Raw genomic sequence first — 55,548 nt, 5'->3', positions numbered from 1 at the left:
GAAGTTCAGAAGTCCAGGTCGCGCAGGACCAGGCCCGATGCCGGCTTGGGGCCGAAGGACGTGGACTTGCGGGGCATCGTGACCCCCTGGCGGGCCAGATCGCGTACGACTTCTTCGCGGACCGGGTGCATCAGTACGGCCGTGCCGCCGTCGCGCTCCGCCTTCTCCACGGTCGCCGCGGTGTCGTGGATGTACGCGATGTGCTCCGGCGCGTCCGGGATCTGCCAGATGTGGTCGAGGAGCGTGGAGTGCAGGACCGTCGCGTCCAGGGTGCGCCAGGCCTCGGGCGGGTCGGCGGGGATCGTACGGGCCAGGAGGTCCGGGGACGGGCGGTCGATGAGGTGGAAGCCGCCGTCACCCGCGAGGAGGAACGCGTTGCTTTCCGCCGCGGCTTCGCCCAATGCTTCGAGGGCGCGCGGCAGGGGGCCTTCGACGGTGCGTATGCGGAAGGAGTCCGTGAGGGCCGCCAGGGCGTCCGGGACCGGGAGCCGGTGCAGGTAGCGGTGGATGGAGCGGACCCGCAGGGGGTAGCGCGCGGTGTCCACCAGGAGGACCAGGCCGTAGTCCCAAGGGCTGGGTGACGGGTGTTCCGAGCGCAGTCGCAGGGTGGTCGCCCAGCGGTGGTGCCCGTCCGCGATCAGGGCCTGATGGCGGAGGAGATCTGACTGGATCTCGGCGAGATCGGCAGGGTCGGTGACCGCCCACAAGCGGTGACTGAAGCCGTCCTCCGTGGTCGTCGACAGGAGAGGCTCGGTGTCCACGGTGCGCTCGACGACGGCCGTCGCGCCCGTGGCGTCGCCGTTCGAGCGGTAGGTCAGGAGCAGTGGTTCGAGGTTGGCGCTCGTCGCGCGCATCAGGCCCGCGCGGTCCTCCACGACGTGCTGCATGACGCCTTCGTGGGGCAGGACGATGCCGTCCTCGGCCTCGGAGAGGCGCAGGGCGCCGATGATGCCGCGCTGCAGGATGTCGGCGTCGCGCTGCTCGTAGACGTAGAGGCTGGGTTCCGGGTCGGGCGCCAGGATGCCCTGGGAGAGCCAGGCCCGCAGGGTCTGCGCCGCCTGTTCGTTGCGGGCCGCCGGTGTGGTGGCCTGCGGGAGGATCAACCGGACGATGTTGTGCGGGTCGGCGGACTCCAGGTGGAGCAGGCCGTCGGGCCGTACGACCACGTCGTACGGAGGGGACGTCACGGCGGAGAGGCTGCCTACCTGCTCGGGGACGTAGCGCACGCCTCGGAACGGGATCAGGTCGAGGCCTTGGTCGTCGGTATGACCCGCTGTGTTCATTGCTGCATCGTATGTGTGTCAGTGGCATGAGCGATGATCGGGGGAGTGGGATCGATCGAGGAGCGATGCGTAATGAGCCAGACCGTCAGGACACGGCCCGCGGGCAGCCGAAATGTGCTGAGTGAGGCGTATGACACCGCGCTGCTCGACCTGGACGGGGTGGTGTACGCGGGTGGGCACGCGATCGCGCACGCCGTCGATTCGCTCGGGACGGCCCGCGCGGGGGGCATGCATCTCGCGTACGTCACGAACAACGCGCTGCGCACGCCGGACGCGGTGGCCGAGCATCTGAGCGAGCTCGGCATTCCCACCGGGGCATCGGACGTCATCACGTCCGCGCAGGCGGCGGCGCGCCTGGTGAGCGAGCAGGTCCCCGCGGGCGCGCGGGTGCTCGTGATCGGCGGGGAGGGGTTGCGGGTCGCGCTGCGGGAGCGCGGGCTCGAGCCTGTCGAGTCGGCGGACGACGGCCCCGTGGCGGTCGTGCAGGGGTACGGCGGCCCCGACATGGCATGGGGGCGGTTCGCCGAGGCCTGTTACGGGATCGCGCGCGGACTGCCCTGGTTCGCGTCCAACACCGACCTGACGATTCCGAGTGCGCGGGGCATCGCGCCGGGCAATGGCGCGGCGGTCGAGGTCGTACGCATCGCGACGGGCGCGGAGCCGCAGGTGGCGGGCAAGCCGCTGCCTCCGATGCACCGCGAGACGATCCTGCGGACGGGCGCCGAGCGGCCGTTGGTCGTGGGGGACCGGCTCGACACGGACATCGAGGGCGCTTTCAACGGAGAGGTGGACTCGCTGCTCGTCCTGACGGGGGTCACGGACGGCGCCCAGCTCCTTGCGGCCCCGCCCGAGCACCGGCCTACGTACGTGGACGCGGACCTGCGCGGCATGCTGACCGGGCAGCCCGAAGTGACCCCGGCCGAGGGCGGCTTCGGCTGCGGTGGGTGGACGGCGTCGGCGCGGGGGCACGAGCTGGTGCTCGACGGCGAGGGCGAGGCGCTGGACGGGTTGCGGGCGCTGTGTGCGGCGGCGTGGACTCAGGCGGGGGACGGGAAGTGCGCGCTGGACGGGGAGAAGGCGTTGGCGCGGCTGGGGGTGTAGCGGCGGGGGTGCAGGGGCGGGGGTGTGAAGCCGGGTGGCTCAGACGGCTGCCCCGTGCGGAGCCCCGGCCGACGGGCGGACGCGGCCCCGCACGGGGCAGCGCAGGAGAGGCAGCAGGGGATGGGGGAGGGGTGAGGGTCAGGCGGTTTCGTTGCGGTCGATCAGTTCGTCCGTGGTGGTGCCCTTGCGCCAGTAGCCGGAGAAGCAGATCCGCTTGCGGTCGAAGTCGCGGTCGCGGACCAAGTGGCGGCGGACCGCCTTGACCGTGGCGGCCTCGCCCGCGACAAAGGCGTACGGGGTGCCCGAGGGCAGCTCCGCGGCCTGGATCGCCGACGGTGTCGCGCCTTCCTCGGTGAGCCAGGTGATCTCGGCGTCGGCCTTGGTCGGCAGCTCCAGCTTGTCCGCCAGGTCGTGGACCTCGATCCACACGCGGGTCGGCGTGGCGGGCGGGAGCGTCTCCAGGATGGCCGCGATCGCCGGGAGCGCCGATTCGTCGGCGGCCAGCAGGACCCAGTCGGTGTCCTGCGGCGGCCTGAACTCGTACGCGCCGTTCTCCTCGTCGACCGGGGCGAGCACGCCGATCCGGGCGCCGGGCAGGGCGCTGCGTGCCCAGCTGGTGGCCGGGCCGTCGAAGGGCGAGGGAGCGGGGCCGTGGACCGCGAAGTCGACGATCAGTTCGTCGGGGTCGCGGCGCAGTTCACGCGTGGTGTAGGTACGCATGATGCCCCGGACATCGGGATCGAGGGCGCACCAGTCGGCGTACCAGTTGGCCGCGTTCTCGCCCGTCGTGTCCGGCATGACGGGGGCGTCCTGCCCCGGATGCGGCAGGAACACCTTGATGCGCTGGTCGCGGCCCGCCGACGCCATCCCCGCCAGACCGTCGCCGCCGAGGGCCACGCGGATCATGGCGGGGGTGACGAACTCGGTGCGCAGCACGTGGACATCGAAGAAGTGGTAGGGGGACGCAGTCATCAGGTGAGCCTCTTCGACTTCTCTATCGCGGTGGCGAGTTGTTCGAGCACGGGGGCGTGACCGGCGTAGCTGGAGCGCTCCTCCATGGACCACGGCACGGTCTGGCCGGCCTTGACGGCGGGGAGCAGCGCCCAGGCGGGTCTCTTCGCGAGCTCCTTGGGCGGCATGGCGCTCGTGCGGTTGTCGATCATGATGAGGTCGGCGTCGTACTTGTCGGCGTTCTCCCAGCTGAGGAACTCCCAGAAGCCCCACTCGTCGCTCTTCTCGCCCTCGACGAACTCGACGCCGTAGTCGTGCAGGGCGGCGGCGGTGCTGATGAAGGCGACGACGTTGCGTCATCGGCGCCGCCAGCCCATGCTGTCAAGGGTCCGCCGATGCCCGGGGCCCCGCTCACGCCGGGCGCACCATGACGGGTCTGAGCAGGAGGTATCGGGCGGCGGGCGCGCATAGGTGGTGCTTCTCTCGTCGAAGTCAACTGCGAGGGTAGGCTAACCTAACCTGGTGTTGGTCGACAGTCCCCCCGAAGCCGGCGCGGAGACAGCCCCCGCGCCTCCCAACCGCCGCGCGATACGCACCGCCGGGCTCCTCGTCTCGGTCGGTGTGCTGCTGCTCGTCGTGGTGGCGAGCATCGCTGTCGGTGCCAAGCAGATGTCCCTCGACCAGGTCTGGCACGGCCTCTTCCAGGACACCGGGACGTACGGCGATGTCGTCGTCCAGGAGCGGCTCTCGCGGACGCTGCTCGGAGTGCTCGTCGGCGTGGCCCTCGGTCTCGCCGGAGCCGTCCTGCAGGCGCTGACGCGCAATCCGCTGGCCGACCCGGGGCTGCTCGGTATCAACCTCGGTGCGTCGGCCGCCGTCGTCACCGCCATCAGCTTCTTCGGCGTCACCTCGCTGAGCGGCTACGTGTGGTTCGCCTTCTTCGGAGCGGCAGTTGTCGGCGCCGCCGTCTATGCCCTCGGCGGGACCCGTAACGCCACGCCCGTACGGCTCGCACTCGCCGGAACCGCGCTGAGCGCCGCGCTCTACGGCTATCTGCAGGCCGTGATGATCACGGACAACGCCGCGCTCAACAAGATGCGCTTCTGGACGGTCGGTTCCCTGGCCTCGGCCAAGAACGAGACCATCGTGCAGGTCCTGCCCTTCCTCGTGATCGGCATCGTGCTCGCCCTTGGCCTCGCCCGGCCGCTCAACGCCATGGCCATGGGCGACGACACAGCCCGCGCGCTCGGCGCCCACCTGAACCGCACCCGCGCCCTGTCCATGGCCGCCGCGACGCTGCTCTGCGGGGCGGCGACCGCGGCCTGCGGGCCCATCATGTTCGTCGGCCTGATGGTGCCGCACGTCGTGCGCTCCTTCACCGGGCCCGACATGCGCTGGATCCTGCCGTACGCGGCGATCCTCTCGCCGGTCCTGCTGCTCGGCGCCGACGTCGTGGGACGCGTCGTCGCGCGGCCCGCGGAGCTGCAGGTCGGCATCATCACCGCGTTGATCGGCGCTCCGGTCTTCATCTTTCTCGTACGACGGCGGAGGCTGGCTCAGCTGTGAAGGCGATACGCACCCGGGGCGGGCTCAGCCTCCGACTCGACGTCCGCACGGCCGTGGTCGTCGCCGTGCTCATCGTGGCCGCGCTCGCCGCGAGCGTCGTCCTGATCGGCACCGGCGACTTCTACATCCCCACCGCCGACGTCATCCGCACCCTGCTCGGCAGCGGAGACGCCGGGCAGGAGTTCATCATCAACGACCTGCGCCTTCCGCGGGTCCTCGTCGGCCTCCTCGTGGGGGCCGCGCTCGGGCTCGGCGGCGCGATCTTCCAGTCCATCTCGCGCAATCCGCTGGGTAGTCCGGACATCCTCGGCCTCGGTCAGGGCTCCACCGCGGGCGCGCTCATCATGATCGTCCTCTTCCAGGGCAGCGCGGTGCAGGTCGCCGGCGGCGCGCTCGTGGGCGGTCTGGTGACCGGTTTCGCGATCTATGTGCTCGCCTGGAAACGGGGCGTGCACGGCTTCCGGTTCGTCCTGGTCGGCATCGGCGTCTCCGCCTTCGTCACCGCCATCAACGGCTATCTGCTCACCAAGGCGGACATCGTCGACGCCGCGCGCGCCGTCGTCTGGATGACCGGCTCCCTCAACGGCCGGGACTGGGACCAGGTCTGGCCCCTGCTCATCCTCTGCGCGATTCTCGTGCCGCTCGTCATGACGTACGCCCGTCCGCTGCGGATGCTGGAGATGGGCGACGACGTCGGGTACGCGCTCGGCGTGCCCGTCGAGCGCACCCGCATCGTCCTGATGGGCGCGGCCGTGCTGCTCACCGCCGCCGCCACCGCGGCGGCGGGCCCCGTCAGCTTCGTCGCGCTCACCGCGCCGCAGCTCGCCAGGCGGCTCACCCGCTCGCCGGGGCCGAACCTGCTGCCCGCCATGTTCATGGGCGCCACCCTCCTCATCGTCGCGGACTGGGCCTCGCAGCGGGCCTTCGGCGCCGATCAACTGCCCGTCGGCGTGGTCACGGGCGTACTCGGCGGCATCTATCTGCTGTGGCTCCTCGTCATCGAGCGCAAGGCGGGGCGGATATGAAGGCGCGCGTCACCGTGGATGCGAACACCTCTGATTTCTCCACGAATACCTCTGAGAGCACCGACAGGCAGGAGCGTGCCGCAGTGAACCGGCTCATCGCGGACGGCGTGACCCTTGGCTACGACCAGCGCGTCATCGCGGAGAAGTTGTCCGTCGAGATCCCCGACAACTCCTTCACGGTGATCGTCGGCCCGAACGCCTGCGGCAAATCCACCCTGCTGCGCGCCCTGTCCCGGATGCTCAAGCCCTCGGCGGGCCGCGTCCTGCTCGACGGGAACGTCATCCAGTCGATGCCCGCGAAGAAGGTGGCGCGGACGCTCGGTCTGCTCCCGCAGTCCTCCATCGCGCCCGACGGGATCACGGTGGGCGACCTGGTCGCGCGCGGGCGCTATCCGCACCAAGGGCTCCTGCGCCAGTGGTCGGCGGACGACGAGCGGATCGTGGGCGAGTCGATGGCGTCGACCGGTGTGGCCGAGCTGGCCGATCGCTATGTCGACGAACTCTCCGGCGGTCAGCGCCAGCGCGTCTGGATCGCGATGGCGCTCGCGCAGCAGACTCCGCTGCTGCTCCTGGACGAGCCGACGACGTTCCTCGACATCCAGCACCAGATCGACGTCCTCGACCTCTGCGCCGACCTGCACGAGGAACAGGGCCGCACGCTGGTCGCCGTCCTGCACGACCTCAACCACGCGGCGCGCTACGCCACCCACCTCATAGCCCTGCGCGACGGCGAGGTCGTCGCCGAGGGCGCGCCGTCCGACATCGTCACGAGGGAGCTCGTACGGGACACCTTCGGGATGGACTGCCAGATCATCGACGACCCGGAGACCGGGACCCCGCTGGTGGTGCCCGCGTCGCGGCGGGTGCGTACGAGGGCGGCGGCCGGAGCGGCCGAAGCCGCTGCGGCCGGGGCCAAAGCGGCGACCTGAGGTGCCGGGGCTAAAGCAGCGACCTGAGGCGGAGCATGTCGCGCAGGCCCGCCTCCAGCTTGACCCGGCCGGAGGCCCAGGCCTTCGCGAAGTTCAGATCGCCGTCCACCATCGCCACCAGGTCGTCGCCGGACATGGCGAGGCGGATCTCCGCCTTCGTGTGAGGGGCGCCCGCGTGGGTGTCGAGCACCCTGATCCGGCCGTTCTCGAGGCGGCCCGTGAAGGTCACGTCAAGATCGGTGATGCGGCAGCTCAGCGAGCGGTCGAGCGCGGCGGCGCTGCGTGCGCCGCCTTCGGCGCCCGCCAGGTTGTCCGAGAGTTTGTCGAGCGCCGTGCGGCACTCTTCGATCGTCGCCATCGTGATCGACGGTACCGCAGCGCTTCGGGGTAGCGTCGGGGCATGAGCGACTCGTTGCCGGGCCCCGAGCCCGAGCCGGTGGAGCCCGGGGCCGCAGAAGCCGCGGCGGAGGCGGAGACGTACGACCCCGTCGGGCCCGCGCCCCTCGGGGTGGAGCGCGTCCCGACCGGTGACGCCGAGGTCGACGGCCTGCTGCGGCGTCTCGGCGACGCCGACCACCTCGCCACGGACGGCCACATCGAGGTGTACGAGGATGTACACCGGGGACTGCGAGACGCGCTGACCGCGCTCGACGCACGCCCCGGGCCGCCGGCGCCCTCACCCATGGGGACGCCCTCGGCTCCGTCCCCGCACTCACCCCCGTACAACAGGAGCTGAACAGAACGTGGCAGGAGTGGCACGCCGCCGCCTCGACGCCGAACTGGTCCGACGCAAGCTGGCGCGCTCGCGCGAGCACGCCAGCCAGCTGATCGCCGCCGGCCGGGTGACCGTCGACAAGAACACCGCGACGAAGCCCGCGACGCAGGTGGAGACCGCAGCCGCCATCGTGGTCGCGACCGACGACAGCGACCCCGACTATGTCTCGCGCGGCGGCCACAAGCTGGCGGGCGCGTTCGCCGCGTTCGTACCGCAGGGCCTGGTCGTCGAAGGGCGGCGCGCGCTCGACGCGGGCGCGTCCACCGGCGGCTTCACCGATGTGCTGCTGCGCGCCGGCGCCGCGGGCGTCGTCGCCGTGGACGTCGGGTACGGCCAGCTCGCCTGGTCGCTGCAGAGCGACGACAGGGTCACCGTCAAGGACCGTACGAACGTACGCGAGTTGACGCTGGACGCCATCGACGACACCCCTGTCGACCTGGTCGTCGGCGACCTCTCGTTCATCCCGCTCGGCCTGGTCCTTCCCGCCCTCGTGCGGTGTGCCGCCCCGGACGCCGACCTGGTCCTGATGGTCAAGCCGCAGTTCGAGGTGGGCAAGGAGCGCCTGGGCACCGGCGGTGTGGTGCGCAGTGTGGAACTGCGGGCCGACGCCGTGCGCGGTGTGGCGCGCCAAGCGTGGGGGCTCGGGCTCGGTGTGCGTGGCGTGACCGCGAGCCCGCTGCCCGGACCTTCCGGAAATGTCGAGTACTTTCTGTGGCTGCGTGCCGGGGCGCCTGAACTCGACCCGGCGGACGTTGACCGTGCCGTGGCGGAGGGGCCCCGTTGACCCAGACCCGAGTGACCCAGACCCGAGCTCGTACCGTTTTCCTGCTCGCGCACACCGGACGGCCTGCCGCCATCCGCAGTGCCGAACTCGTCGTCCAGGGGCTGCTTCGCAGCGGCATCGGCGTACGGGTCCTAGAGGCGGAGGCGGTCGATCTGCCGCTGCCGCCCGAGGTCGGCACGGTGAAGGAGGCCACCCCCCAGTGTCTCGACGGCTGTGAACTGCTCGTCGTCCTCGGCGGCGACGGCACGCTGCTGCGCGGCGCCGAGTTCGCCCGCGCCTCCGGGGTGCCGATGCTCGGCGTGAACCTGGGGCGCGTCGGCTTCCTGGCCGAGGCCGAGCGCGACGACCTCGACAAGGTCGTCGACCGGGTGGTGACCAAGGCGTACGAGGTCGAGGAGCGGATGACCATCGACGTCATCGTCCACAGCAACGGCGATGTCGTGCACCGCGACTGGGCGCTGAACGAAGCGGCCGTGCAGAAGATGTCCGCCGAGCGGATGCTCGAGGTCGTCCTGGAGATCGACGGGCGTCCGGTCACCGGCTTCGGCTGCGACGGCATCGTGTGCGCGACGCCGACCGGCTCCACCGCGTACGCCTTCTCCGCGGGCGGGCCCGTGGTGTGGCCGGAGGTGGAGGCGCTCCTGATGGTGCCGATCAGCGCCCACGCCCTGTTCGCCAAGCCCCTGGTGACCTCGCCGGACTCGGTGCTCGCCGTCGAGGTCCAGCCGCACACGCCGCACGGGGTGCTGTGGTGCGACGGGCGGCGCACCGTGGAGCTGCCGCCGGGCGCCCGGGTCGAGGTGCGCAGGGGCGGGGTGCCGGTACGCCTCGCGCGACTGCATCACGCGTCGTTCACCGACCGGCTCGTGGCCAAGTTCGCGCTGCCGGTGTCTGGATGGCGCGGGGCGCCTCACTAGCGTTCCGTCGGAGGCGCGGTTCGTGTGGGCTGCGTGGCACGGACACTTCGGGTCGCTGGCCGGTCGCGCGGTTCCCCGCCCCTCACGGGGCGCGTCCTTCCCGGCTACGTGGAGCAGACCCACGGATCCCGGCTACGTGGAGCAGACCCACGGATCCCGGCTACGTGGAGCAGACCCACGGATCCCGGCTACGTGGAGCAGACCTCCCGGCTACGTGGAGCAGACCACGGAGATTGCCCGCTTCCGCATGACCGCGCCCACCGGAAGCCCCGTGGCCAGCAGCGTGAGCAGCAAGGTGCCCGCGGTGATCCCCGTCGGTACGGCCCATGGCAGGTAGGGGACCGACGAGCCGAAGGCCGTGCTGAGGATCGGCGCGAGCGTGCCGAGCGCGATCGCCGTGCCGAGCAGCAGCGCGGTGCCCGCGACGACCACGGCCTCCCATGCCGCCATGGCCCGCAGCTGGGCGCGCTGGCTGCCGACCACGCGCAGCAGGGCTATGTCGCGGCGGCGCTCGAAGGAGATCATGGCGAGGGTGTTCGCCGCGGCGATCGCGGCGAAGCCCGCGTACAGACCCGTGCCCACGTAGTCGAGCCAGACCTCGCCCGTGCTGCCCGCCGACCCCGTGTGGTGCTGCGCCGTGGTGTGTATGCCGATCTTGGTCAGGCCGAACCCGACGACCAGGACGAGCGGCACGACCGCGGCGGAGAAACGGCGGGGCTGCGAGCGGATGTTGAGCATCGCCAGGCGCGCGCTGCCGCCGAACCGGCCCACCGGTGCGGAGACCAGCCAGGCCGCGGGCCCGATGATCCGCGGGCCGAGCAGCCCCGCGCCGACGCAGAAGAGGATCAGGACGAGGAACGCCCCCTCGCTCGCCTCGTCCGCGGGCTGCTTGGACAGCAGGACCGAGACCACGCACGCCCCCGCGACCGCGATCAGGCCGAGCGGCGCCCGGAGTATGCCGAGTCCCCGCCGTCCGGTCGCCGCCTCGCTCAGGGCGCGGGCCGGGCGGAGCAGCGAGAACCGCAGCGCGGAGAGGAGCGCGGCGAGCGTCGTCGTCACCACGGCCACGCCCAGGCACACCGGCAGGGCGACCCAGCCGAACCGGAAGTGCGCCTCGGCGGGGAGCAGACCGTGCGCGATCATGCCCGCATGCCACCACCGGGCCACGAAGCCGCCGAGGACGAAGCCCGCGAGCGCGGCCGGTAGGGACGCGGCGAGGGCCTGTACGGCCACCGCGCGGCGGACCTGGCGGGGCTTGGCGCCGATGGAGCGCACCATGGCCAGCTCGCGGTGCTGCTGCGTGACGGCCGTGCCCATCGTCGACGCGACCACGAATATCGACATGTAGATCGATCCGATGAGAAGGACGACGGCCATGTCGCCGACGCCGTTCTCGGTGATCTGCTCGCGTGCCCGCGCGGAGAGTCCGTCCGTGCCCGTCGCGCCGAGCATCATCGTCGACGCGCTCACCACCGTCGCCGCGAAGAGCGCGGCCACGGCCGTGCCCACGAACGCCGGGCGGTGCGCGCGCAGCGCCGCCTGTGCCAGTCCCGTTCCCATAGGGGTCAGGGTGGGGTGCTGGGGCACCTGTGCGCCAGGAGGCTGTCAGGAAGATCGTGGTGGGGTAATCCCCACCCTGAGGTCCCACCCCCTGCGGGTGACAGCGTCCGTTCGGTCCGCCTTTGCCACCTGCGCCTTCGTGGAAGGAAGGTGGAAGGGAGCCAGGGCCCGTCGCACACCTGGCCCATGACCTCGTAAGGTCGTGTCCGTGTTGGAGGAGATGCGGATACGGTCGCTCGGAGTCATCGACGACGCGGTGGTGGAGCTGTCGCCGGGGTTCACCGCGGTGACCGGCGAGACCGGTGCGGGCAAGACGATGGTGGTCACCAGCCTCGGCCTGTTGCTCGGCGGACGCGCGGATCCCGCCTTGGTGCGGATCGGTGCCAAGGCGGCGGTGGTGGAGGGGCGGATCAGCATGCCCGCGGACGCCTCGGCCGCCGTGCGGGCGGAGGAAGCGGGCGCCGAACTCGACGACGGGGCGCTGCTGATCAGCCGTACCGTCTCGGCGGAGGGGAGATCCCGCGCGCATCTCGGCGGGCGGTCGGTCCCGGTGGGGCTGCTCGCCGAACTCGCCGACGACCTCGTGGCGGTGCACGGACAGACGGACCAGCAGGGGCTGCTCAAGCCGGGCCGGCAGCGCGGGGCGCTCGACCGGTACGCGGGAGACGCGGTCACCGTGCCCCTTGCCAAGTACACGGCGGCGTACCGCAGGCTGCGGGCCGTGACGACCGAGGTCGACGAGATCACCACGCGGGCGCGTGAACGGGCCCAGGAGGCGGATCTGCTGCGCTTCGGCCTCGAAGAGGTCGCGGGTGTCGAGCCGCGCGAGGGCGAGGACACCGAACTGGCCGCCGAGGCAGAGCGGCTCGGCCACGCGGAGGCCCTCGCCTCCGCCGCCACGTCCGCGCACGCCGCCCTCGCGGGCATCCCCGAGGACCCGGAGGGTGTCGACGCCACGATGCTGGTGGCGGGCGCCCACCGGGCTCTTGAAGCGGTGCGTTCCCACGACCCCGCCCTGGCCGCTCTCGCCGAGCGGATCGGCGAGATCGGGATTCTGCTCGGCGATGTGGCGGGGGAGCTCGCCGGGTACGCCGACGACCTCGACGCCGATCCACTGCGCCTCGCGGCGGTCGAGGAGCGGCGGGCCGCGCTCACCCAGCTGACCCGGAAGTACGGCGCTGACATCGATTCCGTGCTCGCCTGGGCCGAGGAGGGGGCCGCACGGCTCACCGAACTGGAGGGTGACGACGACCGCCTCGACGAGCTGACCGCCGAGCGGGACGCGCTCAGAGGAGAACTGGCGGGACTCGCGCAGGCGTTGACCGACGCGCGCAAGGAAGCCGCGTCGCGGTTCGCGGCGGCCGTCACCGAAGAGCTGTCCTCGCTCGCGATGCCGCACGCGCGCGTGACGATCGACATCAGCGGTACGGAGGTGCCCGACGGCGCGGACGGTGTGCCGGTCGACGGACGCCTCGTCGCGTATGGCCCGTCGGGCGTCGACGAGGTGGAACTCCTCCTCGCCCCGCATCCGGGAGCCCCGCCGCGGCCGATCGCCAAGGGCGCGTCCGGCGGTGAGCTGTCGCGCGTGATGCTGGCCGTCGAGGTCGTCTTCGCGGGCACGGATCCCGTTCCGACGTACCTCTTCGACGAGGTCGACGCGGGCGTCGGCGGCAAGGCCGCGGTCGAGATCGGCCGCAGGCTCGCCAGGCTCGCCAAGTCGGCGCAGGTCGTGGTCGTGACGCACCTTCCTCAGGTGGCGGCCTTCGCCGACCGGCAGCTCCTTGTCGAGAAGACCAACGACGGGTCGGTGACGCGGTCCGGCGTGCTGGTTCTGGAGGGCGAGGACCGAGTGCGGGAGCTGTCCCGGATGCTGGCGGGTCAGGAGGACTCGGAGACCGCGCGGGCGCACGCGGAGGAGCTGTTGGCGACGGCTCGGGGGGACGGGTAGGGCTCTGCCGTGCCCCGGCTCTAGGCTGGCCCGCATGATCGACTGCAAGCCCGCCCGGCGCCGCACCGCCCTCCTCGCCGCAGCCGCCGTCACCCGCGCGGCCACCTCGGCACTGCGCTCACGTGCCCCCGGCGGCCCCGACCGCTGGCAGCGGAAGAACTACGCGGGGCGGGCAGTGGAGTTGTACGCCGGGCCCGCCGCCGCTCTCGGTGCGGCGGCGGGGACCCTGACTCTGCCCGCCAGGACCCGGAGCGCCGCCGCGCTCGCCGTGCTCGCCGCGGGGGCCTGTGGGGCGTACGACGACGTGGCGGGGGAGGGAGATCCGCGCCGGGGCCCGCGTGCCCATCTGGGCGCGTTGCGGGACGGTGAAGTGACCAGTGGGGCCGTGAAGTTGTTCGGCATCTCCGCGGCGGGCCTCGCCGCCGGTGCGCTGCTCAAGGAGCGGCCGGTGGACAAGGTCCTCGCGGGCGTCGTGATCGCGGGCACCGCCCACTTCGTCAACCTCGTGGACGTACGCCCGGGGAAGGCCGCTGGTGCGGTCCTCGCGCTGGGGGCGCCTGGGCTGCTGCGCAGAGGCACCGCCGGGGTTCTCTCCGCCGCCTCCATGGGGGCCGCGGCGGCCGTGTTCCCGGCGGACTTCGGGGAACAGGCCATGATCGGCGACGCGGGAGCGCACGCCCTGGGCGCGGCACTCGGTGCCGCCATCGTCGCGGGCAACGGCCGCGCGGGTCTCGCCGTCCACGCGGCGGGCCTGGTGACGGCCGCCGCGTACGGCGAGAGGGTCAGCGCGCTCGCGGGAGGACGGGCTCAGGCCGTTTCTGAAGGCTCTTGGCCCGCTGCCGAGTGATCGACCGACGTTTCGGGAGCCGCGTCCTGAGCCGTCGCCTGTCCTACGGAGTCCTACGGAGTCCTATGGGTCCTACGGAGTGCGCAGGCAGCGGGCGAGAGGCGGGTTCAAGAGCGAAGGAGCGCCCTGTCGCCCAATCCCAGGGAGGGGCGTCCAATTCCCGCCCTATCCCGGGCGCCGAGCCACGCCGAGCCTCTGAAAGTCTTCCCTCCGGCATATCCCCGCTGCAAAGATGCTGCGGGCCGCAGGCCATCCGCGGCGATGAAACCCCGTCGTCCTCACCCGTGTGGGTGATCCAGGTCAGGGAGTTGCCCGCCCAGACACGGAAGAGACCCTTCGTTGGTGCCGGAACGTCCGTACGGACTGGCATCCTTGGCGCAGCCCCCCGACGCCGACCCAGGAGCCCCGGCTACGTGAGCCACGTGAGCAGCCACTCACCGCAAGGTCAGACCTCGCTGCACACCGTGCAAGTACTGGGCGGTGGCAGCGCGGGCAGCAGCGCCCACGTGAGGTCGCTCGCCGCGGGCCTCGCCGCGCGGGGCGTACGGGTCACGGTCTGCGCCCCCGCCGAGGCGGCGAAGGCCTACGACCTGACGGGCACCGGCGCCCGGCACGTCCACGTGCCCCGCAGCAGCGATCCAGCGTCCGTCGCCTCGCTCCGCCTCGCCTGTGCCGACGCCGATCTCGTGCACGCGCACGGGCTGCACGCCGCACTGCGTGCCGCCCTCGCGCTCACCGGCCGCCGCATTCCCCTCGTCGTCACCTGGCACGCCCGCGCACAGGCGGAAGGAGCGCGCGCCCGCCTCCTGCACCTGCTGGAGCGGCGTGTCGCCAAGGCCGCCGCCGTGGTCCTCGGCACCTCGTCCGACCTCGTCGACCGCGCCCGCAGCAGGGGCGCGCGAGACGCCCGTCTCGCCCCCGTCACGCTCCCCGCGCCCCGCGCGGCGGCCGGTGCGGGCGATGAGCCCGACGGGTCACGCCACAAGGCCCGCGCCGAGATCGGTGCCGTCGACCGGCCGTTGATCGTCACGGTCGGCACGCTCGAACGGCAGCGGGGCTACGACCTCCTCCTCGACGCCGCCCGCGCATGGCGTCACCTCGACCCCCTGCCGCTCCTCGTCATCGCCGGTGAAGGGCCCGAGCGCGGCGCTCTGCAGCGTCGTATCGAGAACGAAGGCCTTCCGGTCCGGCTCGTCGGGCGGCGCGACGACGTCCCCGAGATGCTCGCCGCGGCCGACGTCGTGGTCCTGCCGAGCAGCTGGGAGTCCCGCTCCGTACTCGCCCAGGAAGCCCTGCACGCGCGCGTGCCGCTCGTCGCGACCGCTGTCGGCGGCATCCCCGAACTCGTCGGCGACGCGGCCACGCTCGTCCGGTACGGCGACGCCGAGGCCCTGGCCACCGCCGTCGCACGCCTCCTCGCCGACCCCGCGCTCAGGGAGAGGTTCAAGGACAAGGGCACGGCCCAGGCGGCGACATGGCCGACCGAGGACGAGACGGTCGCGCAAGTGCTGAGTGTCTACGACGAGTTGACGCAGCCGCTCACCATGTAGCCCTCAGATGGCCCTGAGGCCGAGGCCCGCGGCCCCTACGCCACATGCCTGCGCGCCCGCAGGGCCAGGCTCAGCGCGAGCACCGTCTGCGGGTCGTCCAGGTCGGTACCGAGGAGTTCACTGATTCTGGCGAGGCGGTTGTACAGCGTCTGACGGTTCAGGTGCAGTTCGCGCGCCGTCTCCGCCTTGCGGCCCGCATGGGCCAGATACGTCTGCAGGGTGGGAAGCAGCGGTGGCTTCGAGCGCCGGTCATGGGCGCGAAGGGGGCCGATCGCGCGGTCCACGAACGCCGCGAGCGCCGAGTCGTCGTAGTTGTGCAGGCGCCAGAGGAGCAGGTCGATGTCCAGGCGCCGCGCGTCGTACCAGGGGCGGTCGACAAGGCCCTGCGCGGCCGTCGCCGTCTCCGCGGCGTGCCGCAGCCCCGCCGAAGCCGCCGCCCAGCCGCCCGCGACCCCCACCACCACGACCGGCGGCAGCGCCCCCGCCCGCTGCATCCCCGCCCGTTCGACCCCTGCCCGCAGTGCCGTGGCGACCCGGTCGGCCACCGCGGCGCGTTCGGATTCGGAACGGAGCCCGAGGAGCAGCGGGACGCGCCCCTCGACCGGCCGCACGCCGAGCAGCACCGGCACCCCCACCGCCGCGAGCTCCTCCGCCACCGCCCGCGCGAGCACGGCCCAGCCGCCACCGGGCGGAAGACCGTCCGCGAGTCTCATCACGACCGGGAGCAGCGGGCTCTCGCCGGGCTTGAAGCCGAGCACGCGCGCCTGGGCGGGCGCGTCGTCGGCCAGGATCCGCCCCTCCGCCAGATCGGTCAGGAAGTCTCCCCGGCCGCGTGCGGCGAGCTCCTCCTCCTGCCGGGCCTGCATCAGGACCACCGCGAGCGACCCAGCGGCCCGCTCCGCCGCGATCCGGTGCACCGGAAGCAGCGCGGACTCCACGGCGAGCAGCACCAGCCTGGCGCGCACCGAGCCGGAACCGGGCCCACCGCCCGGCACGTCGACGAGCAGCGCGCCCGCGGGCGGCCCTTCCTTGTGCTGGCCCCGAAGCCCCTCCCACACCTGAAGAGGATCGGCGCACTCGGTTCCCGCCCCGGCGGCGTACAGAAGCTGCCCGTCCGCCGTCTCCAGGAACACCGGGTTGCCGCTGAAGTCCGCGAGAACGTTCAGGACTTGGGGTACACCGCCCCCGCCGAGCAGCGCCTGGGTGCAGCGCCGGTGGACCTCCTCGGCGCGCTGGAGCAGCGCGTAATGGCCGTTGACGATCTCGGTGTGGACTTCCTCCGTGACCGTCACGAAGGGCACCTCGCGGTGCAGCTGCACCAGCGGAAGGCCCGCCGCGCGCGCCGTCTCCACTATCGCCGCGGGGAGCCGCGTGAAGCGCGGGCCCAGCTCGACGACCAGTGCCGCGATGCCGCGCTCGGCGAGCTTGCGCACGAAGACGCGCTGTTCGGCGGGGCGAGCGCCGAGGCCAAGGCCCGTGGTCAGGAGCAGCTCGCCGCCCTTGAGCAGCGAGGCGATGTTCGGCACCTCGCCCGCGTGCACCCACCGCACCGTGCGCTGCAGCCGTTCCGCGCCCGCGACCACTTCCGGGAGCCCGCCGCGAAGACCCGGAAGTTCCAGGGCCCGCTGCACGGTGATCCCGCCCTGAGTGCCCTGCGTGCCCTGACTTTCCATGGGGCGGACGCTACCTGCGCATACGCCCCGGGAACATCTCCGACCGGTTACGGGAGTGATCTGTTCCGCTCATATCCCGACAACCCATCGCCTTGGACGTGAAACCAGAAACCGGAACAGAAACCCGAACATGAAACCCGAACACGAAACCCGAACATGGAAACGGACGGCGACGGGCAACCCGTCGCCGTCCGATCCGATCCGATCCGATCCGATCCGGTCCGAGGAGCCCGGCTAGCCGCCGTACGCCCCGCTGGCCGTCAACCGCAGTGCGGTGTCGATCAGCGGCACATGGCTGAACGCCTGCGGGAAGTTGCCCACCTGGCGCTGCGACTGCGGATCCCACTCCTCGGCGAGCAGCCCCAGGTCGTTGCGGAGCGCGAGCAGCTTCTCGAAGAGCTTGCGGGCCTCGTCGACCCGGCCGATCATCGCCAGGTCGTCCGCCATCCAGAACGAACAGGCGAGGAAGGCACCTTCGTCACCTTCGAGCCCGTCCACGCCCGCGTCGTCGCCGGTCGTCGGATAGCGCAGGATGAAGCCGTCCGGCGTCGAGAGCTCCCGCTGGATCGCCTCGATCGTGCCGATGACGCGCTTGTCGTCGGGCGGCAGGAAGCCCATCTGCGGGATGAGCAGCAGCGAGGCGTCCAGCTCCTTGGAGCCGTACGACTGCGTGAACGTGTTCCGCTCCTTGTCGTAGCCCTTCTCGCAGACGTCCCGGTGGATGTCGTCGCGCAGCTCGCGCCACTTCTCGAGGGGGCCGTCCGCGTCGCCGGACTCGATGAGCTTGATCGTGCGGTCGACGGCGACCCAGCACATCACCTTGGAGTGCACGAAGTGGCGGCGCGGGCCGCGCACCTCCCAGATGCCCTCGTCCGGCTGGTCCCAGTTCGACTCCAGGTAGCGGATCAGCTTGAGCTGGAGCAGCGAGGCGTAGTCGCTGCGGGCAAGGCCCGTCATGTGCGCCAGGTGCAGGGCCTCGGTGACCTCGCCGTACACATCGAGCTGGAGCTGGTGCGCCGCGCCGTTGCCGGCCCGCACCGGCGTCGAGCCCTCGTATCCGGGAAGCCAGTCCAGCTCCGCCTCGCCGAGCTCACGTTCGCCCGCGATGCCGTACATGATCTGCAGGTTCTCGGGGTCGCCCGCCACCGCCCGCAGGAGCCACTCGCGCCAGGCGCGGGCCTCCTCGCGGTATCCGGTGCGCAGGAGCGAGGAGAGCGTGATGGCGGCGTCGCGCAGCCAGGTGTAGCGGTAGTCCCAGTTGCGGGAGCCGCCGATGTCCTCGGGCAGTGACGTCGTGGGTGCCGCGACGATGCCGCCCGTCGGGGCGTACGTCAGGGCCTTCAGCGTGATCAGCGAGCGGACCACGGACTCGCGGTACGGGCCGTGGTACGTGCAGTGCTCGACCCACTCGCGCCAGAAGTCCTGCGTGGCCACGAGGGCGTTCTCGGGCTCGGGCAGCGCGGGCGGCTCCTTGTGCGAGGGCTGCCACGAGATGGTGAACGCGATCCGCTCACCCGGCGCGACCGTGAAGTCCGAGTACGTCGTGAGGTCCTTGCCGAACGTCTCGGTCGACGTGTCGAGCCACACCGAGTCGGGCCCCGCGACGGCCACCGTGCGCCCGTCGACCTTGTGCACCCAGGGCACCACACGGCCGTAACTGAAGCGCATCCGCAGGGCGGAGCGCATCGGCACCCGGCCGCTGACGCCCTCGACGATCCGCACGAGCTGCGGGGCGTCCGTGTCGCGCGGCGGCATGAAATCGGTCACGCGGACCGTGCCGCGCGGGGTGTCCCACTCGGATTCCAGAATCAGTGAATCGCCGCGGTACGTGCGCCGCGCGGCTGTCGGCGGCTGCGCGTCGGGGCTGTGAGCAGGCCCCAGACGCCAGAACCCGTGCTCCTCAGTGCCGAGCAATCCGGCGAAGACGGCGTGCGAGTCGAAGCGGGGCAGGCACAGCCAGTCGACTGTGCCGTCCCGGCAGACCAGGGCGGCGGTCTGCATGTCTCCGATGAGTGCGTAATCCTCGATGCGCCCGGCCACGTGCAACTCCAGTCAAACGGCCACGTCGCCCTCTCGGGGCGCTCGCTCTACGGTCAAGGCTTCGCTGTAAAACGAACTGCGCGAGCCTCTTGTTCCGCGGAACGGGCGGGGGGTGGTTGCCGTTGATCGGTCCGGCTCGGCAGTGAGTGTCCGAGCAGGATACGACGCACGCAGGTGATCTGCGCGCCGCTCCCGGCAACGAGGCTGCGCCGAACGGGTGAGCACCAGGTGAGGGAGTTGTGACGTGAGCGGTCGAGCGTGGCCGGAAGCAGCCTCCCTTCGTCGCTGATACCCTGGTAGCCCGTGAGCCGGTGGTCATTGAACCCCCGAACCGCAGCGACGGCACCTCCTCCAGACCCTTTGGACGGACGCCGGTACGCACCCTCCAGACCGCGACCACGGGAGCCCCTCTTGGCCATGCAGCCCAAATCCACGACGACCAAGCACATCTTCGTCACCGGGGGTGTCGCCTCCTCCCTCGGCAAGGGACTGACGGCTTCCAGCCTCGGCGCGCTGCTCAAGGCCAGGGGCCTCCGGGTCACCATGCAGAAGCTCGACCCGTACCTGAACGTCGACCCCGGCACGATGAACCCCTTCCAGCACGGAGAGGTGTTCGTCACGAACGACGGCGCCGAGACCGACCTGGACATCGGCCACTACGAGCGCTTCCTGGACGTCGACCTCGACGGCACGGCCAACGTCACCACCGGCCAGGTCTACTCGCAGGTCATCGCCAAGGAGCGGCGCGGCGAGTACCTCGGCGACACCGTCCAGGTCATCCCGCACATCACGAACGAGATCAAGCACCGCATCCGCCGCATGGCCACCGACGACGTCGACGTGGTCATCACGGAGGTCGGCGGCACGGTCGGCGACATCGAGTCCCTGCCCTTCCTCGAGACCGTCCGGCAGGTCCGCCACGAGGTCGGCCGCGACAACGTCTTCGTCGTGCACATCTCGCTCCTTCCCTACATCGGCCCGTCCGGTGAGCTGAAGACCAAGCCGACCCAGCACTCCGTCGCGGCCCTGCGCAACATCGGTATCCAGCCGGACGCCATCGTGCTGCGCGCCGACCGCGACGTGCCGACCGCCATCAAGCGCAAGATCTCGCTGATGTGCGACGTCGACGAGGACGCGGTCGTGGCCTGCAAAGACGCGCCGTCGATCTACGACATCCCGAAGGTCCTGCACACCGAGGGCCTCGACGCCTACGTGGTCCGGAAGCTGGACCTCCCGTTCCGCGACGTGAACTGGACCCAGTGGGAGGACCTCCTCGACCGGGTGCACAACCCGGACCACGAGGTCACCATCGCGCTCGTCGGCAAGTACATCGACCTGCCCGACGCCTACCTCTCGGTGACCGAGGCCCTGCGCGCGGGAGGCTTCGCCAACCGCGCCCGCGTCAAGGTCAAGTGGGTCACGTCCGACGACTGCAAGACCCCGGCGGGCGCCGCCAAGCAGCTCGGCGACGTCGACGCGATCCTGATCCCCGGCGGCTTCGGCGAGCGCGGCGTCAACGGCAAGGTCAGCGCCATCCAGTACGCCCGCGAGAACAAGGTGCCGCTGCTCGGCATCTGCCTCGGCCTGCAGTGCATCGTCGTCGAGGCGGCCCGCAACCTCGCGGACATCCCCGACGCCAACTCCACGGAGTTCGACGCCGCGACCGCCCACCCGGTCATCTCGACCATGGCGGAGCAGCTGGACATCGTCGCGGGCGAGGGCGACATGGGAGGAACGATGCGCCTGGGCATGTACCCCGCGAAGCTCGCCGACGGCTCCATCGCCCGTGAGGTGTACGACGGCAAGGAGTACGTGGAGGAGCGCCACCGTCACCGCTACGAGGTGAACAACTCCTACCGCGCCGAGCTCGAGAAGAAGGCCGGCATCCTCTTCTCCGGCACGTCCCCGGACGGCAAGCTCGTCGAGTACGTCGAATACCCCCGCGAGGTCCACCCCTACCTGGTCGCCACCCAGGCGCACCCGGAGCTGCGCTCGCGCCCGACCCGCCCGCACCCGCTCTTCGCGGGCTTGGTGAAGGCCGCCGTGGAGCGCAAGACGAGCAAGTAACGCAAGAGCGATACGGTTGCCGGGGTACGGGCCTTACGAGGCGCGTACCCCGGTTTCTGTTTGCACGTGTGGGAGGACAGGGCGACATGACGATCAAGGACACCGCCGAGGAGTGGCAGGTCACGGCGGTCCAGACGCCCTTCGTGGGGAACAAGACCTCCGTCCGCACCGACGACGTGGTCATGCCCGACGGCACCGTGGTCCACCGTGACTACCAGGTGCACCCCGGATCGGTCGCCGTGCTCGCCCTGGACGACGCGGGACGCGTCCTGGTCCTGCGCCAGTACCGCCACCCCGTCCGCCAGAAGCTCTGGGAGATCCCGGCCGGGCTGCTCGACATCCCCGGCGAGAACCCCCTGCACGCCGCCCAGCGCGAGCTCTACGAAGAGGCGCACGTCAAGGCCGAGGACTGGCGCGTCCTGACCGACGTCTACACCACCCCCGGCGGCTGCGACGAGGCCGTGCGCATCTTCCTCGCCCGGGATCTCTCCGAGGCCGACGGCGAGCGCTTCGAGGTCTCCGAGGAGGAGGCCGACATGGAGCTGGCGCGCGTACCGCTCGAAGAGCTCGTACGCGGTGTGCTCGCCGGTGAGCTGCACAACAACTGCCTCGTCGTGGGCGCCCTTTCGCTGACCGCCGTGCTCGGCGGCGACGGAGTCGACGCGCTGCGCCCGGCGGACGCGCCGTGGCCCGCGCGTCCCTTCGAGGCCTGAGGGGGCCATGGGAGGCCACTGAAGGCCATGGGCGGCCATTGGAGTTCTCCGGTGTGACGATCTACTGATCCGATCGGGGGACTTGTGCGCGCCGCTCGTCGGGGGAGCGACCAGGGCCTGAACTAGGCTCTGGAAGCGTCCCGACCGGAGTCCCGGCGGGTTCGCGCGCAGGCGGACGGAGCATGGCCCGTGACGGATCAGGCGGTCGACACGGACGGATCGGCGGTGGGCGGCCCGGTGCCGCGGATCGCTTCGGACCGGACTTCCGAAGGCGGTCAATTCGTCGGCAGGCGCAGAGAGTTGAAAGAGCTCCGCGCCGACATCGACCGCGCCGGGCTCGACACCATCTCGGGCCGCAAGGCGCCACGCGCACGCGTGCTCCTCATCGCGGGCCGTCCAGGATCCGGCCGCACCGCGCTCGCCGAGGAACTCGCGCGGCGGCTCGCCGACAACTACCCCGACGGGGTGCTCCGCACCCACCTCACCGACCCCGACGGCACGCGCGTGCCCACGGAACGCACCGCGAGGGAACTCCTGGACGCCCTCGACGTCCCCGCGCCCCCCGGGGCCGACGAGGACGAGCTCGCCGAAGTGCTCCGGAACGCCCTGGCGGGACGCAGGGCGCTGCTGCTCCTCGACGGCGCCGCCGACGCCGAGCAGGTCGACCCGCTGATCCCGGACGCGCCCGAATGCCTGGCCGTCGCCGTGTCCGAGGGCCCGCTCACCGGGATCCCGGACGTGCGGCCGTGCACGCTGGGCGGCCTGGACACCGCGGCCGCGGTCGAACTGCTCTCCCGCGCGGCGGGCCCGGTGCGCATCACCGTGGACCCGCGGTCCGCGGAGAGCCTGGTCGAGGCGTGCGGCGCGCACCCCGCCGCACTCGTCCTTGCCGGTGGCTGGCTCTCCGGGCGGCCCAAGGCGGCCGTCGCCGACCTGGCCAAGCAGGTGCACGACAGGCCCGAGGACGAGTCCGCGCCCGGCGCCCTCTCCCGGATGTTCCAGCTCTCGTACGCCTCCCTGCCGGGAGCGGCCGCGCGGATACTGCGATTCCTCTCCCTGGCCCCCGCGGGCCACGTCGACCCGCACACCGCCTCCGCGCTCGCGGGCTGCTCGGTCTCCGCCGCCCGCACGACCCTGGACGACTTCGTGAAGCTCGGCCTCGTCAGGGCCGTGGAGTCGCCGCTGCCGCAGTACGAGCTGCCCGCCTGCCTGGTGCCGCTGCTCCGCACCTGCACCGAGCGCCAGGACCGGCCCGCGGAGATCCAGCTGGCCCGGGCCAGGATGCTGGAGCGGACCGTGCGGCTGCTCCAGTCCTGCCGGGCGATCACGGAACCGGATGGCTCGGCGGCCCGCAAGAAGCTCGCCGGCATGCCGCGCGCCCTGCGCTTCCCCAGCCCCGACGCCGCGTCCGAGTGGCTGCGTATCCGGCAGCCCGCCCTGCTCGCGGCGGCCCGCCTCGCGGTCGCCGACGGAGAGCTCGACACCCTCGCGCGGCGCTTGATGGCAGCCCTGACGCGGGCTCTGGTCGCCCATCGCGGCACGCAGGACGCGGCTCCCGAGCTGTACGGCATCCACCGCCTTGTCCTCGACGTGGCCGAGCGCAGGAAGCTGCCCCGCGAGCAGGCGGCGGCCCTCCTGAACCTCGCGGATCTGGACGCGAGGACGGGGCGGACGCAGGGGGCGCTGGTGCGCTACCGCCTGGCACTGGATGCCGGACGGCAGGCAAATGATCCGTACGCGACCGGCCGCGCGATGGAATCCGTAGGCAGTGCCTACCAGGAGCTGGGGGACTGGCCGCGGGCGTCGGACTGGTTCGGGCGCGCCCTGGCCCATCGGCTCGCGCGCGACGAGCGCACCGACGCCGCACGCCTCTACGGCCGGATCGCGACGGTGCACACGTACGCGGGCCGGTACGGCGAAGCGCTTCGCAACTGGAGCTCGGCCGTCACCGGACACCGCAAGACCGGCGATGTGGCGGGCCAGGCAAGGGCGTTGAGCGAGCTGGCGCGGGTGCAGGAGTACGCGGGCCGGCCCGAGGAGTCGCTGCGCACCTGCCAGGAAGCCGTCGAGTGGGCGCGGCGGGCCGACGACGTACGTCTCCAGGCTGCGCTGCAGCTCAGGCTCGCCGACACCCTGGACCGGCTCGGCGACCCGGTGGCCGCCCGGCTGCACCGCGGTGCGGCCGAACGCATGCTCGGAACGGAGCTCAAGGAGGTCGCAGGGCTTGCATCGAAAGATGGAGCGACGGCTTCCGCCTGCGAAATCCGTAGCACTTCCGCAGAAGATTGATGCATTGAAAGGCTAGACAGCGAGAAGTCCTTCATTAGACTGGCTCCGCCGCGTACTTCCGCGGTGTCTCCGATGCGCCCTCTTGTGTATCGGTATCTAGCGTATTGCCCGAAAAATCCCTGAGCCAAGAGGACCGTGATCGACGTGAAGGTCGGTATCCCCCGCGAGGTCAAGAACAACGAGTTCCGGGTGGCCATCACCCCCGCCGGTGTGCACGAGCTGGTGCGCCACGGCCACCAGGTCGTCATCGAGCGGAACGCCGGTGTCGGCTCCTCGATCACGGACGCGGAGTACGTCTCCGCCGGCGCCCGCATCCTGGAGACCGCCGACGAGGTCTGGGCCGCCGCCGACCTCCTCCTGAAGGTCAAGGAGCCGGTCGCGGAGGAGTACCACCGCCTCCGCAAGGACCAGACCCTCTTCACCTACCTGCACCTGGCCGCTTCCAAGGAGTGCACGGACGCGCTCCTGGAGTCCGGCACCACCGCCATCGCGTACGAGACCGTCGAGACCGCCAACCGCGCGCTCCCGCTGCTCGCCCCGATGTCCGAGGTCGCGGGCCGTCTCGCCCCGCAGGTCGGCGCCTACCACCTGATGGCCGCCAACGGCGGCCGCGGTGTGCTTCCCGGCGGCGTTCCGGGTGTCGCGGCCGGCCGGGCCGTCGTCATCGGCGGCGGCGTCTCCGGCTGGAACGCCGCGCAGATCGCCATCGGCATGGGCTTCCACGTCACCCTGCTCGACAAGGACATCAACAAGCTCAAGGAGGCGGACAAGATCTTCGGTACGAAGATCCAGACCGTCGTCTCCAACGCCTTCGAGCTCGAGAAGGCGTGCGTCGAGGCCGACCTCGTCATCGGCGCCGTCCTCATCCCGGGCGCCAAGGCCCCCAAGCTCGTCACCAACGAGCTCGTGTCGCGGATGAAGCCGGGAAGTGTCCTTGTCGACATCGCCATCGACCAGGGCGGCTGCTTCGAGGACTCGCACCCGACGACGCACGCCGAGCCGACCTTCCCGGTCCACAACTCGGTGTTCTACTGCGTCGCCAACATGCCCGGCGCGGTGCCCAACACCTCGACGTACGCGCTGACCAACGCGACGATGCCGTACATCGTCGAGCTGGCGAACCGCGGCTGGACCGAGGCGCTGCGCCGTGACAGGGCGCTCGCCCTGGGCCTCAACACCCATGACGGCAAGGTCGTTTACAAGGAGGTCGCCGAGTCGCACGGCCTTGAGCACGTCGAGCTCGAGACGCTCCTCGGCTGAACCTGACCGCTTTCGTCAACGAGAGTCGTCAATCTCACGCCAACGGCCGGACCTTGAGAGGGGTCCGGCCGTATGCGTATGTCCATGGACATGGTCAACTCGCCTTGAACGTAACCCTTTAACCGATTCGCCCACCCCGGAATTGTGGTGACGGCGTGCCGTGCGCCCTTGACATGGGGGCGTTCGATTGCCGACACATCGGGCCGGGTCCGGCGGATTGTGTTGCTGCGGACCGGTGACACGCCATAGAGTCGCCAACCGTCGGCATAGTGCCACGCTGACCTATCGAGAAATTTCCTGGTCACCAAGGAGGTAAGACGACTTGTGAATGAGTCGACATTTGCTCCCGGGGGTGGTCAACCAGGAATGTCCGAGCGGGGCCGAGGACCCGTGGGACTCGAGGCTGTCGGCTCCGTCGCTGTCCGCACCTTCGCAGCCCGCCAGAACCCCCAGCAGACACAGCCGACGCAACCGACATCGTCTGCACCCCAGAGCATGGATGGCCATCACGTGAACGCCATGGCCGGCGACCGGAGTGGCGAGAACACCACCCACACCCAACTCGCCGACTACGAGGAACTGCCCCAGGGGCACTTCTACGACCCTGACGCCGAGTACGAGCCCGATCCCGAGTACGCGGCCACGCTGGCCCCGGACGCGGCCCGTCAGCGCCGTGAGCGCATCGGTCCCACGGGACGCCCGCTGCCGTACTTCCCGATCCCGGGTCCGCTGACCGATCACGGTCCCGCGAAGATCATCGCGATGTGCAACCAGAAGGGCGGCGTGGGCAAGACGACGTCGACCATCAACCTGGGTGCCGCGCTCGCGGAGTACGGACGCCGGGTCCTGCTCGTCGACTTCGACCCGCAGGGCGCGCTCTCGGTGGGCCTCGGGGTGAACCCGATGGAGCTGGACCTGACGGTCTACAACCTGCTCATGGAGCGGGGCATGTCCGCGGACGAGGTGCTGCTGAAGACGGCGGTCCCGAACATGGACCTGCTGCCCAGCAACATCGACTTGTCGGCCGCGGAAGTGCAGCTGGTGAGCGAGGTCGCGCGCGAGTCCACGCTGCAGCGGGCGTTGAAGCCGCTGATGCTGGACTACGACTACATCGTGATCGACTGTCAGCCCTCGCTCGGCCTGCTCACCGTGAACGCCCTGACGGCCGCTCACAAGGTGATAGTGCCGCTCGAGTGCGAGTTCTTCGCGCTGCGCGGTGTGGCCCTGCTGACGGAGACGATCGAGAAGGTCCAGGAGCGGCTCAACCCCGACCTGGAGCTCGACGGCATCCTCGCCACCATGTACGACTCCCGCACGGTGCACAGCCGTGAGGTGCTCGCGCGGGTGGTCGAGGCCTTCGACGATCACGTGTACCACACAGTGATCGGACGCACGGTCCGCTTCCCGGAGACCACGGTCGCCGGTGAGCCGATCACGACGTACGCATCGAACTCGGTCGGCGCGGCCGCTTATCGCCAGCTCGCCAGGGAGGTGCTCGCCCGGTGTCACGCCGAGTGAGTCTGCCGGGGGCCGACGAGCTGTTCCGCACGACCGGGGGGATGGCGCTGCAGTCGTCGTCCCCGCGCCGCCAGACGAACGGCGAGGCGCGGGTGCCCCCGCCCGCGGGTGAGAGCGACGAGGCGGCTGCCGTCGACGCGCACGGCAGTGTCACCGGAGGAGGTGGCGGTGACGCCGCCGAACACGGCGCCGCCGACGCGGAGTCGGGCGAGTCCCGCAGCCGGTCGGCCACCGCCGACGCCGAGAAGGACGGACGCCGTCCCGACCAGGGTCAGGAAGGCGCCGCCGCACAGGGCGGCCGGTCCGCGAACTCCTCCTCCACGGCACAGGCGCGGCGGCGCGCACGGGCGGCCAACCGGCGGCCCAGCGGGCGCGAGCGGCACGACGAGAAGATCACGGTGTACGTGTCCGCCGAGGAACTGATGGACCTCGAACACGCGCGTCTCGTCCTGAGGGGCGAGCACGGGCTCGCGGTCGACCGCGGGCGCATCGTCCGCGAGGCGGTCGCCGTGGTCCTGGCGGATCTTGAGTCACGCGGGGACGCGAGCATTCTCGTACGACGGTTGCGCGGGCGGTAGCGGTAGCGTTCCCGCCGATGCCCCTGAACGACGATTCCGCACCGGCCGCCCGTCGGCGTGCGCTGGGGCGTGGCCCCGGCGCGGAGCCCGCGGCTCCCGCGCCGGGGCCGACCTCTGAGCCGGGGCCCGAGTCCAAGCCGGAGCCGGAACCCGAGTCCGAGCCGGAGATGCCGCCCGAGCCGGACGACGGGCGGTTCAAGGTCCATCTCGCCAACTTCGAAGGCCCCTTCGATCTGCTGCTTCAGCTCATCTCGAAGCACAAGATGGACGTCACCGAAGTCGCGCTGTCCACGGTGACCGACGAGTTCATGGCGCACATCCGCGCCATGGGACCCGACTGGGACCTGGATCAGACCACCGAGTTCCTCGTGGTCGCCGCCACCCTGCTCGACCTCAAGGCCGCCCGGCTCCTGCCCGCCGCCGAGGTCGAGGACGAGGGGGATCTCGCGCTGCTCGAAGCGCGGGACCTGCTCTTCGCGCGGCTGCTTCAGTACCGCGCGTACAAACGCATCGCCGACATCTTCAGCGGGCGGCTCGACGACGAGGCGCGCCGCTATCCGCGGACCGTGGGCCTGGAGGCCCACCACGCCGAACTGCTGCCAGAAGTCGTCATCAGCATCGGCGCCGCGGGATTCGCCGCGCTCGCCGTGAAGGCGATGCAGCCCCGGGCCAAGCCCCAGGTGTACGTCGACCACATCCATGCCCCGCTCGTCTCCGTGCAGGAGCAGGCCGGGGTGGTCGTGGCCCGGCTCCGGGAGCGGGGCGAGGTCAGCTTCCAGGTGCTCGTCGAGGACGCGGGGGACACCCTCACCGTCGTCGCCCGCTTCCTGGCGCTCCTGGAGCTGTACCGCGAGAAGGCCGTGGAGCTCGACCAGGAGGACGCCCTGGGCGAGCTGATGGTGCGCTGGACCGGCGGGGACGGCGAGGGGCAGCCGACGGTGACGGACGAGTTCGACCGCGCACCCGATCCGCCGGGTGAGACGAGTGAGGAGACCGTCACATGAGCCCGACGAGCGACGCGAGTCCTGCCGGAGACCTGGTGGGCGCCGTCGCCGATCTGGAGCTGCGGCCCGCCCTGGAGGCCGTACTCATGGTCGTCGACGAACCGGCCACCGAGGAGCACCTCGCCAAGATCCTCGACAGGCCCCGGCGGCAGATCGCCGAGGCGGTGCGGGAGCTCGCCGACGAGTACACCGTGCAGCGCAGGGGCTTCGAGCTGCGGCTCGTCGCGGGCGGCTGGCGGTTCTACACGCGGCCCGAGTACTCCGCCGCCGTCGAGCGCTTCGTGCTCGACGGGCAGCAGGCCCGCCTCACCCAGGCGGCCCTGGAGACCCTCGCGGTCGTCGCGTACCGCCAGCCGGTCAGCCGTTCCCGGGTCTCCGCGGTGCGCGGAGTGAACTGTGACGGTGTGATGCGGACGCTTCTCCAGAGGGGCCTGGTGGAGGAGGCGGGCGCGGAACCCGAAACAAGTGCGATCCTGTACAGGACGACGAACTACTTTCTGGAGCGGATGGGCCTGCGTGGCCTGGACGAGCTCCCGGAGCTCGCGCCCTTCCTCCCCGAGGCGGAGGCGATCGAGGCCGAGACGCTGGAAGGCGCTTTGTCGTTCGACCCGGACGCACCCGATGCACCGGGATACGAGTACACACAGGACACAGCCGACTAACGGAAATTTGATGCGAAGCAGCAACGGCAGGAACAGCAGCGGAAACAACGGCGGGAGCCGTGGTGGCAACAGCGGCAGCCGTGGCAGCAGCGGTGGGCGCCCCAGCAGCGGTGGCCGCCCGAGCAGTGGTGGCCGCCCGAGCGGTGGTGGCCGCCCGAGCGGTGGTGGCCGCGGCAACAGCGGTGGCGGCCGCGATTACCGGGGTTCCGGTAACAGCCCCGACCGGCAGGGTCGCGGCGCCGGTGGCGCGCGTGACGACCAGGAGCCGAAGCGTGAGAGCAAGCCCCGTCCCGAGGAGCGCCGCTACGACGTAGGCGGCGACGCCTCCCGCAAGGGCCGTGGCGCGGCCGCGCGCGGCGGCGCCAAGGGTGGCCCCAGGTCGCCTCAGGGCTCGGACAGGGGCACGCGGCGCGGCGCGGGAGCTCCCGCGACCTCCCGTGAGTACGACGCACGGCAGGAAGAGCGCAACCGCGAGCGGTACGCGGGCAAGCCGAAGGTCAGCCCGCCCAAGACCTTCCCCGGCGCCGAGCAGGAGGGCGAGCGGCTGCAGAAGGTCCTCGCCCGTGCGGGCTACGGCTCGCGCCGTGCCTGCGAGGAGCTCGTCGAGCAGGCCCGTGTCGAGGTCAACGGCGAGATCGTGATGGAGCAGGGCCTGCGGGTCCAGCCGGAGCGGGACGAGATCAAGGTCGACGGCCTGACGGTCGCCACCCAGTCGTACCAGTTCTTCGCCCTGAACAAGCCCGCCGGTGTCGTCTCCACCATGGAGGACACCGAGGGACGGCAGTGCCTGGGCGACTACGTGACCAACCGCGAGACGCGGCTCTTCCACGTGGGGCGGCTCGACACGGAGACCGAGGGCGTCATCCTGCTCACCAACCACGGTGAGCTGGCCCATCGCCTCACGCACCCGAAGTACGGCGTGAAGAAGGTCTACCTCGCGCACATCGTCGGCCCGATCCCGCGCGACCTGGGCAAGCAGCTCAAGGACGGCATCCAGCTCGAGGACGGGTACGCCCGCGCGGACCACTTCCGCGTCGTCGAGCAGACCGGCAAGAACTACCTGGTCGAGGTGACGCTGCACGAGGGCCGTAAGCACATCGTGCGCCGCATGCTCGCCGAGGCGGGCTTCCCGGTCGACAAGCTGGTGCGGACGTCCTTCGGACCGATCACGCTGGGCGACCAGAAGTCCGGCTGGCTGCGCAGGATGTCGAACACCGAGGTCGGCATGCTGATGCAGGAAGTCGACCTCTAGGCGAGTCCGCTCCGAGGTCAGTGAAGGCGGCCGGTCCCCGCGAATGCGGGGGCCGGCCGCCTTTCGTTCTGCGTGTTGCGGTGCAGACCCTTACCCCTTTAGAGTCGTACTGACCATAAACAAGGGGGAGGGTCATGCAGGGCTACGACAAGTACGCCTTCGAGCCGTTCGCCGTCACCGTCGACCTCGCCGTGTTCACCGTCCGCGCGGGCCGTCTGCACGTGCTGCTCGTCGAACGCGGGCAGGATCCCTACGCGGGACACTGGGCGCTGCCCGGCGGATTCGTGCTGCCGGACGAGTCGGCCGAGACCGCGGCGGGACGTGAGCTCGCCGAGGAGACCGGCCTCAAGGACAGCGCCGGGCTCCACCTGGAGCAGCTGCGCACCTACAGCGAGCCGGACCGCGACCCGCGGATGCGCGTCGTCTCGGTCGCCTTCGCCGCGCTCGTCCCCGATCCGCCCCCGGTGCGGGCGGGCAGCGACGCCGCCCACGCGCGGTGGCTGCCGTACGGCGCCCAGGGGCCGCTCGCCTTCGACCACGACCGGATCCTCGCCGACGCTCACGACCGCGTCTGCGCCAAGTTCGAGTACACCGGCCTGGCCACGGCCTTCTGCCCGCCCGAGTTCACGCTCGGCGAGCTGCGGCAGGTCTACGAGACGGTGTGGGGCGCCGAGCTCGACCCGGCCAACTTCCGGCGCAAGGTGCTCGGCACGTCCGGCTTCGTCGAGGCGATCCCCGGCGCCGCGCGCCTGACCGGCGGCCGGGGCAAACCGGCCGCCCTCTACCGGGCGGGTCCGGCCACCGCCCTGCACCCACCCCTGCTCCGCCCCGCACCCGTCTCGACGCCCCCCTCGGAAGGACAGCCCTCATGAAGCGAGCCGCCACCGGATCCCTGATCGGCCTCGCACTCGGGGACGCGCTCGGTTTCCCGACGGAGTTCAACGACGTGCCGTCGATCCTCGCCAAGTGCGGACCCTGGCGGGAGATGGAGCTGCCCAGGCCCGCGATCGTCACGGACGACACGCAGATGACGCTTGCGCTGGGCCGTGCGCTGAAGGCCGCGTCGGCACGCGGGTTCTGTGGGCCCGAGCGCTTCGCGTTCCTGACGCGCGGGGAGTACGTGGCCTGGTACCACGATCCGGAGAACAACCGCGCCCCCGGCAACACCTGCCTACAGGCCTGTGACCTCCTGGCCGACCCCGAACGCCCCTGGCGTGACGCCAGCCAGCCGCACTCCAAGGGGTGCGGGGCGAACATGCGCGTGGCGCCGCTCGGGCTCATACCGTGGCTGAAGGAGGAGACGCGGGCCGGTGCCGCGCAGACGCAGTCCGCGCTCACCCATGGTCACCCCACCGCGCTCGCGGCCAGTGACCTCACCGCGTACGCGGTCAAGCTGCTCGCCGAGGGTGCCGAACCGATGGGCCTGGTCGGCCTGCTCCGCTCGTACGCCATCGAGAACCGCACCAACTACCGCCACGACTGGCTCGGCGACCTGTGGACCCGCTCTCAGGACCCGACCCCCGAACACTTCATCGCGCGCGGCTGGGACGACTGCCTCGCGATCCTGGAGCGCTTGGCGGCGGCAGTGCGCGACGCCAACCCGGAGACGGACCCCTGCCTGGCCACCGGCGCGGGCTGGATCGCCGAAGAGGCGTTCGCCACCGGCCTGCTGTGCTTCCTGATGTTCCCCGACGAGCCCGTGACCGCCCTGCGCCGAGCAGCCTGCACCTCGGGCGACTCCGACTCGATCGCCTGCCTGGCCGGCGCGTTCGCGGGTGCCCATATGGGCGCGGACGCCTGGCCCGCCGAGTGGTCCGAGCGGATCGAGTACCGGGAGGAACTGCTTCAGCTCGGGGCGCTCTGGGATTCCTGAGCCAGGGCTGACCCCCGCCGCACGCGGAACAGGAAGTCCGCCACCCGCTCCCGGTCCGGCTCGGCGGGCAGCGGGCTGCGGGTGGCCGCCGTGTCCGCCTCCCGCGTGAGGCGCCCCATCCAGGACTCGATCTCGGACCACGGCACTTCGCCGCGCTTGACGGCGAGCAGCGGCTCGCGCTGGTCGCCGACGTCGAGCGTGAGCCTGCCGGTGCGCAGCAGGTCGCGGCAGCTGGTCAGGAGGCGCAGGAGGTGCATCGCGTGCTTCCACCGGGGTGCGCCGTGCAGGCGTACGTCGTCCTGGAGCTTCTTGTGCTGGCCGTGGGCATAGCCGGCGAACGTGAGGTGGGTCCGGCGGGAGAGGAACGCGTCCCGCAGGGCGAGGAGTTCGCGGCCGGTGTCCGTCACGTGCTCCACGAGGGGCGAGTGCAGGCACTCCAGGATGTTCGGGTTGGCGCGCAGGGCCAGCTCGCAGAAGCGCTCCAGCTCCCAGCTGAACTGTTCCTCCGCCGGTCCCTCCACGTGCGTGGGCGGCTTCTCGAAGCGCCAGAAGAGCGGTGTGGGGGCCAGGAAGACGCCCCTGCGGTCGGTGTCGCTGCCGTCCGTGGCAAGGCCGAAGGCGCGCGAGCCCATCACGCAGGCGTAGACGGTGTGCTCGCGTACGAGATCCAGGTCGGGGCCCGGGGCCTTGGGTCTTCGAGGGCTCTGCATGGGGGGAGCGTACGGCCCTGGGCTAGCCGAGGGTGATCGAATTTCCGGTGACCGTGATGTTCTCCGGGGGGAGCGGGCGTGGCGCGGGGCCGGCCGCCACCGAGGCGTCCGCCACGCGGTACTTGCTGCCGTGACAGGGGCAGTTGATCGTGCCGTCCGCCACCTGGCTGACCGTGCAGCCCTCGTGGGTGCAGATCGCGGAGAAGGCCTTGAAGTCGCCCTTCTCCGGCTGGGTCACGACGACCTTCTTGTCCTTGAAGATCTTGCCGCCGCCGACCGGGATGTCGGAGGTCTTCGCCAGTTCCTCGGCCTTGGGCGGCGGCTGCTTCTTCCCGTTCTTCCCACCTGATTTCGAGGGCGAGGACGAGGGCGACGCCGCTGACGGCGGCTGCGACCCCGGCGGCTTCGCGCCCTCGTCCCCGTACTTGCTGCATCCGGCGGTCAGCGCGACCGCTCCGCCCGCGGCGATGACGGTGCGCCTGGTGGGATGTGGGGTGCTCATGTCGTCACTCCGAAGGTACGGAAGAACCACAGTGCCGACGTCAGCCAGACCACCGTGAGGACCACGAAGACCAGGCCGCCGATCACCGGAAGCAGCCAGCCGGGCAGCCTCTCCGAGCGGAGCAGCAGCATCTTGGCGCTGAACGCCCCGAAGAAGAAGCAGCCGAGCAGCGAGTGCCACATCACCCGGGTCGAGTACGTCTGGTAGCCGAGGGCGTAGAGGCAGTGGACCGCCACGGGGACCGCCACCAGGAACGCGATCCGGCCCGACCAGCGGTGCAGTGCCGCTGACCAGGACGGTCCCGGAAGGCGGCCGTAGACCATGAGCGCCGATACGACCTGGATCAGCGCGAAGGCGAACGCCGTCGTGCCCAGCCAGGCCTTTACCGCGCTCGTGCTGCTGAACCCGGCGAGGTTGAAGGCCGTGCCCTCGGGGTCGTGCGTCCTGCCGTACACACCGAGGCCGACCGCGACCGTCGCGGCTACCAGGGCGGGGACGAGATAGCGGGCGGCGCTCGGGCGGCGGTGGTCGCCCGACGAGGGGGGCGGGCCGAAGCCGCCCTGCGTTGCGGCGTTCGGATCGACGCTCATGGCGGCTCCCTGGTCGGGGCGGAGCGGGGTCAGGGCACGACGGGCCGTGCGGTGAGTTCGCCGCCGTCGAACGTGACGGCGCCGGTCTCCGGGTCGAGGTGCGGGGCCGTCCGCGGCTCGCCGTCCTGCTTGAGGATGCCGACCTGCCGCCCGTCGGGCAGGACGATCCAGCCGCCGTCGATCTTGGCGCCGCGCACCTCGGTGGTCGCGCGGTAGAGGCCGGAAGGCTTCTTCGCCCTGGCGGCGGTGAAGTCCCGTGGCTGTTCGCCGATCTCGACCTTGCCGCGGACCGCGTTGTCGGCGAGGGTGCCGTCCAGCTTCGCGCCGTGCTCGCCGGTGAGGCGCATGGAGCCGTCGTCCTTGATGTCGCCCTTCAGCCAGGACTCGGCGTCACGGCCGTTGCAGTAGTACGCGATGGCCTTGCCGTCACGGATCGAGAGGGAGACCGCGGCGGCGTCGTCGGCCGTGCGGCCCGCGTACTCGGACTTCCCGGCCTGCTTCCCGGCCGGCTTCTTGGACGGGCTCTCGGACGGGCTCTTGGTCGGTGCGGGCGTGTTCCTGGTGGGCTTCGCGGACGGGGGCGCCGACGACGCGGCGCCGGGCGAGTCCTTCCCGTACGACGAATTGCCCGTCCCCGTCGCCGCGTTGAGCGACAGCATGAACAGGGCGAGCAGCAGTCCCCCCAGAAGCGTGTACAGCGGTCCCGAGCGCTTCATGCGGCCTCCCCCGAGGCTTGGGCCGTGACGGCTCCTCCATGCAAGCGGAACGGCGCCCCGGCGTCCATAGTTGAACACCCACCAATCGGTCCAAGTGGCGACAGAGGGCGATTCGGGCGACATTGACATGGTCTGAGGTCCGTGCCCCTTCGAGGCGCCGACCCGGCCACTCACTCGAAAGGCGCGACCATGGCGGGCAACGATCTGGGAAGCCTTCTCGGCGGTCTCCTCGGCGGCGGCCAAGGAGGTCAAGGGGGACAGGGCGGCGCTGCCGGTGGCTCCGGAGGCGGCAACGTCCTCGGCTCGCTGATCGGCGGCCTGCTGGGCGGCGGCTCCGGTGGCTCCGGCGGCGGTGCGGGCGGGCAAGGCGGCTCAGGCGGCGGCAATCCGCTGGGCGGCCTGATGGACATGATCACGAAGTCGGGCCTGGTCAGTCAGGACCAGCTCGACTCCTGGGTCGGCAAGGGCGACAACCAGCCGCTGAGCCCGGACCACGTCAAGCAGGCCGTCCCCGACGAGACCCTGGACAAGGTGGCCACCGAGGCGGGCGTCAGCCGTGACGAGGCCGCCGACCAGATCGCGCGGCAGCTGCCCCAGGCTGTCGACAAACTGACTCCGGAGGGGCAGGTCCCGTCGGGTTCCCTTGAGGACCTCATCAAGGAGCAGAAGCTCTGACCCGACTGCGGGTCCCACCCCGGTTCCCACCCCCGTGAGGCACGCGGCGTCCGTCTCGGCAGGCGGGCGCCGCGCACTCGTCCCCGGGACCCTGACTACCCTTGTCGGTACATCAGTCATACGTACGTGAGCGAGGAGCAGCACTGTGGCGGTACGAGCGGTCCGGGGCGCCGTCCAGCTGGAGCGGGACGCGGCCGACCACATGGACGAGCAGGTCGGCGAGCTGCTCACCGCCATCATCGAGCGGAACGGGCTCGCGGAGGACGACCTGATCAGCATCTGGTTCACCGCGACGCCCGACCTGCACAGCGACTTCCCCGCGGCGGCGGCGCGCAGGCTCGGCATCGTGGACGTCCCGCTGATCTGCGCGCAGGAACTCCAGATCGAGGGCGCCATGCCACGGGTCGTCCGCGTCCTCGCGCACATAGAGTCCGACAGGCCCCGCGCCGAGATCACGCACGTCTACCTCGGCGCCGCGGCCACCCTGCGCAAGGACATCGCCCAGTGAGAACCGCCCTCGTCATCGGCACCGGCCTGATCGGCACCTCCGCCGCCCTGGCCCTCGCCTCGCGCGGCGTGGACGTACACCTCGCCGACCACGACCCCGGACAGGCCCGCACGGCGGCCGCGCTCGGCGCGGGCACCGACGAAGAGCCCGCGGGACGGGTCGACCTGTGCGTCGTCGCCGTGCCGCCCGCGCACGTCGCGGCGACGCTGGCCGACGTCATGCGGCGCGATGTGGCCCGCGGCTACCTCGACGTGGCGAGCGTGAAGGGCGGCCCGCGCCGGGAGCTTGAAGCGCTCGGCGTCGACCTCACCCCGTACATCGGTACGCACCCCATGTCGGGGCGCGAGCGCAGCGGCCCCCTCGCCGGCACCGCCGACCTCTTCGAGGGGCGGCCGTGGGTCCTCACGCCCACCCGCGACACCGACACCGAGGTCCTCAACCTCGCCCTGGAGCTCGTCGCCCTCTGCCGCGGCGTGCCGGTCGTCATGGACGCCGACGCGCACGACCGGGCGGTCGCGCTCGTCTCGCACATGCCGCACCTGGTCTCCAGCATGGTCGCGGCGCGCCTGGAGAACGCCGAGGAGACGGCGGTGCGCCTGTGCGGGCAGGGCATCCGTGACGTCACGCGCATCGCCGCGTCGGACCCGGGGATGTGGATCGACATCCTGTCGGCCAATCCCGGCCCCGTAGCCGATCTGCTCTCCGCCGTCGCCGCCGACCTCGACGAGACGGTGACGGCGCTGCGCGCGCTGCAGTCGGCGGACGAGGCGAAGCGGCGCGAGGGCGCCGCCTCGGTCGAGGGCGTGCTGCGGCGGGGCAACGCCGGACAGGTCCGGGTGCCCGGCAAGCACGGGACCGCGCCGACCACGTACGAGGTCGTGGCGGTGCTCATCGACGACAAGGCGGGACAGCTGGCCAGGATCTTCGCCGACGCGGACCGGGCCGGGGTGAACATCGAGGACGTACGCATCGAGCACGCGACCGGACAGCAGGCGGGCCTCATGCAGCTGATGGTGGAGCCGAAGGCGGTCCCGGTACTGACGGCGGCGCTGCGGGAGCGGGGCTGGGCGATCCGGCAGTGATCAGGGCGGGCGGATCCGGGGCGATCGGGTGGGCGGGCCGGAGAGCACCCGCCGCGAAGCGGGCGGGACAGGGGTGCTCCCCCGGGCAGTAAGAGGCAGCCACAGGAGCCAGTAACCTTGTGCGGGGCAGGAATGCCGCCCTGCTCCAGCCCTGTGCACACAGAAAGGTTCCGCACCCCGTGGAAACCGTGGAAACCGCCGGTTCGGCGCCCGCAGCAGTGATCGTCGCCATCGACGGGCCCTCCGGCACGGGCAAGTCGAGCACCTCGAAGGCCGTCGCCGCCCAGCTGGGCCTCAACTACCTGGACACCGGCGCCCAGTACCGTGCGATCACCTGGTGGATGGTGCACAACAGCATCGACCTGACGGACCCCACCGCCATCGCCGCGGTCGCGGGCAAGCCCGAGATCGTCTCCGGCACCGACCCGCTCGCCCCGACCATCACGGTCGACAGCACGGACGTCGCGGGGCCGATCCGCACCACCGAGGTCACCTCCAAGGTCAGCGCCGTCAGCGCCGTCCCCGAGGTGCGCTCCCGCATCACGGACCTGCAGCGCACCATCGCCGAGTCCGCCGAGAAGGGCATCGTCGTCGAGGGGCGTGACATCGGTACGACCGTCCTGCCCGACGCGGACCTGAAGATCTTCCTCACGGCTTCGCCCGAGGCCCGCGCCGCCCGCCGCAGCGGTGAGCTCAAGGGCGCCGACGTCGCCGCCACCCGTGAGGCGCTCATCCAGCGGGACACCGCCGACTCGAGCCGCAAGACGTCGCCGCTGGCCAAGGCCGACGACGCCGTCGAGGTGGACACCACCGAGCTCACGCTGCAGCAGGTCATCGAGTGCGTCGTCACCCTCGTCGAGGAGAAGCGGGCAGCGAAGTGACCGCGGCGCCATCGGAACGGGGTGCGGAGGTCGGCCGCCGCATCGGCGTCGGCCTCATGTACGGCCTGTGGAAGCCCCGCGTCCTCGGCGCCTGGAGGGTCCCTCCGACCGGTCCGGTGATCCTTGCCGTGAACCACGCGCACAACGTCGACGGCCCGATGGTGATGGGCACGGCGCCAAGGCCGACGCACTTCCTCATCAAGAAGGAAGCGTTCGTCGGGCCCCTCGACCGCTTCCTGCACGGCATCGGGCAGGTGAAGGTGGACCGTGAGATCGCCGACCGCACGGCGATCACCCGGGCCCTCGGCGTGCTCGACGACGGAGGCGTCCTCGGGATCTTCCCCGAGGGCACCCGGGGCGAGGGCGACTTCGCCTCGCTGCGCTCCGGCCTCGCCTACTTCGCCGTGCGCAGCGGAGCGCCGATCGTGCCGGTCGCGGTCCTGGGAAGCACGGAGAAGAGCGGACGGTTGATAAAGCGGCTGCCTCCGCTGCGCAGCAGGGTCGACGTCGTCTTCGGTGACCCGTTCGAAGCGGGCGACGACAGCGGACGGCGTACGCGCAAGGCGCTCGACGAGGCGACCGTGCGCATCCAGGAGCGGCTCACCGCTCACCTGGACCATGCCAGGCGCCTGACCGGGCGCTGAGCGAGACTTTCAGTAGTGGCCCGTCGCGAGGCGGTCCACCGATCACGAATACGACAGAGGTACGGACTTCATGAACGACCAGATCCAGCCCGAAGGCTCGGCCGAGCCGGAGCACGGGGCGCTTGGCGACGTTGATGCCACCGAGTATGCAGCGTTCATGGAGCTCGCCGCGGAGGAAGGCTTCGACGCCGAGGACGTCGAAGGCGCGATCGGTGAGGCGGGCCACGGCCCGCTGCCCGCCCTCGCGGTGATCGGCCGCCCGAATGTCGGCAAGTCGACCCTCGTCAACCGCATCATCGGCCGCCGCGAAGCCGTCGTGGAGGACCGCCCCGGCGTGACCCGCGACCGCGTGACGTACGAGGCCGAGTGGGCGGGCCGCCGCTTCAAGCTCGTCGACACCGGCGGCTGGGAGCAGGACGTCCTCGGCATCGACGCCTCCGTGGCCGCCCAGGCCGAGTACGCGATCGAGGCGGCCGACGCGGTCGTCTTCGTCGTGGACGCCACGGTCGGCGCGACCGATACGGACGAGGCGGTCGTACGGCTGCTCCGCAAGTCGGGCAAGCCCGTCGTCCTGTGCGCCAACAAGGTCGACGGCCAGTCCGGCGAGGCCGACGCCACCGCCCTGTGGGCCCTCGGCCTCGGCGAGCCGTACCCCGTCTCCGCGCTGCACGGCCGCGGCACCGGCGACATGCTGGACGCCGTCATCGAGGCCCTGCCCGAGGCGCCCGCCCAGACCTTCGGCACCGCGCTCGGCGGCCCGCGCCGCATCGCGCTCATCGGCCGTCCGAACGTCGGCAAGTCGTCCCTGCTCAACAAGGTGGCGAACGAGAACCGCGTGGTCGTAAACGAGATCGCGGGCACCACCCGTGACCCGGTCGACGAGCTCATCGAGCTGGGCGGCATCGTCTGGAAGTTCGTGGACACCGCGGGCATCCGCAAGCGCGTCCACCTCCAGCAGGGCGCCGACTACTACGCCTCGCTGCGCACGGCGGCCGCCGTGGAGAAGGCGGAGGTCGCGGTCATCCTGATCGACGCGAGCGAGTCGATCAGCGTCCAGGACCAGCGCATCGTCACGATGGCCGTCGAGGCGGGCCGCGCCATCGTCGTCGCGTTCAACAAGTGGGACACCCTCGACGAGGAGCGCCGCTACTACCTGGAGCGGGAGATCGAGACCGAGCTCCTCCAGGTCGCGTGGGCGCCGCGGGTCAACGTCTCCGCCGAGACCGGCCGCCACATGGAGAAGCTCGTCCCGGCGATCGAGACGGCCCTCGCGGGCTGGGAGACGCGCGTCCCGACCGGGCGGCTCAACGCCTTCCTCGGCGAGCTCGTCGCCTCGCACCCGCACCCGATCCGTGGCGGCAAGCAGCCCCGCATCCTCTTCGGTACCCAGGCGGGCACGAAGCCGCCGCGGTTCGTGCTCTTCTCCTCCGGCTTCATCGAGCACGGCTACCGGCGCTTCGTGGAGCGCAGGCTCCGTGAGGAGTTCGGCTTCGAGGGCACGCCGATCCACATCTCGGTCCGGGTGCGCGAGAAGCGCGGCCGCAAGAAGTAGGCGGCAGCGGGCACGGATGGACCAATGGGCCGGGGCCCGCCTCCTTCAGGGAGGCGGGCCCCGGCCCATTGGCGGTGGCGACTCAGAGCCCCCTGCGCGGCGCGGGGGGAAGCGCCGCGGGGGACTGCTGGTGCGCCGTGCCGTGCTGCTCGTTGCCGTAGCGGGTGACGTGCAGCTGGCTGAAGGTGTTGTACCGCGGTTCGTTCCGGTCAGCGGTCCGGTGCATGCCGTACGGTGCGCCGCCGAACGACGTGAACCCCAGATCCTCCTCGCCGGACCGGTCTCCCGGAAGGGCCTTGAACGACCTGCGGTACTCCGAGTAGAGCGCGTCGTAGATCGGCGTGGCCGAGTGGGCGCCCCCCGTGTCCTGCGACGAGCGCATGGAGGGGATGGGGGTCTGGTACGCCGGCCGGGGGCGGGAAGGGTCGTATGTGTGCACGTATGTGCCAACGACCCCGTGCCCGGACGGATGCGGGGGCCGCGCCGCTTTCACGGAGCGCCGGGAGCGTGAGCGGCGCGGCCCGCGCGGGCTCAGGTGCCGGCGAGCGGCATCGTGGCCGCGACCAGACGACCGTGTGCCGCCGCCTTGTCCAGGGCGTCGCGCATCAGGTCCTCGCGGTGCTGGCGGCCGATGGAGCCGACCGGCGCCGCGAACAGGAGCACCGTCTGCAGCTTGTTGGCCGCGGCCCGCCAGGCATCGGTGACCTGGAGCGGGTGGTGGGCCTGCCACCAGGCGACGGGGGCCCCGCCGCCGGTACCGGGCTGGAGCACGGCGTGCAGCTGGCCCGCGGCGAGCAGCACCGACCAGCCGTGCAGCACCGGTGGTACCCCGTCGAGCGAGGCCACCGGCGAGAAGCCCTGCTCGACCAGGAGCTGCAGGAAGCTGTCGCCGCCGGGCTCGGTGCCGGGGCGGGCGATGGCTCCGGTCGGTTCGACGACGAGCGCGGGCCGCAGCTCGCCCTCGATGAGGACGAGACCGCTGGTCACGCCGAGAACCGCCTGGTCGGGCGCTGCTTCACCGGGACCGGGGCCGGGGCCGGGGTATCCGGCGAGGCCGGTGCCGTCCTCGCCGGTGATCGAGCGCACGGCGCCCTGCAACTGCTCCTCGGAGACCTGGACGATCTGGGAGGGCAGGCAGGTGGCGTGGGCGAAGGCCAGTACGGCGGTCTCGTCGCCGATGAACAGGACCGTGCTGGTGCGTTCCTGTTCGGTGTCGCCCGGGGTGCGGCACGACGTGCAGTCGTAACTGCCCGGGGCGTTCTCTCCGGCAAGGAGCCGGTCGGCTTCTTCGTCGCCGATCTCGGCGCGTACGTCGTCGCCGACGTCGAGCATGCGCGGCACGGGTGGCTCCTCGGAATCGTTGCGTGCGGACCGGGGGTGCCCGGCTCATAAGAAGACAACGGGCGATCAGTGGTGCAAGTCACGCGCGAAGGCGAACGGAATCGAACCATCCACAGCGGAGGGTGAGTTGTCCGGCGGAATCCATCACTCCGCGCCAACGCCTGCTGAGTACAAGGAAGTTGGGGCGGTGAGCTGGGTCACACACCACTGAGGCAACTGGTCGACAAATCATAAAATCAGCGAATTAAGTGGATGGCTTGAATTCGCCGATACTCTCGGTAACCAGTGGCTGGCCTGGAGTGACAGTGGGTTGGTTGATGGCGGGGCGAGCGGGCGCCTAGATTCCACCGCCGTGTGCAGCGAGCACCGCTCGGGAACGTCCGCCGGCCGTACCAGTCAGCTCAAGCACCGCGGCACGAAGTGCCGCACTCCGGCGGACGGGGTGAGCGGGCCTCCGGCGTCAGATGCGCGAGGAGGCCCGGGACATCTGGGGGATCCCGAGTCCTTCGAGAGGGAAATACATGTCCGCACGTCCCAAGTGCGTTCGCAGGACAGCAGTGATCGGCGGAGCGGCGTTGCTCGCCCCGCTGGGACTGCTCACCGCCACCGGCCAGGCCGGAGCGGCGGACAGCGGAGTGTGGGATCGCATCGCGCAGTGCGAGAGCGGCGGAAACTGGAGCATCAACACCGGGAACGGCTACTACGGAGGACTGCAGTTCTCCGCGTCCACCTGGCGGGCGTACGGCGGAGGAGCCTATGCGGCGACCGCCGACAACGCGTCCAAGGCGCAGCAGATCGCTGTCGCCGCGAAGGTCCAGCGTGCTCAGGGGTGGGGCGCCTGGCCCAGTTGCTCGGCGCGTGCGGGTGCGTCCGGCAGCGCGCCGGGGGCGGCAGCGGCTCCGGCGGCCCCCAAGACGGCCAAGGCTCCCAAGACGGCCAAGGCTCCCAAGGTGGCCGAACAGCGGTCCGCCAAGCCGCAGAGGCGTACGCCGAGTCATGTCGACCGTGGCTCCGGACGCGGTGACTACACCGTTCGGCCGGGGGACACCCTCAGCCGGATCGCGGCGGCGCACGGCGCCAACTGGAACAAGGTGTACGCCGCCAACAAGGCGGTCATCGGCGGGAATCCGAACGTGATCCTGCCCGGGCAGCGGCTCGACCTCTGAGTTCTCCCCCTCAGGGGCGCGGTCCCGCTCGGTCGGCCGACCGGGTGGGACCGCGCCCGTGGCGGCGCGGCACGGCTCCGCGCCATGGCGGGGCTGCCTAGCGTGGGCGGATGTACCCGATGCCGATCAAGAGTCTCCGGTCGCTGTGGCCCGCTGGTCTGGCCGGCCTCGTCGTCGCCGCGGTCTCCTCGCTGCTGCTTCCGGCATCCGCGTCCGCGGCTCCGACACCGCCCCTGCCGGCGTCCGGGCTCGCCGTCGCGGCGTACGACTGCTCCCGCACCGAGGGGACCTGGAACTGCCTCGCGCAGTGCGAGAGCAGCGGCCGGTGGCACGTGAACACCGGGAACGGCTTCTACGGAGGGCTGCAGTTCCATCAGCCCACGTGGGAGGCGCACGGCGGGCTCAAGTACGCGCCGCGTGCCGACCTCGCCACCAAGAAGGAGCAGATCAAGGTCGCCGAGGAGGTGCTGCGCACCCAGGGGTGGAAGGCGTGGCCCGTGTGCTCGAAGAAGATCCCCAAGGAGATCCGGGACGGCCGCGGCGTCGTGCACGTCGTGAAGGCGGGCGAGACGTTGAGCTCCATCGCCCGGCGCTACAAGGTCAAGGGCGGCTGGCAAGCGCTGTATCGAGCCAACCGGAAGGCTGTGGGCAGCGAGCCCGGACAGCTGGATGTCGGCACGAAGCTGGTCATCTGGAAGAAGACTGTTCCCGAGAAGACCGCTCCGAAGAAGGTCGTTCCGAAGAAGGTCGTTCCGAAGAAGACGGCTCCGAAGAAGACGGCTCCGAAGAAGACCGCCCCGAAGAAGGTCGTTCCGGAGCAAGCGGCTCCGTCGACGACCGCTCCGTCGGAGGCCGGTCCGTCGAAGCCCGCTCCGACGATGGCTACCCCGTCGGAGGCAGCTCCGTCGAAGGCTGCTCCGACGACGGCTACCCCGCCGGAGGCAGCTCCGTCGAAGCCCGGTCCGTCGCAGTCCGGTCCGTCGAAGCCCGGTCCGTCGAAGCCCGGTCCGTCGAAGCCCGCTCCGGAAAAGGTCATCGTGAAGTAGGCCGTTCGGACCGCCTCCGTCGGCCGAGTTCGCTCGCCTCGCCGCTGAACACGACCGCGCCACGGCGCAGTCGGTGTACCACCACTGCCGTCAGGACCGTGTGTTCACGCAGGCCTGACGGCAGTCGCTGTTCCGCCGTCAGGACACAGGTGTGCGCGCTCAGGCCGACGAGAAGGTCGTACGTCCGGGACGCGACGGCTGGGGACATGCCCTGGGTGGGCTCGTCGATGAGGATCACTCGGGCGTGGGCCGTCAGGAGGGCGCGGGAGAGGGCGAGCATGCGTTGCTCGCCGCCGGAGAGGGTGCCTGCCCGGCGGGGGAGCAGGGGGCGCAGCTCGGGGTACGCGTCCAGGGCCGGGGTGATGTCGGCCTTCGCCTCGCGGCTGGACAGGTCGAGGTTCTCGTCGACGGTGAGGTGGCCGAACACGGCTGGTCCGTCCGGTATGAAGCACAGGCCCCGCTTCGCGCGTGCGTGCGCGGTGAGCCGGGTGACGTCCGTTCCGTCCCAGGTGACGGTGCCGGTGGCCAGGGGGGCCGTGCCGGCCAGGGCGCGCAGAGCTGTGGTGCGGCCCGAGCCGTTACGGCCCAGGAGGACGGTGAGGCCGGGGGAGGGGGCGGCGATGCTCACGCCGTGCAGGGCCTCCAGGGGGCCGTAGCGGACGCGGGCCTCGTGGAGCTGGATGCCGGTCTTCATGGGGTCACCCTGGGGAGCACTTCGTTGGGCGGGCCCGACGTGATGATGCGGCCCGCGGCCATGACGTGGACGGTGTCGGCGAGATTCGCGACCAGGTCGATGTCGTGCTCGACCACCAGGAGCGCCATGCCGTCGGCGGCGAGAGCCCGCAGGACGCGGGTCAGGGCGGCCACTTCGGCGGTGTCCAGACCTGCCGCCGGTTCGTCCAGGAGCAGCGTGTGCGGTCGGCCCGCCAGGGCTCTGGCCAGTTCTACGCGTCTGAGGGTGCCGGTGGGGAGGTCCGCCGCGGGGAGGTGGCGGATCGTGTCGTGGTGGAGGGAGAGGAGGCGGAGGGACCGGGCGGTGGCTGCGGGGTCCGGGACTCGGCCCTGTTCCGCGCCCACTTGGACGTTCTCCGTGATGGTCAGCGACGGGAAGACGGCCAGTTGCTGGAACGTGCGGGCCACGCCCAGGCGGGTCCGGGCGTGGGCGGGGGTGCGGGTGATGTCCCGGCCGTCGAAGGTGACGCGGCCCGAATCGGGGCGCAGGGTGCCTGCCAGGCAGTGGAAGAGGGTGCTCTTGCCGGCGCCGTTGGGGCCTACTACGGCGGTGATGCGGCCGGGGGGCACGGAGAGATCCACACGATCCAGGGCGGTGAAGCCGTCGTAGGTGGCGGTGACGTGGTGGGCGGTGAGGGGGTGGGGGTGTGGGGGTGCGCGGTGGGGTTTGGTCGGGGGTGGGGCTGCTTCGGATCCGGAGTGCCGCGAACCGTGCTCCGGGCGGACATACCGAACCGTCCCCTCGGGTCGGACCGGCGCCTGCGGCCCGGTACGACGGTCTTCCGGGCTCTGGCTCTCCTCCTGCTCGTTGCCCACCCGCTCGACGCCGGGCAATCGGGCGGGTGGGTGGAAGGGCTTGTTCGTGGTGGTGGGGACGCGGGGCCATCGAGTGGGCGGGTGGGCGGGAGAGGTCAGGGCGGTGCGGGCACGTATGCCGAGGGGTGTCAGAAAGGGGCGGCGGTTCAAGCTCGCGGTGGCCGCACGCAGTGCCTCGTACGGGCCCCCGGGAAAGCGCCCCACCAGCACCGCGAGGACACCGATCACCGCTGCGGCCACGCCACCCCGCGTGCCCGCGTCCAGGCCCACCAGTAGCGCCGCCGCGACCAGCGAGCCCAGCAGGCTGTCCGCGCCGAAGACCACCACCGCCGCGAACCAGAGAAGCCCCCGCACGGGGTCGTACGCGGCGGGGTCGAAGGCCCGTAGGCCCATGCCCAGCATCCCGCCCCCCAGCGCGGCGAGCGCCGCCCCTGCCACGAAGGCCGTGAGTTTCAGGGTGCGCACCGGGACCCCCGCCGCGCCCGCCCCCGCCTCGTGGTCCCGCATCGCGGCCAGCGCACGCCCCATGCGGCCCCGGCGCATGGTGGTCGCGAAGAGCAACGCCGCCGCGAGCAGGACCAGTTCGAGGACGTAATACGCGCGGTCGCCGTCGAAGCCCGCCGGACGGTCCAGGGCCAGGCCCGACGTCGCGTACGGCTGCGCGAAGACGAAGCGGCTGACACCGACGCCGACGGCGAACGTCGCCAGGGCGAGCGCGAGGCCGCGGCGACGCAACGCGGGCCAGCCGGTGAGGAGGCCGAGGGGCGCCACGAGCAGGACGGCCAGGGCCAGGGCGGGGAGGTGGGGGAGTTCGGGCAGGCCAGGGAAGCGGCCCGCCGTCAGGAGCGCGGTGAAGAGCGCGCCAAGACCCGCGTACGCCGCCTGGCCCAGGGAGATCTGGCCGCCCCTGCCGGTGACGATCACCAGGGAGAGGAGGACGACGGCCAGCGCCGGGACCTGGACCGAGGTGGTCAGGTCCGAGCCCGCGAAGCCGAGCGGTATGAGGAAGAGGACCGCCGCCACGATCCACGCGCCCGGTGGCGTCGGAACGCGCGCCGTCGCCGTGCGCACAAGCGTGGTCTGCGAGCCGATGCCCGGGAGCACGAGGGCCGCGATCAACAGGGCCACCACGAAGAGGTTCGCTCCCACTGCCTGGAGGAGAGGCTCCGCCCAGCCCGACGAGGGGTGGAGGCGGGTCAGTTGGCTCTGGGCCACGCCGACGCCGAGCGCCACCACCACCGCGACCGACATGCTCCGCATGCGCGCCGCCACCGCGACGGCCACCACCTCCATGACCAGGAGTGGCATGCCGTACGGATCGAGGCGTACGAAAGGGGCGAGCAGTACGCCGGTGAGGCCGGCCGTGAACGCGCCGAACGCCCAGCCCGCCGACGCCACCCGGTCCGCGTCGATGCCGCCGAGGACGGCGAGAGGCCGATTGTCGACCACCGCCCGCAGTTCGCTGCCGAAGCGGGTCCAGCGGGTGACCGCCCACACCGAAGCGGCGAGGACGGCCGTCACCCCCAACTGGGCCCAGGGGTCCGCCGGTACGAGGGCCGGCGCGTCCGCCTTCGCGCCCGGTCCCCAGATCAGCGTGGCGCCTCCGACCAGGAGGACGAAGACGCCGATGGACGCCACCAAGGTCTGGGCCGGATCATCGCCCAGGACCGACAACGGGCGGAACACCGCCTTCTCCAGGAGCAGGCCGATGGCCGGGGCGACGAGCAGGAGCGTGAACGCCGTGGCGAGGGGCAGCGGCCAGTGCCACTCCACCGTCAGCTGGCGCAGGACGTACGCGCAGACCATCGCGATCGCGCCGTGCGCGAAGTTGAGGACACCGGTCGCGCGGTACGTGACGATCAGGCCGATGCCGGTGAGGGCGGCCGCGCTGCCGACCGCGAGCCCCGCAAGGGTCAGGTCGTAGCTCAGGGAGGCCACCGGGTCATCGCTCCGGCGGCGGGGCGCTTGGGGGCGGCTGCGGTTCGCAGATGGGGCACGGGCTCAGGCCACCGGTCGCGAGGACGTGGGCGTCCGGGGGGACCGCCTCCGGTTTCCCCGCCGCCAGGGGGCAGTCCGCCCGGTGCCAGAGGGTTCCGCCGGGGATCGTCAGGATGTCGTCACTCGTCGCCACCGCGGCCGGGGACCTCGTGGTGGCCGGAGGCGAGCCCGCCGTCACCAGGAGCTCGTACAACTCCTCCACACGGGCCGTGGCCAGAACACTCCTGCCGTGGGCGAAGAGCACGGCCCCGGCGATGATCAGTGCCGCCCCCGGCACCGTGCACGACGCCAGATACGGGAGCTGCCGCTCGGCGAAGCGTTCGCCGGACATGCCGTACCAGCCGATCACGCAGAGCACCGCACCGGTGGCGAGGGCGGCGAAGGCCGCCCAGAGGACGGGGCGCACCGCGCTGAGCCGAGCCGAACGAGCTGTCTGATCCGGTCGAGCCGCCCGCATAAGGGCCCCCTGGAACACGTCAGTCACGTCGATGGGCTGTCCATGTCAGTCAATGGATTGCACTATGCCTTCTGGAAGCTGACCCTGAAAGCTCCGGGCCTGACGGCTCGGCCGATACCCGGCGGTGAACCAGATGGTTCTCTGGACAAGGCCCAGGCGGGGGAGCGATCTCAAGCGGGGAAGGGCGCGGAGCGCGGCGATGGCGGCTGCCGCGGTCCTGCTCGTCGCTCCGGCCGCCGTGGCGTGCGGCGACGACAGCGGCGGTGGCGGCGAGAGCGATCCGCCGAAGCCGTCCGCCGCGAAATCGACCAAGGACGTCCCCTCGGACGGCGCGAGCGCGACGGCGAGTGCGACCGCCACCGCGCCCTCGGATCCCGCGGCGGCCGAGAAACAGGTCAAGAAGAACTTCGAGAAGTTCTTCGATCCCGCCGTCCCCGTGAAGGAGAAGGAGGCCGTCCTGGAGAACGGGGCGAAGATGCGGGGCGTCCTGGAGAGCTTCAGCGGCGACAAACGCGGCACGCAGGTCAGCGCCGACGTCACCAAGGTCGCTTTCAGCTCGGCGACCGAGGCGGACGTGACGTACGCGCTGAAGCTGAAGGGTGCCACCGCGCTGCCCGACGCCTCGGGCACCTCCGTCAACCAGGACGACACCTGGAAGGTGTCCGTCAAGACTCTCTGCGCACTGGTGAAGCTGAGCGGCAATGAGTCGCCCGGTCCGGGCTGTTGAGGCCCTGGCCCCGGCCGTGGCCGCGCTGCTCGTGGCGGTGGCGGTGGCGGTGGCGGTGGCCGGGTGCGGCAGCCGGCTCCCCGAGAGCGACTTCGAGGGGCGGAGCACGGCGCCCGCCCCGGCCGGGGCGCCGGTCCGGGTCGGCGTCATCACCAGTGCGACGAGCCCCGTCGGCGGCTCCGCGTTCACCGGGCCGCGCGACGGGGCCAAGGCGTACTTCGAGCGGCTGAACGCGCGCGGCGGGATCGACGGGCGCACGGTCGAGGTGCGTACGTGCGACGACGGCGGCAGCGGCGTCGGCAACAACGAATGCGTGGACAAGCTGGTGGACGAGGAGCACGTCGTCGCGCTCGTCGCGACCAGCTCCCTCGACTACGCCGGGGCCTCCCGCGTCTCCCGCGCGGGCGTGCCCGACGTCGGCGGGCAGCCGATCGGGTCCGCGTACGACACCTATCCGCATCTCTACGGGATCTACGGCAGCCTCGCCCCACGGAACGGGACGCCGGGCTGGGGCGGCAAGCTGGTCGGCGGGACCGAGGTCTACCGCTACTTCAAGCGGGAGCAGGGCGCGCGGACCGCCGCCGTCGTCTCCTACAACCAGGCGGCGTCCGCCGCGTACGCCCGTCTCGTCACCCGGGGCCTGAAGGCCGAGGGCTACAAGGTGGTCACCGAGCAGGTCGACTTCGCGCTGCCCAATTTCCGCGCGGCGGCGGCCGACCTGAAGGAGCAGGGCGCCGACCTGGTCTTCGACGCGATGGACACCCACGGCAACGTCCAGCTGTGCGAGGCCATGGACGCGGTCGGAGCGAAGGTGACCGCCAAGGTCACCAACGTCCAGAACTGGACCTCTTCCGTGGCCGACGACTACAAGGACGCACCGCGCTGCCGCAACGCTCTGTGGGTCACCGGGGCGAGCCGCAGCTACGAGGACACGGACCATCCGGCCGTACGCGATTTCCGCGACGCCATGAAGGGGCACAAGGTGCTCTCCCAGTGGCAGCTGGAGGGCTGGGCCGCCGCCATGTGGTTCACGGACGCGGCGAAGTCGTGCCGGGGGGACCTCACGCGCGCGTGCGTCGACCGCTTTATGAACCGGGGGAAGCCGTACACCGCCCAGGGGCTGCTTCTCCCGGTGACGTATGAGGAACGGGCCGATCCGCCGGAGACCCGTATGAGCTGTATGTCGGTGGCCCGCTGGAAGGACGGTGAGGGGTGGGTCACACAGGGAGACATGAGCAAAAACTGCTTCGACGTGCCGCAGCTCTCCTACCAGCCATGATGCGGATAGACGGGAGGAAAGTTCCCGAATCGGGGTATCGATGGCGCATCGCTTCAGGAACAAGACGATGATGAAACCCAACCCTGGTCCCGTAATCCCCGTCTAACCCTGCGGTAGGCGGACGAGAGGGACTGTCCGCGGGGAAGCGTGGGATACGGGGACGCATGCACATCTCTTTCCTTATTCATAACGCGTACGGAATCGGCGGGACGATCCGGACGACGTACAACTTGGCGAACACTCTCGCCGAGCAGCACGACGTCGAGATCGTCTCCGTCTTCCGGCACCGTGACGAGCCCGTTTTCTCCGCTGACTCCCGCGTCAGGCTCAGCCACCTCGTCGACACGCGCAAGGACAGCCCCGGCTACGAGGGGGAGAGCGCCGACGCCCTGCGGCCCGCCAGGACGTTCCCCACCGCGGAAGGCCGCTACGGCCAGTACAGCGCCCTCACCGACCGGCGTATCGCCACGCACCTCTCCTCGCTCAGCTCCGACGTGGTGGTCGGTACGCGGCCCGGTCTGAACGTGCACATCGCCCGTGAGGCGGCGCGCGGCCCGCTGCGGGTCGGCCAGGAGCACCTCACGCTCGACAGCCACTCCAAGGAACTGCGCCGTCAGCTCCGCAGCGTCTATCCCCGCCTCGACGTCCTGACCACGACGACCGAGGCCGACGCCCGCGCCTACCGCCGCATGATGCGACTGCCCGGCGTCCACGTCCAGGCCGTGCCCAACCCGGTGCCCGCGCCCGGCATCGAGCCCGCCGACGGCACCCAGAAGTGGGTGGTCGCGGCAGGGCGGCTCGCCCCCGTCAAGCGGTACGACCTGCTGATACGGGCCTTCGACCAGGTACGCGCCGAGCGCCCCGACTGGCGCCTTCGGATCTACGGCGGCGGCAAGCAGAAGGACAAGCTGCGCGCCCTGATCGATGAGCTCGGCCTCTACAACCACGTCTTCCTGATGGGGCCCGCCCACCCCATCGAGCCCGAGTGGGCCAAGGGCTCCATCGCGGCCGTCACCTCCAGCCTCGAGTCCTTCGGCATGACGATCGTCGAGGCGATGCGCTGCGGCTTGCCGGTCGTCGCCACCGACTGCCCGCACGGGCCCGGCGAGATCATCGACAACGGTGTCGACGGGCGCCTCGTCGAGGTCGGCAACCCCGACGCGATCGCGGGTGGCCTGCTCGAACTGATCAACGACGACACGCTGCGCCAACGGATGGCGGGCGCCGCGCTCGAGGACTCCAAGCGCTTCGACCCGGCCCACATCGCCGAGCGCTACGACGCGATGTTCACCGGGATGCTCGCCCGCGGCAGCTCCTTCGGCGGCCGGATGCGCGGCTCACTGCACCGCACCCGTGGGGCGCTGCTCAACGGCGCCTACGCGGTACGGGACATCGGACATGGGGTACCGACCAGCGGCATACAGACGAAAGGATTCACCGCATGACGGCCTTGGCCACCCCGGACGCCTCATCGCCCTGCGACACCGGCGGAGACCAGGACGTCCGCGCGGCACCGCGAGCCGACTGCATCGCCGATTCCGCGGGCGGTCTCACCTTCGACGTCACCGACCCCGGTGGCGAGGGCGCCGCCTACCTGCTGCTGCGCCGCCGTGATGCCGCGTCCACCGATGAGGATGTGCGCCTGCCGCTGTCCCCGGCCGCCGACGGCAGGCTGCGGGCCGCGCTGCCCAGCAGCGTCGAGCTGGCCGAGGGACGCTGGAACGCCTACGCGGAGGTCGGGGGCGGCACACCGCGCCGCCTCGCGCCCGGCGTGAACGACCTGCGCTCCCTCGTCGACCGTGCCCCCAGCGGGGCCCGCGGCTACATCGCCGTCCGTATCCCGTACGCGACCAAGCAGGGCAACCTCTCCGTACGCAGCTGGCTGCGCGCCCCGCACGCCGAGACCGGCGAGCTGAGGATCGACGGCACGTCGGTGAGTGCGCAGGGCCGCGTGTACGGCACCGCGCTGACCGGCAGCGCGTTCGCCGAGGCGTCCCTGCGCGCCGAGCCCGAGCGCATCGAGCGCTACGAACTCGCGGCGGACGGCGTGGAGTTCAGCTTCGAGCTGCACTGCGACGTGCTCGCCGAGAGCGGCCCGGGGCCCTGGGACCTCTGGCTGCGCCCCGCGGGGGACAGCGGGCCGCGGATCCGGCTCGCCCGGCTCCTGGACGACGTACCGGACAAGAAGCAGATCTTCACCTATCCGTCGGTGCGGCTCGACACCGCGGCGCACGGCCCGCTGGACGCGGGGGCGTACTACACGAACGACAACGACCTCTCGGTGCGGATCCGCGAGACGGACGCGATCGAGGACTGACGCCGTCGCGGACCGTGGCTGTCCGCGACGCCGGGCACAATCAGCCCCATGTTGGAGACCTCCGCACGACTGCTCCGCCTGCTCTCGCTCCTGCAGGCCCACCGGGACTGGTCGGGCGCGGACCTTGCCGACCGGCTCGGCGTCACCCCGCGCACCGTGCGGCGTGACGTGGACCGGCTCCGTGAGCTCGGCTACCCCGTCAACGCGAGCCCCGGCACGGGCGGCGGCTACCAGCTCGGCGCGGGCGCCGAGCTGCCGCCGCTGCTCCTTGACGACGACGAGGCGGTCGCGGTGGCCGTCGGTCTGCGCGCCGCGGCCGGACAGGGCATCGAGGGCATCGGCGAGACCTCCGTACGCGCCCTGACCAAGCTGGAGCAGGTCCTGCCGAGCAGGCTGCGGCGCCGGGTCGGCGCGCTGACGGCGTTCACCGTGCCGATGTTCCGCACTCCGCAGCAGCAGGCCGTGGACCCCTCGGTCCTGACCGAGCTCGCCCACGCCTGCCGGGACTCGGAGCGCGTGCGCTTCGACTACCGCGACCACGGCGGCAGTTCGACCCGCCGTACCGTCGAACCGCACCGCCTCGTCTGCACCGAGCGCCGCTGGTACCTGGTCGCCTGGGACGTCGAGCGCGACGACTGGCGGACCTTCCGCGCGGACCGCGTCACGCCGAGGCCGCCGCACGGACCGCGCTTCGAACCGCGCACCCCGCCCGCCGACGATCTCGCCGCCTACGTCTCCAAGGGCATCTCCACGCGCGCGTACGCCGCCCGGGCGGTGTTCCGGCTCCTGGTGCCCCTGGAGGAGGCGGCCCAGCGGGTCACCCCGTCCGACGGCACCCTTGAGGCCGAGACGGGGCACAGCTGTCTGCTGCGCACGGGCGCCACGAGTCTGGACGTCATGGTGATCCATGTGCTGCTGATGGGCTTCGAGTTCGAGGTGGTCGAGCCGGCGGACTTCACCGAGCGGCTCAGCTCGGCGCGGGATCTCCTGAGCCGGGCCCTGGACCGGGGTGTTCGGTCTGCGGATCCGGGTGCTGTGCCCCCGACGGCCCCGGCGGCTGGAACGCCGCGTACTCGGGATGGTGCAGATCGAACGCCGGGGACTCGGAGCGGATCCGGGGCAGCGTGACGAAGTTGTGGCGCGGCGCCGGGCAGGCGGTGGCCCACTCCAGGGAGCGGCCGAAACCCCAGGGATCGTCGACGTCGACCTTCTTGCCGTACTTGGCGGTCTTCCAGATGTTGTAGAGGAACGGCAGCGTGGACATGCCGAGCAGGAACGCCCCGATGGACGAGACGGTGTTGAGCACCGTGAAGCCGTCCGCCGCCAGATAGTCCGCGTAACGCCGTGGCATGCCTTCCGCGCCCAGCCAGTGCTGGACGAGGAACGTGGTGTGGAAGCCGACGAAGAGCGTCCAGAAGTGGATCTTGCCGAGCCGTTCGTCGAGCATCTTGCCGGTGAGCTTCGGCCACCAGAAGTAGAAGCCGCCGAAGGTCGCGAAGACGACGGTGCCGAACACGACGTAGTGGAAGTGCGCCACGACGAAGTACGAGTCGGTGACGTGGAAGTCGAGCGGCGGCGAGGCCAGGATGACGCCGGTGAGCCCGCCGAAGAGGAAGCTCACCAGGAAGCCGATGGCCCACAGCATCGGTGTCTCGAACGACAGCGAGCCCTTGAGCATCGTCCCCGTCCAGTTGAAGAACTTCACGCCGGTGGGGATCGCGATGAGGAAGGACATGAAGGAGAAGAAGGGCAGGAGCACCGCGCCCGTCGCGAACATGTGGTGCGCCCATACGACGACCGAGAGCCCGGTGATGGCCATCGTCGCGCCGATCAGGGGCAGATAACCGAAGATCGGCTTCCTGCTGAACACCGGGATGATCTCGGAGATGATCCCGAAGAACGGCAGCGCGATGATGTAGACCTCCGGATGCCCGAAGAACCAGAAGAGGTGCTGCCACAGCAGCGCACCGCCGTTCTCCGGGGCGAAGACCATGGATCCGAACCGCCGGTCCGCCTCCAGGACGAGCAGCGCGGCGGCGAGTACGGGGAACGCGAGCAGGACCAGGATCGAGGTGAACAGGACGTTCCAGGTGAAGACGGGCATCCGGAACATCGTCATCCCGGGCGCCCGCATCCCGATGATGGTCGTCAGGAAGTTCACCGAGCCGAGGATCGTGCCGAACCCGGAGAGCGCGAGCCCCATGATCCACAGGTCGGCGCCGACCCCCGGTGAGCGCTCCATGCTGTTGAGGGGCGCGTAGGCGAACCAGCCGAAGTCGGCCGGGCCGCCGGGCACCAGGAGCGAGCCGAGCACCATCAGGCCGCCGAAGAGGAACAGCCAGTACGAGAGCATGTTGAGCCGCGGGAAGGCGACGTCGGGCGCGCCGATCTGCAGCGGCATGATCTCGTTGGCGAAACCCGCGAAGGTCGGCGTCGCGAAGAGCAGCAGCATGATCGTGCCGTGCATGGTGAACATCTGGTTGAACTGGGTGTTCGTCATCAGCTGCAGCCCGGGGCGGGCGAGCTCGGCCCGCATCATCATGGCCATCAGGCCCGCGACGAGGAAGAACGCGAAGGCCGTGATCAGGTACAGGTGACCGATCTTCTTGTGGTCGGTGGTGGTCAGCCAGTCCACGAGGATCCGGCCCGGGCTCTTCTGCCGGACGGATCGCGCCTGTGGTGCCTCGGTCTCGGTCCCCATACGCCCGCCCCTTCGCCGTCGCGCACCGTGGGCCTGCCAACCGGGGCCATGATGCTCGCGTCACCCCGACTCCGACAGGGGGCGTACGAGCCCGCTGTGCTGGAACCGTGAATTTCCTATGCGCCGTCACATCCCCCGGAGCGTCCAGGATTCCGGAATTGCGGGGGAGTGAAAAGGTACTCGGGCCACCTTTCGGCCGGGTCGTTACGGTCGTTTCCGGTCGCCGTCTGCGGGTCCGCGGTGAATACAGGAATCACGTCTGAACAAGTCCGGAACCGCCCGTACGTGTGACGGAGTTAAGAGGAAACGGGCGTCGTGATCCTGTGACAAAAGCGTGACCGGAGAGGGACCGGTGACCCATGGTGTCCGGCTACGGCCTTCCCCGGTCGGGCCACGCCGCCTACCGTGGCGGTCATGGCACCTATTCCGACCCCTCCCGCCGAACCCCAGGACAGCTTGGACGCCTACGTGGGCCTCGCGGCCGAGGCCGCCGAGCAGCAGGCCCGCGAGCGCGGCTGGTCCCCTGTCAGGTCGCTGCCGCCGGGCGCGATCATCACCATGGAGTACCTCGCGGGGCGGCTCAACTTCGAGGTCAAGGAAGGCGTCGTGATCCGCTGCTGGAAGGGCTGACCCTCTGGCGCGTACGGCGCGGACAGGCGAGCGGACAAGCGAGCGGACAAGCGAAAGGCCCCGGTTCCGAGACGGAACCGGGGCCTTCGCGATGCGGGGGATGGGTTGTGCGTACCGACCCCCGCTGCCTTGGGGCTAGCCGCCCGCCACCGGGCGGGCCGGCGTGGAGGCGCGTGAGGCGCGCTCGGAGTGCGGCGGGCGGCGGCTGCCCGCCGGGGTGACCGGGCTGCGCTCGGAGCGCGGTGTGTGCGGGCCCGGCGCGAGGTGGGAGCGCGCGGGGCGCGCGACGCCGACCGGCTCGCGAACCTGGGGT

At 71.3% G+C, this 55,548-nt stretch carries 52 protein-coding genes and 1 pseudogene (1 of these 53 only partly in view); 35 read left to right on the top strand and 18 right to left on the bottom strand.

All coding sequences use genetic code 11. The features are described 5' to 3' along the window. Positions 1-5 precede the first annotated feature (5 nt). Positions 6-1,283: a DUF1015 domain-containing protein gene (locus tag ACFVXC_RS34395; protein ID WP_389913631.1), complete on the bottom strand. Its 1,278-nt coding sequence runs from the start codon at positions 1,281-1,283 to the stop codon at positions 6-8. A 72-nt stretch (positions 1,284-1,355) separates the two neighbouring features. Between ACFVXC_RS34395 and ACFVXC_RS34390 the strand changes: the two genes are divergently transcribed. Continuing rightward, positions 1,356-2,384 (top strand): HAD hydrolase-like protein, encoded by a 1,029-nt coding sequence (locus tag ACFVXC_RS34390; protein WP_389913628.1) that lies wholly within the window; start codon positions 1,356-1,358, stop codon positions 2,382-2,384. 138 nt (positions 2,385-2,522) lie between these two features. On the opposite strand, the gene ACFVXC_RS34385 is transcribed toward ACFVXC_RS34390, so the two are convergent. After that, positions 2,523-3,356 (bottom strand): siderophore-interacting protein, encoded by an 834-nt coding sequence (locus ACFVXC_RS34385; protein WP_389913625.1) that lies wholly within the window; start codon positions 3,354-3,356, stop codon positions 2,523-2,525. After that, positions 3,356-3,655, bottom strand: coding sequence for an ABC transporter substrate-binding protein (locus tag ACFVXC_RS34380; protein ID WP_389913657.1), 300 nt, complete (start codon positions 3,653-3,655; stop codon positions 3,356-3,358). Before ACFVXC_RS34380 ends, ACFVXC_RS34385 begins: the two co-directional genes overlap by 1 nt. A 202-nt stretch (positions 3,656-3,857) precedes the next feature. Between ACFVXC_RS34380 and ACFVXC_RS34375 the strand changes: the two genes are divergently transcribed. From ACFVXC_RS34375 to ACFVXC_RS34365, 3 genes are read left to right on the top strand one after another with little or no spacing between them, the layout of a single operon-like run. Further along, a complete protein-coding gene (locus ACFVXC_RS34375; protein ID WP_389913619.1) occupies positions 3,858-4,901 on the top strand; it encodes a FecCD family ABC transporter permease in 1,044 nt (347 codons plus the stop codon). Then, on the top strand, positions 4,898-5,926 hold the full coding sequence (locus ACFVXC_RS34370) for a FecCD family ABC transporter permease (protein WP_389913616.1): 1,029 nt from the start codon (positions 4,898-4,900) through the stop codon (positions 5,924-5,926). The genes ACFVXC_RS34375 and ACFVXC_RS34370 overlap by 4 nt, the downstream gene beginning before the upstream one ends. Further along, positions 5,887-6,855: an ABC transporter ATP-binding protein gene (locus ACFVXC_RS34365; protein ID WP_389913613.1), complete on the top strand. Its 969-nt coding sequence runs from the start codon at positions 5,887-5,889 to the stop codon at positions 6,853-6,855. The genes ACFVXC_RS34370 and ACFVXC_RS34365 overlap by 40 nt, the downstream gene beginning before the upstream one ends. Before the next feature lie 10 nt (positions 6,856-6,865). Here the strand turns inward: ACFVXC_RS34365 and ACFVXC_RS34360 are convergent, their stop codons facing one another. Further along, positions 6,866-7,213 carry an SCP2 sterol-binding domain-containing protein gene (locus ACFVXC_RS34360; RefSeq protein WP_389913610.1) on the bottom strand — a complete coding sequence of 116 codons (348 nt, stop codon included), beginning with the start codon at positions 7,211-7,213 and terminating at the stop codon, positions 6,866-6,868. Positions 7,214-7,255: 42 nt separating this feature from the next. Between ACFVXC_RS34360 and ACFVXC_RS34355 the strand changes: the two genes are divergently transcribed. Genes ACFVXC_RS34355 through ACFVXC_RS34345 form a run of 3 tightly spaced genes read left to right on the top strand, consistent with a single transcriptional unit; the run spans position 7,256 to position 9,331 of the window. Next, complete coding sequence (locus ACFVXC_RS34355; RefSeq protein WP_389913607.1) at positions 7,256-7,591, top strand: hypothetical protein; 336 nt, start codon at positions 7,256-7,258, stop codon at positions 7,589-7,591. Between the two features lie 7 nt (positions 7,592-7,598). After that, a complete protein-coding gene (locus tag ACFVXC_RS34350) occupies positions 7,599-8,414 on the top strand; it encodes a TlyA family RNA methyltransferase (RefSeq protein WP_389913604.1) in 816 nt (271 codons plus the stop codon). An 11-nt stretch (positions 8,415-8,425) separates the two neighbouring features. Beyond that, complete coding sequence (locus ACFVXC_RS34345) at positions 8,426-9,331, top strand: NAD kinase (RefSeq protein ID WP_389913601.1); 906 nt, start codon at positions 8,426-8,428, stop codon at positions 9,329-9,331. A gap of 210 nt (positions 9,332-9,541) precedes the next feature. Here ACFVXC_RS34345 and ACFVXC_RS34340 read toward each other — a convergent pair whose 3' ends face one another. After that, positions 9,542-10,891 (bottom strand): FtsX-like permease family protein, encoded by a 1,350-nt coding sequence (locus tag ACFVXC_RS34340; RefSeq protein ID WP_389913597.1) that lies wholly within the window; start codon positions 10,889-10,891, stop codon positions 9,542-9,544. Between the two features lie 220 nt (positions 10,892-11,111). Between ACFVXC_RS34340 and recN the strand changes: the two genes are divergently transcribed. The 3 genes from recN to ACFVXC_RS34325 all read left to right on the top strand — a co-directional run bounded on the left by recN (position 11,112) and on the right by ACFVXC_RS34325 (position 15,236). After that, on the top strand, positions 11,112-12,839 hold the full coding sequence (gene recN, locus ACFVXC_RS34335) for a DNA repair protein RecN (RefSeq protein ID WP_389913654.1): 1,728 nt from the start codon (positions 11,112-11,114) through the stop codon (positions 12,837-12,839). Between the two features lie 34 nt (positions 12,840-12,873). Beyond that, a complete protein-coding gene (locus ACFVXC_RS34330; protein WP_389913594.1) occupies positions 12,874-13,686 on the top strand; it encodes a hypothetical protein in 813 nt (270 codons plus the stop codon). Between the two features lie 413 nt (positions 13,687-14,099). Beyond that, positions 14,100-15,236 (top strand): glycosyltransferase family 4 protein, encoded by a 1,137-nt coding sequence (locus ACFVXC_RS34325; protein ID WP_389913591.1) that lies wholly within the window; start codon positions 14,100-14,102, stop codon positions 15,234-15,236. Positions 15,237-15,271: 35 nt separating this feature from the next. Here the strand turns inward: ACFVXC_RS34325 and ACFVXC_RS34320 are convergent, their stop codons facing one another. Together ACFVXC_RS34320 and ACFVXC_RS34315 are read right to left on the bottom strand one after the other, a co-directional pair. Next, the gene (locus tag ACFVXC_RS34320) at positions 15,272-16,909 is read right to left on the bottom strand and encodes a PucR family transcriptional regulator (protein WP_389913589.1); all 1,638 of its coding nucleotides are present in this window, start codon (positions 16,907-16,909) and stop codon (positions 15,272-15,274) included. 234 nt (positions 16,910-17,143) lie between these two features. Next, a complete protein-coding gene (locus ACFVXC_RS34315; RefSeq protein WP_389913586.1) occupies positions 17,144-18,949 on the bottom strand; it encodes a glycoside hydrolase family 15 protein in 1,806 nt (601 codons plus the stop codon). Positions 18,950-19,366: 417 nt separating this feature from the next. Between ACFVXC_RS34315 and ACFVXC_RS34310 the strand changes: the two genes are divergently transcribed. From ACFVXC_RS34310 to ACFVXC_RS34260, 11 genes are all read left to right on the top strand, one after another. Next, positions 19,367-21,016, top strand: a complete 1,650-nt coding sequence (locus ACFVXC_RS34310) for a CTP synthase (protein WP_389913584.1) — start codon at positions 19,367-19,369, stop codon at positions 21,014-21,016. A gap of 86 nt (positions 21,017-21,102) precedes the next feature. Next, positions 21,103-21,729 carry an NUDIX domain-containing protein gene (locus tag ACFVXC_RS34305; protein WP_389913581.1) on the top strand — a complete coding sequence of 209 codons (627 nt, stop codon included), beginning with the start codon at positions 21,103-21,105 and terminating at the stop codon, positions 21,727-21,729. A gap of 189 nt (positions 21,730-21,918) precedes the next feature. Next, entirely contained in the window at positions 21,919-24,018 is a 2,100-nt protein-coding gene (locus ACFVXC_RS34300) for a tetratricopeptide repeat protein (RefSeq protein WP_389913578.1), read from the top strand. Positions 24,019-24,162: 144 nt separating this feature from the next. After that, positions 24,163-25,278, top strand: coding sequence for an alanine dehydrogenase (gene ald, locus ACFVXC_RS34295; RefSeq protein WP_389913651.1), 1,116 nt, complete (start codon positions 24,163-24,165; stop codon positions 25,276-25,278). A gap of 366 nt (positions 25,279-25,644) precedes the next feature. Next, on the top strand, positions 25,645-26,796 hold the full coding sequence (locus tag ACFVXC_RS34290) for a ParA family protein (protein WP_389913575.1): 1,152 nt from the start codon (positions 25,645-25,647) through the stop codon (positions 26,794-26,796). Next, complete coding sequence (locus tag ACFVXC_RS34285) at positions 26,781-27,374, top strand: hypothetical protein (RefSeq protein ID WP_389913572.1); 594 nt, start codon at positions 26,781-26,783, stop codon at positions 27,372-27,374. Before ACFVXC_RS34290 ends, ACFVXC_RS34285 begins: the two co-directional genes overlap by 16 nt. Before the next feature lie 17 nt (positions 27,375-27,391). Next, a complete protein-coding gene (locus tag ACFVXC_RS34280) occupies positions 27,392-28,378 on the top strand; it encodes a segregation and condensation protein A (RefSeq protein ID WP_389913569.1) in 987 nt (328 codons plus the stop codon). Beyond that, entirely contained in the window at positions 28,375-29,040 is a 666-nt protein-coding gene (gene scpB / locus ACFVXC_RS34275) for an SMC-Scp complex subunit ScpB (protein WP_389913566.1), read from the top strand. Before ACFVXC_RS34280 ends, scpB begins: the two co-directional genes overlap by 4 nt. A gap of 10 nt (positions 29,041-29,050) precedes the next feature. Continuing rightward, positions 29,051-30,292 (top strand): pseudouridine synthase, encoded by a 1,242-nt coding sequence (locus ACFVXC_RS34270; protein ID WP_389913564.1) that lies wholly within the window; start codon positions 29,051-29,053, stop codon positions 30,290-30,292. A 134-nt stretch (positions 30,293-30,426) separates the two neighbouring features. Further along, a complete protein-coding gene (locus tag ACFVXC_RS34265) occupies positions 30,427-31,164 on the top strand; it encodes an NUDIX domain-containing protein (RefSeq protein WP_389913561.1) in 738 nt (245 codons plus the stop codon). After that, positions 31,161-32,165, top strand: a complete 1,005-nt coding sequence (locus tag ACFVXC_RS34260; protein ID WP_389913558.1) for an ADP-ribosylglycohydrolase family protein — start codon at positions 31,161-31,163, stop codon at positions 32,163-32,165. Before ACFVXC_RS34265 ends, ACFVXC_RS34260 begins: the two co-directional genes overlap by 4 nt. Here the strand turns inward: ACFVXC_RS34260 and ACFVXC_RS34255 are convergent. From ACFVXC_RS34255 to ACFVXC_RS34240, 4 genes are read right to left on the bottom strand one after another with little or no spacing between them, the layout of a single operon-like run. Continuing rightward, the gene (locus ACFVXC_RS34255) at positions 32,138-32,875 is read right to left on the bottom strand and encodes a DNA polymerase beta superfamily protein (RefSeq protein ID WP_389913555.1); all 738 of its coding nucleotides are present in this window, start codon (positions 32,873-32,875) and stop codon (positions 32,138-32,140) included. The two genes, ACFVXC_RS34260 and ACFVXC_RS34255, sit on opposite strands and share 28 nt — an antisense overlap. A 22-nt stretch (positions 32,876-32,897) precedes the next feature. Then, positions 32,898-33,377: a Rieske (2Fe-2S) protein gene (locus ACFVXC_RS34250; RefSeq protein ID WP_389913552.1), complete on the bottom strand. Its 480-nt coding sequence runs from the start codon at positions 33,375-33,377 to the stop codon at positions 32,898-32,900. Further along, positions 33,374-33,967, bottom strand: coding sequence for a DUF6529 family protein (locus ACFVXC_RS34245; protein WP_389913549.1), 594 nt, complete (start codon positions 33,965-33,967; stop codon positions 33,374-33,376). The genes ACFVXC_RS34250 and ACFVXC_RS34245 overlap by 4 nt, the downstream gene beginning before the upstream one ends. 29 nt (positions 33,968-33,996) lie before the next feature. After that, positions 33,997-34,683, bottom strand: coding sequence for a hypothetical protein (locus ACFVXC_RS34240; RefSeq protein WP_389913546.1), 687 nt, complete (start codon positions 34,681-34,683; stop codon positions 33,997-33,999). A gap of 189 nt (positions 34,684-34,872) precedes the next feature. Between ACFVXC_RS34240 and ACFVXC_RS34235 the strand changes: the two genes are divergently transcribed. The 6 genes from ACFVXC_RS34235 to der all read left to right on the top strand — a co-directional run bounded on the left by ACFVXC_RS34235 (position 34,873) and on the right by der (position 40,025). Next, entirely contained in the window at positions 34,873-35,358 is a 486-nt protein-coding gene (locus tag ACFVXC_RS34235) for a YidB family protein (RefSeq protein ID WP_389913543.1), read from the top strand. Positions 35,359-35,503: 145 nt separating this feature from the next. Then, positions 35,504-35,866 (top strand): chorismate mutase, encoded by a 363-nt coding sequence (aroH, locus tag ACFVXC_RS34230; RefSeq protein ID WP_389913540.1) that lies wholly within the window; start codon positions 35,504-35,506, stop codon positions 35,864-35,866. After that, positions 35,863-36,948, top strand: a complete 1,086-nt coding sequence (locus ACFVXC_RS34225) for a prephenate dehydrogenase (protein WP_389913537.1) — start codon at positions 35,863-35,865, stop codon at positions 36,946-36,948. The genes aroH and ACFVXC_RS34225 overlap by 4 nt, the downstream gene beginning before the upstream one ends. Before the next feature lie 179 nt (positions 36,949-37,127). Continuing rightward, positions 37,128-37,829, top strand: coding sequence for a (d)CMP kinase (gene cmk, locus ACFVXC_RS34220; protein ID WP_389913534.1), 702 nt, complete (start codon positions 37,128-37,130; stop codon positions 37,827-37,829). Continuing rightward, on the top strand, positions 37,826-38,473 hold the full coding sequence (locus ACFVXC_RS34215; protein WP_389913531.1) for a lysophospholipid acyltransferase family protein: 648 nt from the start codon (positions 37,826-37,828) through the stop codon (positions 38,471-38,473). The genes cmk and ACFVXC_RS34215 overlap by 4 nt, the downstream gene beginning before the upstream one ends. A 70-nt stretch (positions 38,474-38,543) precedes the next feature. Then, positions 38,544-40,025 (top strand): ribosome biogenesis GTPase Der, encoded by a 1,482-nt coding sequence (gene der / locus ACFVXC_RS34210; RefSeq protein ID WP_389913528.1) that lies wholly within the window; start codon positions 38,544-38,546, stop codon positions 40,023-40,025. 82 nt (positions 40,026-40,107) lie between these two features. Here der and ACFVXC_RS34205 read toward each other — a convergent pair whose 3' ends face one another. Together ACFVXC_RS34205 and ACFVXC_RS34200 are read right to left on the bottom strand one after the other, a co-directional pair. Then, positions 40,108-40,407 (bottom strand): hypothetical protein, encoded by a 300-nt coding sequence (locus ACFVXC_RS34205; protein ID WP_389913525.1) that lies wholly within the window; start codon positions 40,405-40,407, stop codon positions 40,108-40,110. A 149-nt stretch (positions 40,408-40,556) separates the two neighbouring features. Further along, positions 40,557-41,357 carry a hypothetical protein gene (locus ACFVXC_RS34200; RefSeq protein ID WP_389913648.1) on the bottom strand — a complete coding sequence of 267 codons (801 nt, stop codon included), beginning with the start codon at positions 41,355-41,357 and terminating at the stop codon, positions 40,557-40,559. 530 nt (positions 41,358-41,887) lie between these two features. On the opposite strand from ACFVXC_RS34200, the gene ACFVXC_RS34195 reads away from it, so the two are divergent. Beyond that, complete coding sequence (locus tag ACFVXC_RS34195; protein ID WP_389913522.1) at positions 41,888-42,532, top strand: transglycosylase family protein; 645 nt, start codon at positions 41,888-41,890, stop codon at positions 42,530-42,532. Between the two features lie 119 nt (positions 42,533-42,651). Further along, complete coding sequence (locus tag ACFVXC_RS34190) at positions 42,652-43,578, top strand: transglycosylase family protein (protein WP_389913519.1); 927 nt, start codon at positions 42,652-42,654, stop codon at positions 43,576-43,578. Here ACFVXC_RS34190 and ACFVXC_RS34185 read toward each other — a convergent pair. The 3 genes from ACFVXC_RS34185 to ACFVXC_RS34175 are packed head-to-tail and all read right to left on the bottom strand — an operon-like array spanning position 43,565 to position 47,581. Continuing rightward, the gene (locus ACFVXC_RS34185; protein ID WP_389913517.1) at positions 43,565-44,272 is read right to left on the bottom strand and encodes an ATP-binding cassette domain-containing protein; all 708 of its coding nucleotides are present in this window, start codon (positions 44,270-44,272) and stop codon (positions 43,565-43,567) included. The genes ACFVXC_RS34190 and ACFVXC_RS34185 overlap by 14 nt on opposite strands. Continuing rightward, positions 44,269-47,064 carry an ATP-binding cassette domain-containing protein gene (locus tag ACFVXC_RS34180; protein ID WP_389913514.1) on the bottom strand — a complete coding sequence of 932 codons (2,796 nt, stop codon included), beginning with the start codon at positions 47,062-47,064 and terminating at the stop codon, positions 44,269-44,271. Before ACFVXC_RS34180 ends, ACFVXC_RS34185 begins: the two co-directional genes overlap by 4 nt. Before the next feature lie 4 nt (positions 47,065-47,068). Next, entirely contained in the window at positions 47,069-47,581 is a 513-nt protein-coding gene (locus ACFVXC_RS34175) for a hypothetical protein (protein WP_389913512.1), read from the bottom strand. 199 nt (positions 47,582-47,780) lie between these two features. On the opposite strand from ACFVXC_RS34175, the gene ACFVXC_RS34170 reads away from it, so the two are divergent. The 5 genes from ACFVXC_RS34170 to ACFVXC_RS34150 all read left to right on the top strand — a co-directional run bounded on the left by ACFVXC_RS34170 (position 47,781) and on the right by ACFVXC_RS34150 (position 53,032). Next, positions 47,781-48,308: a hypothetical protein gene (locus ACFVXC_RS34170; RefSeq protein ID WP_389913509.1), complete on the top strand. Its 528-nt coding sequence runs from the start codon at positions 47,781-47,783 to the stop codon at positions 48,306-48,308. Beyond that, positions 48,283-49,587 (top strand): ABC transporter substrate-binding protein, encoded by a 1,305-nt coding sequence (locus ACFVXC_RS34165; RefSeq protein ID WP_389913507.1) that lies wholly within the window; start codon positions 48,283-48,285, stop codon positions 49,585-49,587. Before ACFVXC_RS34170 ends, ACFVXC_RS34165 begins: the two co-directional genes overlap by 26 nt. Positions 49,588-49,751: 164 nt before the next feature. Next, positions 49,752-51,032, top strand: coding sequence for a glycosyltransferase family 4 protein (locus ACFVXC_RS34160; RefSeq protein ID WP_389913504.1), 1,281 nt, complete (start codon positions 49,752-49,754; stop codon positions 51,030-51,032). Further along, a complete protein-coding gene (locus ACFVXC_RS34155; protein WP_389913502.1) occupies positions 51,029-51,904 on the top strand; it encodes a hypothetical protein in 876 nt (291 codons plus the stop codon). Before ACFVXC_RS34160 ends, ACFVXC_RS34155 begins: the two co-directional genes overlap by 4 nt. 48 nt (positions 51,905-51,952) lie before the next feature. Further along, complete coding sequence (locus tag ACFVXC_RS34150) at positions 51,953-53,032, top strand: helix-turn-helix transcriptional regulator (RefSeq protein WP_389913499.1); 1,080 nt, start codon at positions 51,953-51,955, stop codon at positions 53,030-53,032. Positions 53,033-53,078: 46 nt separating this feature from the next. Here the strand turns inward: ACFVXC_RS34150 and ctaD are convergent. Next, a pseudogene (ctaD, locus tag ACFVXC_RS34145) lies at positions 53,079-54,605 on the bottom strand (cytochrome c oxidase subunit I); the annotation flags it as partial. A gap of 414 nt (positions 54,606-55,019) precedes the next feature. Here ctaD and ACFVXC_RS34140 point away from each other — a divergent pair. Continuing rightward, complete coding sequence (locus tag ACFVXC_RS34140) at positions 55,020-55,235, top strand: I78 family peptidase inhibitor (RefSeq protein ID WP_389913496.1); 216 nt, start codon at positions 55,020-55,022, stop codon at positions 55,233-55,235. A gap of 135 nt (positions 55,236-55,370) precedes the next feature. Here ACFVXC_RS34140 and ACFVXC_RS34135 read toward each other — a convergent pair whose 3' ends face one another. Continuing rightward, a protein-coding gene (locus ACFVXC_RS34135; protein WP_389913493.1) for a phosphatase PAP2 family protein crosses the window boundary here: on the bottom strand, positions 55,371-55,548 show its end. 836 nt of this gene lie beyond the right edge of the window; 178 of the gene's 1,014 nt are visible here — the last part of the coding sequence; its start codon lies off the right edge, out of view — the gene reads right to left on this strand; its stop codon occupies positions 55,371-55,373.

Source organism: Streptomyces sp. NPDC058257 (assembly GCF_042881845.1).
Lineage (GTDB): Bacteria > Actinomycetota > Actinomycetes > Streptomycetales > Streptomycetaceae > Streptomyces.
This window is presented reverse-complemented; position numbering and strand designations above follow the sequence as displayed.

What these genes read in the sequence shown, in the direction of transcription:
- ACFVXC_RS34360 (WP_389913610.1), bottom strand. Translation starts at nt 7,213, where the DNA reads ATGGCGACGATCGAAGAGTGCCGCACGGCGCTCGACAAACTCTCGGAC.
- ACFVXC_RS34195 (WP_389913522.1), top strand. Translation starts at nt 41,888, where the DNA reads ATGTCCGCACGTCCCAAGTGCGTTCGCAGGACAGCAGTGATCGGCGGA.
- ACFVXC_RS34185 (WP_389913517.1), bottom strand. Translation starts at nt 44,272, where the DNA reads ATGAAGACCGGCATCCAGCTCCACGAGGCCCGCGTCCGCTACGGCCCC.
- ACFVXC_RS34190 (WP_389913519.1), top strand. Translation starts at nt 42,652, where the DNA reads ATGCCGATCAAGAGTCTCCGGTCGCTGTGGCCCGCTGGTCTGGCCGGC.
- ACFVXC_RS34280 (WP_389913569.1), top strand. Translation starts at nt 27,392, where the DNA reads ATGCCCCTGAACGACGATTCCGCACCGGCCGCCCGTCGGCGTGCGCTG.
- ACFVXC_RS34320 (WP_389913589.1), bottom strand. Translation starts at nt 16,909, where the DNA reads ATGGAAAGTCAGGGCACGCAGGGCACTCAGGGCGGGATCACCGTGCAG.
- ACFVXC_RS34240 (WP_389913546.1), bottom strand. Translation starts at nt 34,683, where the DNA reads ATGAAGCGCTCGGGACCGCTGTACACGCTTCTGGGGGGACTGCTGCTC.
- ACFVXC_RS34170 (WP_389913509.1), top strand. Translation starts at nt 47,781, where the DNA reads ATGGCGGCTGCCGCGGTCCTGCTCGTCGCTCCGGCCGCCGTGGCGTGC.
- ACFVXC_RS34310 (WP_389913584.1), top strand. Translation starts at nt 19,367, where the DNA reads ATGCAGCCCAAATCCACGACGACCAAGCACATCTTCGTCACCGGGGGT.
- ACFVXC_RS34385 (WP_389913625.1), bottom strand. Translation starts at nt 3,356, where the DNA reads ATGACTGCGTCCCCCTACCACTTCTTCGATGTCCACGTGCTGCGCACC.
- ACFVXC_RS34255 (WP_389913555.1), bottom strand. Translation starts at nt 32,875, where the DNA reads ATGCAGAGCCCTCGAAGACCCAAGGCCCCGGGCCCCGACCTGGATCTC.
- ACFVXC_RS34260 (WP_389913558.1), top strand. Translation starts at nt 31,161, where the DNA reads ATGAAGCGAGCCGCCACCGGATCCCTGATCGGCCTCGCACTCGGGGAC.
- ACFVXC_RS34305 (WP_389913581.1), top strand. Translation starts at nt 21,103, where the DNA reads ATGACGATCAAGGACACCGCCGAGGAGTGGCAGGTCACGGCGGTCCAG.
- ACFVXC_RS34290 (WP_389913575.1), top strand. Translation starts at nt 25,645, where the DNA reads ATGTCCGAGCGGGGCCGAGGACCCGTGGGACTCGAGGCTGTCGGCTCC.
- ACFVXC_RS34330 (WP_389913594.1), top strand. Translation starts at nt 12,874, where the DNA reads ATGATCGACTGCAAGCCCGCCCGGCGCCGCACCGCCCTCCTCGCCGCA.
- ACFVXC_RS34205 (WP_389913525.1), bottom strand. Translation starts at nt 40,407, where the DNA reads ATGCGCTCGTCGCAGGACACGGGGGGCGCCCACTCGGCCACGCCGATC.
- ACFVXC_RS34395 (WP_389913631.1), bottom strand. Translation starts at nt 1,283, where the DNA reads ATGAACACAGCGGGTCATACCGACGACCAAGGCCTCGACCTGATCCCG.
- ACFVXC_RS34200 (WP_389913648.1), bottom strand. Translation starts at nt 41,357, where the DNA reads ATGCTCGACGTCGGCGACGACGTACGCGCCGAGATCGGCGACGAAGAA.
- ACFVXC_RS34155 (WP_389913502.1), top strand. Translation starts at nt 51,029, where the DNA reads ATGACGGCCTTGGCCACCCCGGACGCCTCATCGCCCTGCGACACCGGC.
- ACFVXC_RS34235 (WP_389913543.1), top strand. Translation starts at nt 34,873, where the DNA reads ATGGCGGGCAACGATCTGGGAAGCCTTCTCGGCGGTCTCCTCGGCGGC.
- ACFVXC_RS34390 (WP_389913628.1), top strand. Translation starts at nt 1,356, where the DNA reads ATGAGCCAGACCGTCAGGACACGGCCCGCGGGCAGCCGAAATGTGCTG.
- ACFVXC_RS34250 (WP_389913552.1), bottom strand. Translation starts at nt 33,377, where the DNA reads ATGAGCACCCCACATCCCACCAGGCGCACCGTCATCGCCGCGGGCGGA.
- der (WP_389913528.1), top strand. Translation starts at nt 38,544, where the DNA reads ATGAACGACCAGATCCAGCCCGAAGGCTCGGCCGAGCCGGAGCACGGG.
- ACFVXC_RS34340 (WP_389913597.1), bottom strand. Translation starts at nt 10,891, where the DNA reads ATGGGAACGGGACTGGCACAGGCGGCGCTGCGCGCGCACCGCCCGGCG.
- ACFVXC_RS34265 (WP_389913561.1), top strand. Translation starts at nt 30,427, where the DNA reads ATGCAGGGCTACGACAAGTACGCCTTCGAGCCGTTCGCCGTCACCGTC.
- recN (WP_389913654.1), top strand. Translation starts at nt 11,112, where the DNA reads ATGCGGATACGGTCGCTCGGAGTCATCGACGACGCGGTGGTGGAGCTG.
- ACFVXC_RS34270 (WP_389913564.1), top strand. Translation starts at nt 29,051, where the DNA reads ATGCGAAGCAGCAACGGCAGGAACAGCAGCGGAAACAACGGCGGGAGC.
- ACFVXC_RS34245 (WP_389913549.1), bottom strand. Translation starts at nt 33,967, where the DNA reads ATGAGCGTCGATCCGAACGCCGCAACGCAGGGCGGCTTCGGCCCGCCC.
- scpB (WP_389913566.1), top strand. Translation starts at nt 28,375, where the DNA reads ATGAGCCCGACGAGCGACGCGAGTCCTGCCGGAGACCTGGTGGGCGCC.
- ACFVXC_RS34355 (WP_389913607.1), top strand. Translation starts at nt 7,256, where the DNA reads ATGAGCGACTCGTTGCCGGGCCCCGAGCCCGAGCCGGTGGAGCCCGGG.
- ACFVXC_RS34165 (WP_389913507.1), top strand. Translation starts at nt 48,283, where the DNA reads ATGAGTCGCCCGGTCCGGGCTGTTGAGGCCCTGGCCCCGGCCGTGGCC.
- ACFVXC_RS34150 (WP_389913499.1), top strand. Translation starts at nt 51,953, where the DNA reads ATGTTGGAGACCTCCGCACGACTGCTCCGCCTGCTCTCGCTCCTGCAG.
- ACFVXC_RS34175 (WP_389913512.1), bottom strand. Translation starts at nt 47,581, where the DNA reads ATGCGGGCGGCTCGACCGGATCAGACAGCTCGTTCGGCTCGGCTCAGC.
- ACFVXC_RS34160 (WP_389913504.1), top strand. Translation starts at nt 49,752, where the DNA reads ATGCACATCTCTTTCCTTATTCATAACGCGTACGGAATCGGCGGGACG.
- ACFVXC_RS34140 (WP_389913496.1), top strand. Translation starts at nt 55,020, where the DNA reads ATGGCACCTATTCCGACCCCTCCCGCCGAACCCCAGGACAGCTTGGAC.